This window comes from Tamlana flava (genome assembly GCF_041287255.1).
Lineage (GTDB): Bacteria > Bacteroidota > Bacteroidia > Flavobacteriales > Flavobacteriaceae > Tamlana > Tamlana flava.
In genome coordinates this window covers 1-57,671 of record NZ_JBGGTX010000001.1, presented here as the reverse complement: position 1 = coordinate 57,671, position 57,671 = coordinate 1, and the positions used below count along the sequence as shown (strand labels likewise).

43 protein-coding genes (1 of these 43 running past the window's edge) are annotated in these 57,671 nt (G+C 36.7%); 11 read left to right on the top strand and 32 right to left on the bottom strand.

What is annotated here, in order from left to right:
- The 3 genes from ACB104_RS00215 to ACB104_RS00205 form a co-directional block, all read right to left on the bottom strand.
- Positions 1-1,150, bottom strand: the 5' portion of a protein-coding gene (locus ACB104_RS00215) for a mechanosensitive ion channel family protein (protein WP_370476154.1). 92 nt of this gene lie to the left of the window's left edge; only the first 1,150 of its 1,242 coding nucleotides appear in the window; the start codon lies at positions 1,148-1,150; its stop codon lies beyond the left edge, outside the window.
- 7 nt (positions 1,151-1,157) lie between these two features.
- Positions 1,158-1,448 carry a DUF3817 domain-containing protein gene (locus ACB104_RS00210; RefSeq protein ID WP_370476152.1) on the bottom strand — a complete coding sequence of 97 codons (291 nt, stop codon included), beginning with the start codon at positions 1,446-1,448 and terminating at the stop codon, positions 1,158-1,160.
- A 64-nt stretch (positions 1,449-1,512) separates the two neighbouring features.
- Positions 1,513-2,130 carry a YqaA family protein gene (locus ACB104_RS00205; protein ID WP_370476150.1) on the bottom strand — a complete coding sequence of 206 codons (618 nt, stop codon included), beginning with the start codon at positions 2,128-2,130 and terminating at the stop codon, positions 1,513-1,515.
- 277 nt (positions 2,131-2,407) lie between these two features.
- Between ACB104_RS00205 and ACB104_RS00200 the strand changes: the two genes are divergently transcribed.
- The 3 genes from ACB104_RS00200 to ACB104_RS00190 all read left to right on the top strand — a co-directional run bounded on the left by ACB104_RS00200 (position 2,408) and on the right by ACB104_RS00190 (position 5,803).
- Complete coding sequence (locus ACB104_RS00200) at positions 2,408-4,534, top strand: elongation factor G (RefSeq protein ID WP_370476148.1); 2,127 nt, start codon at positions 2,408-2,410, stop codon at positions 4,532-4,534.
- A gap of 16 nt (positions 4,535-4,550) precedes the next feature.
- Positions 4,551-4,931: a hypothetical protein gene (locus ACB104_RS00195; protein WP_370476146.1), complete on the top strand. Its 381-nt coding sequence runs from the start codon at positions 4,551-4,553 to the stop codon at positions 4,929-4,931.
- Between the two features lie 395 nt (positions 4,932-5,326).
- Positions 5,327-5,803: a hypothetical protein gene (locus ACB104_RS00190; protein WP_370476145.1), complete on the top strand. Its 477-nt coding sequence runs from the start codon at positions 5,327-5,329 to the stop codon at positions 5,801-5,803.
- On the opposite strand, the gene ACB104_RS00185 is transcribed toward ACB104_RS00190, so the two are convergent.
- The 11 genes from ACB104_RS00185 to ACB104_RS00135 all read right to left on the bottom strand — a co-directional run bounded on the left by ACB104_RS00185 (position 5,800) and on the right by ACB104_RS00135 (position 16,783).
- The gene (locus tag ACB104_RS00185) at positions 5,800-6,546 is read right to left on the bottom strand and encodes an SOS response-associated peptidase (protein WP_370476143.1); all 747 of its coding nucleotides are present in this window, start codon (positions 6,544-6,546) and stop codon (positions 5,800-5,802) included. The two genes, ACB104_RS00190 and ACB104_RS00185, sit on opposite strands and share 4 nt — an antisense overlap.
- Before the next feature lie 32 nt (positions 6,547-6,578).
- Positions 6,579-6,857, bottom strand: a complete 279-nt coding sequence (locus tag ACB104_RS00180; RefSeq protein ID WP_370476141.1) for a hypothetical protein — start codon at positions 6,855-6,857, stop codon at positions 6,579-6,581.
- An 862-nt stretch (positions 6,858-7,719) separates the two neighbouring features.
- Positions 7,720-7,941: a hypothetical protein gene (locus tag ACB104_RS00175; RefSeq protein WP_370476140.1), complete on the bottom strand. Its 222-nt coding sequence runs from the start codon at positions 7,939-7,941 to the stop codon at positions 7,720-7,722.
- Positions 7,938-8,906, bottom strand: coding sequence for an exodeoxyribonuclease VII large subunit (locus tag ACB104_RS00170; protein WP_370476138.1), 969 nt, complete (start codon positions 8,904-8,906; stop codon positions 7,938-7,940). Before ACB104_RS00170 ends, ACB104_RS00175 begins: the two co-directional genes overlap by 4 nt.
- Positions 8,907-8,930: 24 nt before the next feature.
- Complete coding sequence (locus tag ACB104_RS00165; protein ID WP_370476136.1) at positions 8,931-10,322, bottom strand: McrC family protein; 1,392 nt, start codon at positions 10,320-10,322, stop codon at positions 8,931-8,933.
- Positions 10,315-12,258 carry an McrB family protein gene (locus ACB104_RS00160; protein WP_370476135.1) on the bottom strand — a complete coding sequence of 648 codons (1,944 nt, stop codon included), beginning with the start codon at positions 12,256-12,258 and terminating at the stop codon, positions 10,315-10,317. The genes ACB104_RS00165 and ACB104_RS00160 overlap by 8 nt, the downstream gene beginning before the upstream one ends.
- A 75-nt stretch (positions 12,259-12,333) precedes the next feature.
- Positions 12,334-13,056, bottom strand: a complete 723-nt coding sequence (locus ACB104_RS00155; RefSeq protein WP_370476133.1) for a hypothetical protein — start codon at positions 13,054-13,056, stop codon at positions 12,334-12,336.
- A 286-nt stretch (positions 13,057-13,342) separates the two neighbouring features.
- On the bottom strand, positions 13,343-13,756 hold the full coding sequence (locus ACB104_RS00150) for a hypothetical protein (protein ID WP_370476132.1): 414 nt from the start codon (positions 13,754-13,756) through the stop codon (positions 13,343-13,345).
- A 21-nt stretch (positions 13,757-13,777) separates the two neighbouring features.
- Positions 13,778-14,476 carry an RloB family protein gene (locus ACB104_RS00145; RefSeq protein WP_370476130.1) on the bottom strand — a complete coding sequence of 233 codons (699 nt, stop codon included), beginning with the start codon at positions 14,474-14,476 and terminating at the stop codon, positions 13,778-13,780.
- Positions 14,466-15,791 (bottom strand): AAA family ATPase, encoded by a 1,326-nt coding sequence (locus tag ACB104_RS00140; protein ID WP_370476128.1) that lies wholly within the window; start codon positions 15,789-15,791, stop codon positions 14,466-14,468. The genes ACB104_RS00145 and ACB104_RS00140 overlap by 11 nt, the downstream gene beginning before the upstream one ends.
- Positions 15,792-16,234: 443 nt before the next feature.
- A complete protein-coding gene (locus tag ACB104_RS00135; RefSeq protein ID WP_370476126.1) occupies positions 16,235-16,783 on the bottom strand; it encodes a hypothetical protein in 549 nt (182 codons plus the stop codon).
- 281 nt (positions 16,784-17,064) lie between these two features.
- On the opposite strand from ACB104_RS00135, the gene ACB104_RS00130 reads away from it, so the two are divergent.
- A complete protein-coding gene (locus tag ACB104_RS00130) occupies positions 17,065-17,967 on the top strand; it encodes a DUF6268 family outer membrane beta-barrel protein (RefSeq protein ID WP_370476125.1) in 903 nt (300 codons plus the stop codon).
- A 234-nt stretch (positions 17,968-18,201) separates the two neighbouring features.
- The gene (locus ACB104_RS00125; protein WP_370476123.1) at positions 18,202-20,160 is read left to right on the top strand and encodes a T9SS type A sorting domain-containing protein; all 1,959 of its coding nucleotides are present in this window, start codon (positions 18,202-18,204) and stop codon (positions 20,158-20,160) included.
- A gap of 276 nt (positions 20,161-20,436) precedes the next feature.
- On the opposite strand, the gene ACB104_RS00120 is transcribed toward ACB104_RS00125, so the two are convergent.
- From ACB104_RS00120 to ACB104_RS00105, 4 genes are all read right to left on the bottom strand, one after another.
- Complete coding sequence (locus tag ACB104_RS00120; RefSeq protein ID WP_370476121.1) at positions 20,437-21,648, bottom strand: hypothetical protein; 1,212 nt, start codon at positions 21,646-21,648, stop codon at positions 20,437-20,439.
- Positions 21,632-24,349, bottom strand: coding sequence for a DUF2339 domain-containing protein (locus tag ACB104_RS00115; protein ID WP_370476120.1), 2,718 nt, complete (start codon positions 24,347-24,349; stop codon positions 21,632-21,634). Before ACB104_RS00115 ends, ACB104_RS00120 begins: the two co-directional genes overlap by 17 nt.
- A gap of 177 nt (positions 24,350-24,526) precedes the next feature.
- Positions 24,527-25,153, bottom strand: a complete 627-nt coding sequence (locus tag ACB104_RS00110) for a dioxygenase family protein (protein WP_370476119.1) — start codon at positions 25,151-25,153, stop codon at positions 24,527-24,529.
- A gap of 227 nt (positions 25,154-25,380) precedes the next feature.
- A complete protein-coding gene (locus ACB104_RS00105; protein WP_370476117.1) occupies positions 25,381-25,923 on the bottom strand; it encodes a DUF4251 domain-containing protein in 543 nt (180 codons plus the stop codon).
- Positions 25,924-26,044: 121 nt separating this feature from the next.
- Between ACB104_RS00105 and ACB104_RS00100 the strand changes: the two genes are divergently transcribed.
- On the top strand, positions 26,045-26,869 hold the full coding sequence (locus tag ACB104_RS00100) for a DUF1853 family protein (protein ID WP_370476116.1): 825 nt from the start codon (positions 26,045-26,047) through the stop codon (positions 26,867-26,869).
- A 21-nt stretch (positions 26,870-26,890) separates the two neighbouring features.
- Here ACB104_RS00100 and ACB104_RS00095 read toward each other — a convergent pair whose 3' ends face one another.
- From ACB104_RS00095 to ACB104_RS00060, 8 genes are all read right to left on the bottom strand, one after another.
- Positions 26,891-27,277, bottom strand: coding sequence for a hypothetical protein (locus tag ACB104_RS00095; protein ID WP_370476115.1), 387 nt, complete (start codon positions 27,275-27,277; stop codon positions 26,891-26,893).
- Positions 27,278-27,428: 151 nt separating this feature from the next.
- Positions 27,429-27,848: an OsmC family protein gene (locus ACB104_RS00090; RefSeq protein WP_370476113.1), complete on the bottom strand. Its 420-nt coding sequence runs from the start codon at positions 27,846-27,848 to the stop codon at positions 27,429-27,431.
- Positions 27,849-27,952: 104 nt separating this feature from the next.
- A complete protein-coding gene (locus ACB104_RS00085; protein WP_370476112.1) occupies positions 27,953-28,786 on the bottom strand; it encodes a dienelactone hydrolase family protein in 834 nt (277 codons plus the stop codon).
- Positions 28,787-28,877: 91 nt separating this feature from the next.
- Complete coding sequence (locus tag ACB104_RS00080; RefSeq protein WP_370476110.1) at positions 28,878-29,924, bottom strand: glycosyltransferase family 9 protein; 1,047 nt, start codon at positions 29,922-29,924, stop codon at positions 28,878-28,880.
- A 73-nt stretch (positions 29,925-29,997) separates the two neighbouring features.
- On the bottom strand, positions 29,998-30,843 hold the full coding sequence (locus tag ACB104_RS00075) for a DMT family transporter (RefSeq protein WP_370476108.1): 846 nt from the start codon (positions 30,841-30,843) through the stop codon (positions 29,998-30,000).
- The gene (locus ACB104_RS00070; protein WP_370476107.1) at positions 30,833-31,747 is read right to left on the bottom strand and encodes an EamA family transporter; all 915 of its coding nucleotides are present in this window, start codon (positions 31,745-31,747) and stop codon (positions 30,833-30,835) included. The genes ACB104_RS00075 and ACB104_RS00070 overlap by 11 nt, the downstream gene beginning before the upstream one ends.
- Positions 31,748-31,778: 31 nt before the next feature.
- Positions 31,779-32,234 carry a cold-shock protein gene (locus ACB104_RS00065; RefSeq protein ID WP_370476105.1) on the bottom strand — a complete coding sequence of 152 codons (456 nt, stop codon included), beginning with the start codon at positions 32,232-32,234 and terminating at the stop codon, positions 31,779-31,781.
- Positions 32,235-32,438: 204 nt separating this feature from the next.
- A complete protein-coding gene (locus ACB104_RS00060) occupies positions 32,439-33,998 on the bottom strand; it encodes a DEAD/DEAH box helicase (RefSeq protein ID WP_370476103.1) in 1,560 nt (519 codons plus the stop codon).
- A 207-nt stretch (positions 33,999-34,205) separates the two neighbouring features.
- On the opposite strand from ACB104_RS00060, the gene mgrA reads away from it, so the two are divergent.
- Complete coding sequence (gene mgrA, locus ACB104_RS00055) at positions 34,206-35,219, top strand: L-glyceraldehyde 3-phosphate reductase (RefSeq protein WP_370476102.1); 1,014 nt, start codon at positions 34,206-34,208, stop codon at positions 35,217-35,219.
- A gap of 7 nt (positions 35,220-35,226) precedes the next feature.
- Here mgrA and ACB104_RS00050 read toward each other — a convergent pair whose 3' ends face one another.
- Complete coding sequence (locus tag ACB104_RS00050; protein WP_370476100.1) at positions 35,227-35,889, bottom strand: hypothetical protein; 663 nt, start codon at positions 35,887-35,889, stop codon at positions 35,227-35,229.
- Positions 35,890-36,271: 382 nt separating this feature from the next.
- Between ACB104_RS00050 and ACB104_RS00045 the strand changes: the two genes are divergently transcribed.
- Both ACB104_RS00045 and ACB104_RS00040 read left to right on the top strand, forming a co-directional pair.
- Positions 36,272-36,475, top strand: a complete 204-nt coding sequence (locus ACB104_RS00045) for a hypothetical protein (protein WP_370476098.1) — start codon at positions 36,272-36,274, stop codon at positions 36,473-36,475.
- A 55-nt stretch (positions 36,476-36,530) separates the two neighbouring features.
- Complete coding sequence (locus tag ACB104_RS00040) at positions 36,531-36,665, top strand: hypothetical protein (RefSeq protein ID WP_370476097.1); 135 nt, start codon at positions 36,531-36,533, stop codon at positions 36,663-36,665.
- A gap of 71 nt (positions 36,666-36,736) precedes the next feature.
- On the opposite strand, the gene ACB104_RS00035 is transcribed toward ACB104_RS00040, so the two are convergent.
- Together ACB104_RS00035 and ACB104_RS00030 are read right to left on the bottom strand one after the other, a co-directional pair.
- Positions 36,737-37,156: a 3D domain-containing protein gene (locus ACB104_RS00035; RefSeq protein ID WP_370476095.1), complete on the bottom strand. Its 420-nt coding sequence runs from the start codon at positions 37,154-37,156 to the stop codon at positions 36,737-36,739.
- A 17-nt stretch (positions 37,157-37,173) separates the two neighbouring features.
- Complete coding sequence (locus ACB104_RS00030; protein WP_370476093.1) at positions 37,174-39,150, bottom strand: alpha-ketoacid dehydrogenase subunit alpha/beta; 1,977 nt, start codon at positions 39,148-39,150, stop codon at positions 37,174-37,176.
- 215 nt (positions 39,151-39,365) lie between these two features.
- On the opposite strand from ACB104_RS00030, the gene ACB104_RS00025 reads away from it, so the two are divergent.
- Together ACB104_RS00025 and ACB104_RS00020 are read left to right on the top strand one after the other, a co-directional pair.
- On the top strand, positions 39,366-40,577 hold the full coding sequence (locus tag ACB104_RS00025) for a T9SS type A sorting domain-containing protein (protein ID WP_370476091.1): 1,212 nt from the start codon (positions 39,366-39,368) through the stop codon (positions 40,575-40,577).
- Positions 40,578-41,132: 555 nt separating this feature from the next.
- On the top strand, positions 41,133-42,353 hold the full coding sequence (locus tag ACB104_RS00020; RefSeq protein WP_370476089.1) for a 3-oxoacyl-[acyl-carrier-protein] synthase III C-terminal domain-containing protein: 1,221 nt from the start codon (positions 41,133-41,135) through the stop codon (positions 42,351-42,353).
- 288 nt (positions 42,354-42,641) lie between these two features.
- Here the strand turns inward: ACB104_RS00020 and ACB104_RS00015 are convergent, their stop codons facing one another.
- The 3 genes from ACB104_RS00015 to ACB104_RS00005 form a co-directional block, all read right to left on the bottom strand.
- A complete protein-coding gene (locus ACB104_RS00015; RefSeq protein ID WP_370476087.1) occupies positions 42,642-53,012 on the bottom strand; it encodes a MopE-related protein in 10,371 nt (3,456 codons plus the stop codon).
- A gap of 251 nt (positions 53,013-53,263) precedes the next feature.
- Positions 53,264-55,843 (bottom strand): MopE-related protein, encoded by a 2,580-nt coding sequence (locus ACB104_RS00010; protein WP_370476086.1) that lies wholly within the window; start codon positions 55,841-55,843, stop codon positions 53,264-53,266.
- A 269-nt stretch (positions 55,844-56,112) separates the two neighbouring features.
- Positions 56,113-57,671 (bottom strand): T9SS type A sorting domain-containing protein (locus ACB104_RS00005; RefSeq protein ID WP_370476084.1); only part of this gene is annotated, 1,559 nt, incomplete at its 5' end.

Here is a 57,671-nt window from a genome sequence, read left to right as displayed (position 1 = left end):
ACATGATGTATTCGTAGTTCTCCCAGCGTTTATCGCTGCTAAAGGCATAGATTTCCATGGGAATACCCTGGGTTGTTGGCGCCAATTGTCGCGCCATTATCATCATGTCTTTATTGATGGCCGAGTGTTGTTTTAAATAAGAATCTATATACTTTCTAAAAGCACCCAAATTGGTAAGGTTTCTGCCATTTAAAAGTAGATCTTTGTTAATCTCGTGAGAGGTATTAAATGACTTAATGTCCGCTTGACGGGTTTCCAGATAGGACGAAATCAATTGAATATCCTTTAGTTTTTCAACATCAGCATCGGTTAAATATTTCACTCCGTTCTGTTTGATATAAAGTGCACGTTTTATTCTCCTTCCATCTGAATTGGTCATACCGCGCCAATTTTTAAAAGAATCAGAAATCAACGCATAGGTTGGTATAGTAGTAATGGTTTTATCAAAATTCTGCACTTTAACCGTCGCCAAGGTTATTTCAATAACATCACCATCGGCGCCATATTTTTCAAAAGTTATCCAATCGCCAATACGCACCATATCATTAATGGACACCTGAATGCTGGCTACAAAACCTAAAATGGTATCGCGGAACACCAAAATAATAACCGCCGAAATCGCACCCATTCCTGTTAAGAATTGTAAAAACGGGATATTGGTAATAATGGCTATCGCCGACATGATACCGCCCAGCCAAGCAAAAATCATGAAGACTTGAATATAACTGGCAATCGGTTTATCCTTAAAACGGGGGAGTGTTTTTAAATAATCCTTCAAGGAGTTCAAGATGCTTCTAACAATCCACAACGTGAGTAAAATGGCAAAAACTTGGAGGCTTTTCTCTACAAAATTTTCAAAATCAGGAAAATCAGAAAACACATTGGGCACAAATTCTAAAGCAATTAAAAACGGAATGATGTGCGCCACATTTCTTGGTGTTTTATTGGCTACCAAAATATCATCAAAATTGGTTTTGGAACGTTGCGCAAACTGTGTAAAGGCTACAATCAGAATCCGTTTTATAATAAAATCAATTATGAAAATAATTAATAACAGACCAACCAAAAGTATAGCCGTCTTAAGGTATTGCGCCATATTTTCAGAAAGGCCCAAGGAAAGCAAATAATCATATATTTTAGATGTATCCATTTTCATATTATTTTTTAGAATTCAGGAATTTTTTATCCACATAAAAAGTTCCAAACGGAATAACAGAAGCCAAAAGCACCACAATAAACGTACGCTGGTTCCAGTTAAGGTCTTTTTTAAGCATAAACGCCATGGCAACATAAGCAATAAACAAAAGCCCGTGAGGCATACCCAGTAATTTAACGTATTGCGGGTCGTTACCGTAATACTTAACGGGCGTAGCTATAAACAGTAAAAGCAGATAAGATACACCTTCCAATAGGGCTACTAGGCGAAATATATTTTTAAAAGAAAACATGCAGTCATATTTGTGTGCAAAAGTAGAACACAAAGCACAAATAGCCGTACGATTTAAGTTTTTTTTAAAAGACGTGGAAAATCACCAAACCGTAGATTAAAAATCGGAGTAATCGTAAAGACCCAAAGAGCATCACATTTTTAAACGGAAACTCAATAATACCAGCAGCAATGCAGGAAATGGAAAAGGGTAGAGGCAATAGGGCGCCCACCACAATAAGAAAACCACCCCACTTTCTGGAGTTTTTTAGTTGCTTTTCCATTTTCAGCTCCAAATAGTTGTGAACCGTAGGTGTTTTGGTAATGCTGCGGCCCATCCAATAGGCTAAAAGTCCGCCACTATAAGATAGAATGGCCAACACACTTAAATACAACCACGGTGCATACATTTTTCCAGCCCAGGCGATAAAAATTTCTGGCGGTACAAGTCCCAAAAGTGTTTCTGAAACAAAAAAGAAAGTCAACACACCGTAAGCGGGCAATACTTCCGTAAGGTGAACTAAAGCTGAATTGATATCAAAAAAGTGATTCAATATATAAATTACGGCAATGATTCCAATAATGTATGGCAGCGCCTTTTTAACCGCTTGCCAAACAAAAGTATAAAAGCCCGTATAGCTATAATACTGGTGCAGCAATTGCAGTCTGGACTTGGATGTTTTAGATTTTTCTCTAGGTTTCATAGGTTGGGTCTAATTTTTGGGAAAGGCGAAAATAACACATCCATAAGTTATTCACGAATTTTTGCGGTTTTTTAACATCTATTTAGTAAATTGAGGGAATGATTTAGAAGCATTTCTTTAAATGCTGACATAAGTCATGTTATGCCCTGTTTTTTGTGATTAAATTTAATGACTAAATAAGACGAAATATACTTCCCCAGTTAAATTCCGTCGCATACCGCAATATCTTTTTAATGTTGCAAACAACCATTGAATAAGAATCAATAAATAAGAACATATGAAAATATACGACGAAAAACACATCAAAAATGTTGTTTTTGTGGGTGCCCATGGCAGCGGGAAAACAACACTATCTGAAACCATGCTCTTTGAGGCTGGACTAATTAACAGAAGGGGAACCATCGAGGAAAAAAATACCGTTTCCGATTACCATGACATAGAACAAGAACGAGGCACTTCAGTTTTTGCGACACCCTTACATACCGAATGGCGTAATTACAAAATCAATATTATTGACACACCAGGACTGGACGACTTTATTGGCGAAATTATTTCATCCATTAGAGTGTCAGACACCGTGGTTAATGTCATCAATGGGAGACATGGCTGTGAAATTGGCACAGAGATCATTTGGAGCTATATAGACAAATACCATAAACCCATGTTGTTTGTGGTGAACCAAATAGATCATGAGGCTGCCGATTTTGAACAAAGCTTCAACAGCCTAAAAAAATTGGTGGGCAATAATGTGGTCAAGGTGCAATACCCTATAAAAATTGATGGTGCCCAAGGCATTGTGGACGTGTTAAAAATGAAACTCTACAAATTCGGTCCAGATGGAGGAAAGCCTGAAAAGTTGGCCATCCCAGATTCTGAAAAAGAAAAAGCGGACCAACTTCACAATGAGCTTGTAGAGAAAGCAGCCGAAAATGACGAAGAACTCTTAGAGCTATTTTTTGATAAAGGCACATTGAACGAAGATGAGATGCGACAAGGCATAAAGGCAGGAATGTTAAATCACGATTTATTTCCTGTCTTTTGTGTTTCCGCCCTTAACGATATGGGAACTGGACGCTTGATGGGCTTTATAGATAATGTGGCGCCATCAACGGTAGATTTAAAACCCGAGCAAAGCATTGAGGGCACACCTGTGGAACACAAAAAAAGTGCACCAACGTCTTTGTTTGTGTTTAAAACTTTCCATCAGCCCAACGTAGGGCAGGTCACTTTCTTTAAGGTAAATTCCGGAACGGTAAACATTAACGATAGATTTGTCAATTCCAATAACGGGGAAACTGAAACCATCAACCAATTGTTCATTATGGACGGTAAGGACCGAAACAGCGTCAGTCAGTTGACCGTTGGTGATATTGGTGCCACACTAAAATTAAAGTACACGGAAACGGGTGATACCTTGGCTGAAAAAGGTTTTGGAGTAACGATGAAACCCATCAGATATCCAGAATCAAGGATTACTAAAGTGGTGTTGGCCACCAATAAAAATGAGGAAGAAAAGCTCAGTGAGGCCTTAAAGAAAATACATAGCCAAGACCCAACGGTGGTGATTAATTTTTCAAAGGAAACCAAACAATTGTTGTTGGGTTGCCAAGGGGAGTTGCATTTGGCCACCGTAAAATGGATGCTCAAAAACATTTACGGCCTTGATGCCGAGTTTAAAAAACCAAAAATTGCCTATCGCGAAACGGTTCAGCGTTCATCCACAGCAAATTACAGACACAAAAAACAATCTGGTGGCTCTGGGCAATTTGCACAGGTACATTTAAAAATAGAACCTTGGTACGAGGGTATTGAAGAACCCGAAGGCTTTAATATAAGGGGGAAAGAAGTGGTGGCCTTACCATGGGGCGGTACTTTGGTGTTTTACAACTGTATTGTTGGTGGCGCCATAGATTTACGCTTTTTACCATCGGTGATGAAAGGTGTTTTGGAAGTTATGGAATCTGGGCCATTGACCAATTCCTATATCCGCGATGTACGCGTAATGGTTTATGACGGCAAAATGCACACTGTAGATTCCAACGATATATCCTTTAAAATAGCTGGCGCACACGCCTTTAAGGAAGCGTTCTTAAACTCAAATCCTAAGTTGTTGGAGCCAACCAATAAGCTTACGGTTAAGGTGCCTGAGGATATGGTGGGCAATGTGATGACCGATTTACAAAGCAGACGCGCCATCATACAAGGTATATCCAGCGAGGGGCAGTACCAAATATTGAATTGTATGTGCCCAGCGGCCGAATTATATGGCTATTCCACTGCATTGCGGTCGTTAACACAGGGCAGGGCCACGTTTAGTTCGGTATTTTCGTCTTACGAGCCCGTACCGTCTAACATACAGGCCGATTTGGTAAAACAATCAGATTTAGAAGAAATGGAAGTATAATATAAATTTTAGTAACATGTACAAAACAGTATCATATTTAAGCGACCTAAAGTTCAATTTGGAAACTTGGAAAAGAGAATTGCGTTTTCATTTTAATGAAATGGACACTTTTGAGGAAAAACTGGAGGAAATTGCAGCGCGTGAGTTCGATATGGAAGCACGTTTAAAAATTGAGCAGTTTCAAAACCGTATTGAAATTGAGCGCAACGAAATTTCTAAATTGATGCACCGCTGCAAAAACAAAATGAAAAATTTGCATGCCGTAGATTTAAACGAATCTGTTGATGGTAGCTTATTACGTAAACAAAAACCGTTAAAGGACGATATGCGCCAATATATTAAGTTACATTACGACCTTAAGGAAGAAATGATGGATTTCTTTTCACATTGGCTGTAAATAAAAATTATGCCAACCAATGTCAATTAAGCGCAGTTTAGCAAAACTAAATTAAACATACCCAAGATCTTTAGCTGCGCTTAATTTGATTTTTTTCTTTTTAAAATTACAGATATTAATCATTTTTTAATTTAAATACCTTTATATGGGAAGAGGGGTGATTGCTTAGATTTAAAATGCTATTTTACATAATATATATTATAAAACAAAAAATAAACTATAGTTGCCCATAGTTTTACATTTAAAGGTTTTTGCCCTGCACAATCCCTACCAATAATTTAAAGAACATCTTTTGTTAATTATCGGTAAATATATGAAATATCTTTTTAACGAACATTTTAGGTGAGCCTTAAATCGTGACCAACTTTTTAATACCTTTAGTAAAATGTTTAACCATGGATGTTAAAGCCAAACTGTTTCAATTTGAATATGCCAAGATTGGGATAAACCATTCCATTAACAGATTGCCCTTTGATGATTTTGATAAATTCCAGTACTATGCTGAAGTTATCCATGGCATTCTTTACGGCAGGCCTCTTTTACAGTTGGCCGTGTTCAACCTTTTGACCGATAACAGTATTTCCCATGATGCGGCCAGGTATATCGAAATACACGAAAATGAGTTCGGTTTTCTTTGCGAACATGGTTATGTTGGTAAAGAATTGACGGTCGGTTTTGATTATTTCGAATGCTATGAGCTGTACATGTCAAAAAGGGTTTTTAAACATTTTTATCAGATAATGAGGGGAAAAACCTCAGAAAGCTTCATAATGAAATTCAATAAGGTCTATGATGTGCCATTTGACCTGAAACAACTTGATTTTTGGGAAAATGTCCTTAAAGTGAAAGTACCGTTGTTATCCAATCCCTAGAACAACGTGTCTTTCTGAACAGGCTCAACAATATATGGTCTGTTGGTATCAATGCCCTTTTTATATAAGTCCCTGCTGACGGGATGCGCCTTAAATTCCATTTCGGTGAACCCTGTGGCTATAATTTCACCTACCGATTGTCTGCTGAGCCCACTGTCGAGCCAATCCTCATAATAATTGCTGTCCAAGACCAACGGCATCCGTTTTTTTTTGTTGTGGATTTCAGAGAAAAAAGGATTCGCCTCAACCGTCAATATGGTCGTTGTGTAAAGCTTCGTGTAAAAATCCGTATCAAGGCCGTTGTACAGGCCTGCGAACAGGAACAGGCCACCTTCCTTATATTCATCCGTGGGCTGATAACAAAAATAAGGTTGCGCAACGCCGTTCTCATGGTGCGGTTCATAGAAACCATCGGCAAGGATTAAGCATCTTTTGTCATCGGCACTGCCCCTAAATGACATGGTCTCAAAAATATTCTCTCCCCGAGCGTTCAATGTATTGGCCTTTTTCCAGAAATCATCAGGCCTGTCCAGAGCGTAATCAGGAACAAGTCCCCATGTTGCGGGATATATGGATTCAGGCTCATCCATTTTAATGATGTAAAGGTTGCCACGGCTAAAACCGTTCAAATGGTAGTAAGGAGTATATTCCAGGCCAACGCCAAAATTCACGACCATGCCCTTTCTCCTCATTTCACGTCGGATTTCCTCTTCTTCCTTTCTTAAAGCAGTTGAATAGCACATATTTCTATATTGTACCTAAAAGTAATAAAAAATCAGAACGCTCCAGATTTTTTTAGCATATCCGCCATTACGTCGGCCGCGTGTTTATAGGAGGTCAATTTATATAGTTTGTCCTGTAAGCGTTCCTTCCTGAGCAATTCAGTCCTTGAAAGCTCCCTGTGTTCAATTATTTTCGCCAATTCATCAATTCTGGCCTCCAGCACTATTATGTTGAAAAGCCTTCTTGTCTCACCGACATTGAGATGCGGTATGCCTTGGGCGGCCAACAGATTGGCATAGTATTTTGAAAGGTGCATTGCGTTGATGTACATACCACAAAAATACTACATATTGAAGCAGAATATTGCTTGCAATTGTAGCAATTTGCTTTTCTGTATTTTTCCAAAACCATAGAAAAAAGGCGTAGGTATTGACTGATAAATCATAGTCCTTAAACTACAAATCAAAGGGTAATCGCCCTCATAAATTTGTTATTTATTAACTTATTGTATACCAACGGTTTATAAAATTTAGTCAATAAATTCTTATAATTTGTAACATATTGATTATCAGTAATATAAACCCTAGGAACATTGAAAAAAGCTAAATAACTGATTATCTGAGCCTTAAGTCCAAAAATGTTGCAAAACTGCAACGTAGCTCGATGTGTTACTTAGGGAATCTCGCTGTTTTAATTGCGACTGTTTTATTCTTGGAAATTGCCCAGTTATTCTCTAACCTCAATTTATTAAAATCTAATTTGGGGCTATTTTAAGTTTATTTTGGGATGTTTTGACTATATGAAGTGGTATTGAGCATATAAATATTTTAATCGCCATAAAGCGAACGAAAATGCTTTATGTGGTTTTTTGAAGTTTTGGTATTTTTGGCCAAGATTTTTACCATTCGCAATGACTTTTGTTTAATCTTTTCTTTCAAAAGTTAAAAAAAACAAACAAATTTTTCAGCATAAACTCAGATGCTTAAGAGGTTCTAATTCCCTTCGGTAAAAGAACCTCTAAAGCCCTATAGTTATATGAAAAACATGCTTGTTTTTTTTACGTCGATTTACAGAAAAGGCTCAAACTCAGAACTCATTGGGGAATAAAGAATACTTGTCCATCCTTGGAAGAAAAAAGAAAAGGTCTAAATCTAGAATCTTTTAAGGAATCAAGAATAATTGCCTTCAAACTCCTATCTGGCATATTTATCCAACAAATGGCCACTTTTGAAACTTTTTATATCCGTTATTGAATTTGTGCCACCGTCATAGGTTACCTCTACAAAGAACATACCCAAGGCATAAAGATTACATCTCTCATCGGCTGTAACATAGTTGTTGATAAAAGTCCCCATCTGGTTGACGGCTTCCATCCTTTCATTTAAATCCAAGGCATTGAACTCATAAAGCGTCATTGGACATACATTATAATGGTGATTACCACAATCAACAAAAGCGTAAACAAAACGACCAACAACCTGTTAATTTGCTTTTTCTGTAACCTGACCTGTTGGGACAGGCCAAACCGTTCCTCTTCGGCGATTTTAACCGATTCGACCCTTTTCTTCTGGATATCGACAACTTGTTGAAGGAACACACCAACAGAGGTCGGCGTTGGAAAGCCCCTGTCAGCTATTCTTTGCAACAAAGTCTTGTCCTCATAATGGCCTATTCCAGTTATTAAAGGCACTGGTAGTTCAAGTGAGGCCTTGCATAAATCTATGTCATCAAAAATCTCGAGGCCACTACCCCCGCCCCTCATGATTACAAGCAAATCCGTCCCGTTAAAATTATGGCTGGTGAAAAAGTCCATGATTTCTTTTTTTGAAGAGAAATTGCAGGTGTGTGTCCTGATTTCATAATATTCGGGATTCTTTATTGGGTTCAGACAATCTTCATTGGAAGTGGACTGGATTCCCGTTAGAAAATCAATCCTTGGCTTTACCTGGTTTTCAATCTTTTCCAATAATATATCCCGAACAATCGGAAAGTCCCGATTGAACCTTTCCCTGATGATATTGTACTCACTTTGTGAAATCAACTGTACCTTATCGTCCAGTTTTGGAATTTGGGATACACGGAACAGGACCTTTATCCTTGCTTCATTGTCCAAGTTCTGGCATTTTACTATAAAGCCCTGAAAAGTATAATATGAGCCTGCCTCCAATTTATTCTTATGGTCAGGTGAAATTTGGATGGTCATTTTCTGCATTTTGTCCCTGTCCAAAATTTCATCATAATAATAGTTTCCGTACAATCTTCCGTTGTTTGGAGAGTAGAACCCCTCCACTACCGTCAATTTTCCATCCAATGTTGATTGAAGGCTATTTGCATATAATGACAATAATGTTCCTACGGTAACAGTCTGCTTGTTTTCCATTTTTATTAGGGCATTATGATTGTTCTATTTGTTTTCTTCAAGGTTTACATTATCTAACGCAGGCAACAATATACTTTCTAATTTGATAATTAATTCCTGTTTCGTTGACTCAAACATTTCCTGTAAATCAATTTCTCTCTCTAATTTGGTCCCGATTAATTCTCGATTTATTATTGGCAACTGAAATGCCTTAATCAATATTTCCTTCCCATCCGCAAGAGCATCTTTTATGGTCAGATTTGTTTCTTCTTCCTGAATTTGCATTATCGTATTCGGATAGAACAAAATGATTTCGTCTACTTCAAACCTTACCGCGTAGGCCAACATTTGATATAAGTCATTCTGGGAAATCCCTTTTTTAGGGTCTTTCTCGTCCGAATAAACAATCTTATATTTCGTATCGGCAATAAGAGATTTAAAATCTGTTTTTAGCCATAAATCTGGTTTGAGATTGAACGCCTTCCCTTCATCTAAATAAATATCACTTCGTTGTGCTTTTGCAGTTACATGGTCCAGTTCTTTACCGATGAAACCAAAAATAAAGTCCTCAAAGATGTATTCCATTGGCAGAAGAAAGGCAAAAAGCTTCAATTCATTTTTATAGTCAAAGGAAATACAGTTACTTAGAAATAACTGACAGTAATCCCTGACTGTTTCGAATTCACCGAACATGGGATTGAATAAAATTCTTGAACATTGTTCCGCGGTTACCCTCTCGTCTGAGACTTCATCCAAAATGAAAAGTATTTCCCTTAGATTCTTTTTGTTGTCTTGACTTCTTGTGACATTGAACAAAAGAGTGGTAACGTATTTAATGATACGATTGAATTCATTGTCAAAAACAAAGGCATCATAAGAACAATTTAATTTATGCCATTTGCCTTTACTTAAGTAACCATTGATGTACTCATTCGTGTTCAATCTTCCTTTTATAAACGAAAGTTCACTATTTATACCCTCGTATTGTTGATATATTGACGAATTTAAAAGTTCCCGGGTGTACTTTGAGAATAGGTAGATTAAAACCTCAAAAAAGTCACTTTTGGCTTCACCCAATGAAGCTTTATAGTTGGGAAACTTAATTTTACGGCAATAGCTCAGCCACCAAAGAATGTGGTTTTGAATTTGGTTTAATTCGTTGGTTGAATATTCCTTTAGTGGATCAAAAAATATTTTTGGTAATAAGTTTATCTTATGTCCCTGATAATGAATTACACCAACATATTTGTTTGATTTTAGTTTTTTGGACTCATGTATGAATTGGAGGAATCTTTGGGATTCTATTTTATCGCCATCATTTTCCGAATAGAAGGAATTTTTTTCACGATTGTTCCAAATTTCATCAAGGAATGCCTCCAAGCCGTCAAACGAAGCCTGTATGTCTACTTTGTTTTGATATTCAAATAGGTTAATCAACTGCACCTTTAATTCTTATTGGCCAGGAATTCTCTTCAATTTTTAAACCAGCCGATTCTAGAATGTCCATAACTTCTTTTTTATCATTCATATAATATTCAAGAAGTAGTGGTATTACTTTTTTATTCATTCTCTGGACTAAATCCTTGTTTTCCCCCATGAAATAAGCATGGCCAATTTGAAAATCATGTCCCTTAGAACCTTTAATCTTTTCATTTATTTTCCTAAGGATTTCAACATCATATATTTCATGACCGTTAATTTCATACATGGGATACATGGACTCAAACTCAAATCTTCTTCGAAGTGCAATATCCAAAAGAGCTATCGACTTATCAGCAGTGTTCATAGTGCCAACAATGTACAAGTTGCTCGGAACGATAAAGGGGTCACCAGATGGCAAACGTGCTTCTATTGGGATACTCCCATTATAACGCTTATCAGGTTCAATAAGGGTTATTAGTTCACCAAAAACTCTTGAAATATTGGCACGGTTAATCTCATCTATAACGATTACAAAATTTTTGGGATTAATTTTTTCCGGTGCATCTACTTTATCAGGTAAATATTTGATTATTTCAGAATAAACCAAATAATAATAAGATGCATGGTGTTTGGCAAGCCCCGAAATATTAATCAAACCTTTTATGTCTTTTCTACTTTTGACGTCATTTCTAAAAAACTCTTTTAGGTCCGTGAATTTCATTCGCAAACCGTTTAAGTGGTTTGTCCAATTATGACCTGTGTATCTAAATGCGTCTTCTTCAACTTCAAATATGTAGGCAGTATCATTGATTTTAAAGTTGTCCTCACTCTCCAATACTTTATCTGTGAATACGTCTAGAGCTTTGTCAAACTTAGCTTCATTCGAAAGTTCGTCAGGGGCCTTCTGTGCTAATTTTAGATTTTCTAATGCCTTATCAGCAATCTTTTTGAAGACTCCATCTTTTTTATCGAACACTAATGAAGATTTGTTATCTGTTTCGGGCCTCAGTCCCTGAATGAAATCTTCATAACTGTAATTTTGGTGAAATGTGATAAATTCAATTTGCCCATGAAGATTGCTTTTGAAGATATCAAGGGCTTCGTCATAAGATTCAATTTTCCGATTTTCAACGATTTGGGCCGCCCTTAGAATTGTGTTATAGGTTTTTCCAGTTCCGGGAGGACCGTATAAAATTGTGTTAAGAGGGAAGTCCATATTTTCATTGTTTTCAATTTTGTTATCCTGTCCCATTATACCTTGTGTCGAGGAACCTGGGTTTGTTTCAAATTTATCTTTGATATAAGAAATAAGATTTCGTTCACCTAAAAATGATTTGTAAATGCCATTCCCGTTATCAGGAAATCCAATAACCTTATTTAGTTCTTCATGGCGTTGAATAAAGTCTGGGTTAGTTTGCCTCAAAAAAGTCTTGGAAGCGCTCCAAATATTAAAATCATTGTAATCCCCTGATTTTATCTTATGCTTATCCAAAATAAATCGAATGATGTCTAAATAATTATTGGAATCAATTGTTCTTAATTTATCTTCAAAAAAAATATTATCTATGGCCTGGAGATTTTCTAGAAAGTTTTCATTTCTGACCAAGCCTTTAATTGAATTGGCAGCATATACTTTGCCGGTTTGTAATGCAGATATATATTCAGTGATGACCTTATAGTCCTGTGAATTATCTTTCTTTTCAATGATAAATCCATTTTCCTTAAGCAATTGAAATGCAGCTGTATTTTTCCCCCCATAAAACTCATTGGAATCTAATTCTGTACCATTGGCATATCTATTGGCTATGGAAATAACTAGTTTTGGAGGGTAAGCCTTGCCGTTATGGACTATGTCGTAAGTTGAAGAATGCCTTCCTTTTCTAATACCTTTTAAATCAATTTCATTAATGGCCTTTTCTAAATGTTCTTTGGTTATATTATTTGGAATCATTCAACTTGTTTTTTCTGTTTAGGATGGGTTGAAATTGTGAAGACAAGACTAAAAACAGGCTAATCATGAGTTTGTTTATTCATCAAAAAAATATTCATGGATCTTAATTAAGTCCCCCCTTCCCATTTGAATTAAATTCATTGTTTCATTCAGATATATGCCCAGTGAGCGCTCATTATAAATAAATTTCATTTCAGGCGAGTACTCCGTAACCAGATACATGTCCCCTTCAATCCTATAGAAATCTAAATCTTCGCCCTTTTTAGCTTTGACACCTCTATTCACTACCTTTCCATTCTTTAATGCTTCCCTAATCCTTACTTCATTTTTTTCTCCGGATGCCACTTTTGCATAGACAGTCATCATATTCATCCATTCTTGACCATCAATAAGAAACCATCGGACTTTATCAAAATTAATTCCGTATTCATTTATCCATCCGTAACTTGTAAATCCAAACAGTACTAATTTTTCACCCAACACAGGTTCTGAATTTTCAATCTTAAACTCCCTTATCTTGAACGTAATTACGGATGTAGATGACATGTCCTTTAGTTTCTTACCATCAAAATCCAATGTCTTTAAAGAAAATTTATTGTACTCAGGATAATTAGTTAGAAACCATTCCGTTGCATTGAGTTCGGCTTGCTCTTTCATTTGTTCAACAGCCGCTATTCCGGCACCGATAGCCAACAGACCTCCTGCCACTGCAGCAACTGCGGCACCATCATCCTGTGCTTTTGAATTTTGAGGGATTAAATAAATGAAAGCGATAATAATGATTAATATTTTTTTCATTAAAGGGTTTTTATTAGTATTTTATTAAAAAACGATTCGAAGTTTACAGCAGATTAACAATGTAATTTAATCCTAATGCCAAATGAAAAAACAAAAGGTCATATTTGTAAAAAAATATCAGTAAATATAGGTGTTTTCTTATGAAAAATGTTTATTTATTAGATATTTTCCAATACTTTTTTTTACAAAATGATTTCCCTTTTAATGAATTGAATGATATCTTATTTTTGGATAGAAAAAGTGAATAATGATAAACTCTAGTAAAAAAATTATATATCATTAAAACTTAGAGGGTTTTGGAAAGGTTTTCAGGGTAAAAAATCCAATTCAGTTTAAGTTTTTCGTACCCATTAGATTTTTCGATTTTTTCAATAATTGATTTTCTATGTGCTACACCACATATAAATACGGCTGAATTAAAATTATGATTCATACAGTATGAATATATTTTCTCAATCATTGAATTTTCATATTCATCAATCCCTAAAATAACAGCTTGCTCTAATTCATTATCAATAATCTGAACTTCTAACTGACGCATATTATCTTGAAGATTTACACTGGCCCTACTATTTAGAAAATTAAAGACCTGTGAAAAAACCATATTGTTAAAATCATCAATTAATTCCTGAAATTCTTTATTTTGACAAACTATCTTATACTTTCTATCAAAAGCCTCTGATAACCCATCATGAAACAAGGGCTCACCCGTTGGTGCTTTTTAAACATATCTTAACAACTCCTGTACTAATTTAAAAACAGTTGTTGTTGATTCTTCTTTAGAAGGATTCGAATGATTATGTTGATTATAGTTTCTTTCTGCTCTTCTTATGGCTAAATCTACTCTTTTTTCATCGGTTTTTTCATCAAAATCGTCTAACAATTCAAAAAAATCTTCATCAATTAATTTACTTTTTTTACCGTCATATAAGACCTTAAAAGGTTTGATTAATTCATTTATTTTATCGTTATAATCATCTCGATGCATTCCACCACCCTGGTGGTCATTAAAATGAAGTATCAACCAGTATTCAAAAGCTTGATTAGAATATGCAATTCCGAAATTATTTGCTTGAGCTATTGCAATCGCATTGTTGAAATCATTATCACTAAAATCATCTTTATCAAAGACACACCAAACTTGTTCATAACTCTTTTCGTTAGCAAGTTGTATAGCTCTATTTACTAGTGTAATAGTGTTGTATCCCTCTCCAACTGGTTTAACAGTCGCTGAAGAAAGCCTGAATTGATTAAAATAAGAAGGTTCAGTGTTTTGTCCCTCGCAAACAATTAAAATCGTAGGCTTTTCTTTTAGAATAGGCATCGCTCTTTCTACGTCAGGCTCAGTCTTCCTTTTTTTCTTTAATTGCTCTATGTGTTTTTTTTTGGCAGCAATTTGTTCCTCTTTTTTATTTTTCATTTTCATACTGAGAAAGAATATTGTTTAAGTTTTCGAAAAAACCTAAAAAAGGAACTGCACCATATTTTCCTCTTATATAGTTATCTTCAAATGATTCAGTTTTTTTAACCTCGTCAGATTTGAAATCTGCAAGAGAATATAGTTTTGCCTCTCCATACTTATTTTTATCTGTAAACCAAATTTGGTCTCTTCTAAAAAGACCAGTACTTAAAAGATTAGTATCGTGTGTGTTAAAAATTAATTGAGCATTTTTTGGATTTAATTCTTTTGAATTGAATAGGGATACAATTTTGCATACTAAATTCGGATGAAGTTTTGAATCTAATTCATCAATTACAAGCGTATAACCATTTTCAATTACATCTAAAATTGGTCCTGTTAAAGCAAAATATTTTCTAGTTCCTGATGATTCATCGTCTTCTAGAGAAAAACTTACATTCCCAATAGACCTTCCCTTTGCGTTATACTTTTTGTGTGTTGTTAGCACATCGGAAATATATTCAGCTTTTTCTTCATTGACATCTTGACGAATTTTATCTCTAATTTCTTTAGGCATGTCTTTTGGCAACTTATCAATGTCTAATTTTTGCAATTGAATATCTCTAATGCCTAAATCTGCAGCTTTGAGTAAGTCAAGAATTTTCGCCTTGTGAATAGGGTCCTCTGTTTTACTCATAGTATAACCCTGGTAGCCAGACTCGTTTAGTCCAGAAAGAGCTTTTAATCTTTTAAACCAATCTAGTACATTGATTGAAGTCTTATCATTGAATTGAGCTGCAACTGAAATTAGAAGTGCATTGTCCCTAACTAGCCCTTCCTTTATTACAGCTTTTCCTTTAGAAAAGCTCCTAGAATGAGTATCGAAATGATTATTATCTCTATAAAATAATTCAATTTCTTTGGTCTTTGGTTTATAAAATAACCATTCTGAAACGACTTTATTTTTCGTAGCTTCAAATCCATAACGATATTGTACATCTTTATAGATAAAGATTATCTCAAATTCTGAAGGTTGATTTTCTGTTTCACTACTAAGTTTAAAGGGGTAAACATCAATTTCGTCCCCCTTTTGTCCTTCTTTAGAGCTATTAATTACATAATGTCTCATAAACGCAAATGCATCCATTAACTTACTCTTTCCACTTGCATTTGCTCCATAAACTACAGCACTTTTTAGTAGTCTTAATCCGAACTTATGGTTGTAGCAAATATTTTCATTTTCCCGAGTATCTTTATCGTAATTAGATGCGATAAAACTCAAAACAGCTCTTTCTTTAAAAGTTCGATAGTTTTTTATTGCAAATTGAATTATCATAGTTCAAACTTTTTTGTACAGGCACAAAAATAGCATTTATATTTCAATAAATTACAAAATAAGATTAGTTTTAATTTAATTTTAAGTAAAAAACAACTTTATTTTACAAAATTAGCATTTTGTGATTACTTGCGGTTACTTGATTAAATAAACATTTAGTGGATAAATATTTTATCAAAAAGAAGGTGTAATGTGAGTTTATGATAATTTTTAATTGACAACATCAATAAAATGCTTATCAATATTGGTTTGTTGTCTTATGGTATAAATTCAATATAACTTACATATTTATCAAAAAAATACAAACAATTCCCTACTTTTTATAGTTTAAGAATAAATGATATAGAAACAGATTATTTATTAATCTGTGAAATCATCAAAGTAAATTTCTCTATTCTATCAAAAAAATGATTTAAGCCATTTGTTCAAAGCAAACTAGAAACTTAAATGACCCTTTTAATTTCCTCTTTTATCACCTCTAGATTTCTTTTCGTGTAATTCCTATCCAAATCCAAACTCTTTCTCTCATTTTCATATTTTTCCTCAAAATTATCAATGATCTTGATGTAAGCGTTACATTGGTTTTTCAGTGAATAATTTTTATGTAGTTGGCCATGCCTTTTCATAATGTAAAGTGTCTCCAATGATATTGAGATACATGAGCTTATTTTTGAAAACACGATGGAATTTTGGCAGCCGCCTATATTGTCGAACATCCAGTTGAACTGCCTGTTGAAATCCGTAAAGCATTGATTGACCTTTGAGACCTCAATGCATGACAGGTCAAAATAGAAAGTCCTGTATAGGGCGTATATCTGGGCATTGTAGGAGTTCAAAATCTTCACATTGTCCAATAGTACCATTTTGTATGTACTCAGGTATTTCCTTAAAAAAGTCTTGCTATGGTGCTTTAGCCACTCGCCTCCTCCCAGATAAATGGTGTGCTTCTCTTTGTACTCTGATAGGGTAATGCTGATTTTCAACTGTTTCATTTTGATACGGCTTATCAAAATGTCTAGAAACTATAGGTCGGATTCGCTTTTGTGTAATTTTTCTGATGTGTGAGGAACTTTTAGGGGTAATTGCCATTTTTTCAATTTAACCCCTATAAACACTGGGTTTTACCATTTACTATATATATATTATAGTACATATATTTATTTTTGTTATTTATGGCAAAGGCGCCTTTGGCGCTTATTAGTTTATATAAGATATGACGCATAGCACCATGCATTGTTAAATTGCTTACATTGTAAGCTATTAGAAACTATACATGAAATATATATCGCTCGTTGTATTTGGATTTGTGTATTTTCAAGGTTTGACACAAAACCATTTTGATATCGCCAAGATAAGCTACGCCAATTCTCCCTGGAACGATTTTGAAGTTTCTGAAGCGGAAACAAACATTGAAGAATTAGCGTTTGAAATTAATTTTCCAATAGTGATTAATGAAAAAAATATTTTGCTTGCTGGACTTTTTGCCAATGAAACCAAAGTAAGCCTGGATGCTAATTTGGCAAATAATAGCTTAAATGTTTTAGGGTTAAACCTTGGAATTAATAAAACACTAAGCGAATCATGGTCTACTACTTTTATGGTGTTTTCTAAAATAGCTTCTGATGAGATTAAGATTTCTAAAAACAACCATCAAATAGCATTTTTTTCTTTATTTACCAAAAAGAAGCGTTCCGATTTAAATTACAGATTCGGCGTGTATGCCAATACCGAGAAATATGGGCTGATTGTAGTGCCTATTTTTGGTATATATTATTTGAGTAATAACAAGAAATTTGAGGCCAATTTAAACTTACCAATTACTGGAGACCTTAGTTATCGACTAAATAAAAAAGCTTGGGCAGGTATGCGGTTTGATGGCCTTGGAACTACTTATAACTTAACTGAACAGAACTATAGCACTCGTGGGGCTTATGTTTCTAAAACCTCAAATGAATTGGTTGGATATTTTAGATATAGGTTAAGCAAATCTCTGTACGTAGATGCTAAAACTGGCTATGCCATTGTTAGAAATTATAAGGTTTTTGATTCTGAGGATAAAATAGATTTAGCTATAGCTTCTATTTACTTGGGTGACAACAGAACACAACTAAATGAGCGCTTTAAAGACGGAGTCATTTTTAAAATTGAGCTCATATATCGGCTTCACTTTGATTGAGCTTTGCGATTAACTTAATACTCCCAATAGTAGAAATCTATAATGATACTATGCAAATTTCAAATTCCATTTGATTCAAAGCAACTATAAATGCTAATATTATTGTCCAAAATTAAAGGAAATACTGTATAAACCTTTCGAGATAATTTTATTAAAAATCTATGTTGAATTCCTGATAATTATCATGGTTTAATCTTGATAGACTTTTTATCTTATTTGTCTTAAATCATAGTCATGAAAGGTCTTGACTTAAAATTAACTGGATTCGTAATACTGGCTTTTTTATTTTTAAGCTTTGTAGTGCGCGATGAGCCTTTTTATTATATTCCGACCACGATAGACGATTTTCATTTACCTGGATCACAACCTTTTCAATCAGGAACTTTTGTCTCTTCCCGGCAATGTGATAATTGTCATGGCGAATATGATTTTGAAACCGAGCCTGCATTTACATGGCGAGGAAGTATGATGGCACATAGTATGAGAGACCCATTATTTGAAGCATCCATGGTAATAGCTAATCAAGATGCTCAATTTTCAGGTGATTTGTGCCTACGCTGCCACTCCCCTGGCGGATGGCTTGAAGGGCGTTCTACTCCTACCGATGGCTCTGCACTTACGGCCATTGACCGTGAAGGTGTGCAATGTCATGTTTGCCATAAAATGATGGATCCCCTGAGTAATGACCTCAACGATTTGGCGTACATAAATACGTTGACGGATAAACCTCAAGTACACGGTAATGGTATGTTTGTGATTGATGAACAAGATGTACGTCGCGGGCCGTACAATGATATAACCCAAGTAAACCATGATGTCCAATATTCTGCATTCCATACTAAATCAGAAATGTGTGCCACTTGCCATGACGTTAGTAACCCTGTTTATTCTAAGCAACCTGATGGTACATATTTGCCTAATGATTTAGGTACTTCGGCAACATCATTCGACACATACGACATGTTTCCTGTTGAACGCACTTATAGTGAATGGAAAATGAGCGCGTATAACTCACCTCAAGGAATTCCTTCGGATGCTTTTGGTGGTAATTTGGAAAATGTTATTTCTTGTCAAGACTGTCATATGAAAGAAGTTAATGGAAAAGGTGTCAATAAAAATTATGCACCAGTTCGTCTTGACTTGGGACAACATGATCTAACCGGTGGAAATACTTTTATCCCATTATTGATAAAAGAGAAGTATAGCAATGATTCTTATATAGACCCTGATGCAATTGACGCTGGCATTTTAAGGGCACGCTATATGCTACAAAATGCCGCAACACTAAACTTAAATGCGTACGCTGAAGAAAATGGCTTTGAAGTCAAGGTTAAAATAATAAATGAAACAGGTCATAAACTACCGTCAGGCTATCCTGAAGGCAGACGTATGTGGATTAATTTAGTGGCCTATGATATAGATGATAATATCGTATATGAATCGGGAGCATATAATCATAGCACAGGTGTTTTAGACATGAATAACACTAAAATATATGAAGCAAAATTAGGAATGAGTCCGGAAATAGCTGCTTTTGCTAATGATATCAATAATGGCTATTACATATATAATGCTGGAGAATCTTTTCATTTTGCTCTAAACAATATGGTTGTAAAAGATAACAGGATTCCCCCACGCGGATTTACAAATGCTAATTTTGAAGCTGTTCAGGCTGCTCCCGTGGCATATAGTTACGAAGATGGGGCCTATTTTGACACAACAGAATATATAGTTCCGAAGAATACTTATAGGATAGTTGCTAAATTATATTATCAAACTGTTTCAAAAGAATATATAGAATTTTTAAGAGATTATAATTATACGAATACTCTAGGGGAACAATTATACAATCTATGGGATTCTCATGGTAAATCCAGCCCTGAGTTAATGAGAGAAGCTGAATTTACAACTAGTACTTTAAATATGACTTTGAATAAGACGTTAGACAACGAAATTATGGTATTTCCAAATCCGGCATCTGAAGCAATAAATATTAAAATAATTCCTAACGACGTAACAAAGGTTTCCGTTGATTTCTATTCCTTAACCGGAAAGAAGATACGCTCAATGAATACCATTAACATAACGGGTCAAAACGTAAAAATACCTGTAAATAATTTACGGCCTGGTATGTATATTATCAAAATCAAATTGAAAGGCTCTTATATAAGTAAGTTATTAATTATAAACTAGCTATACCAAAATTCTATCATTGTAAATATAGTTTCTACTCTGTTTATGTCCAAAACAATAGTTTAAGGAAAACATTGGGAGATTCATGAACACCAAAATATTAAAATGAAAATTTGTCAATAAAACTCATGTTGCCCTTCGACCGTACCCAGGATAAACTTCACAGCTGAACATTATTGCACTAATGTATATGTTTATAATTAAGTGAGATGTTGACGTTTAATTGTAAGATTGAATATTTCTTAACTTCTAAACCTTGATAAAGCGATTGTTTAATTAATTCTTCATGTCCCTTAGTAAACTGAAAGCAAAGTATAAAATCATAATAGCAGCCAAAATAATGCAGCACCACATAAACCAAGATTTCTCCCAAAATGAACTCATCAGGTTTTCTTTTATAGACTTTGAGTAAACTAAAGCCCTGATTTGTGCTATTGGAAAATCATGTATTGCCGTGTTGGTAACATCAGAAATATCGTAGTCTGGAAAATTTAACGTGTCGTTTCCAGCCGTTACCAAATACTTTTCATTGTTTTTTAGGTTGGCTATAACATATAAAGGGTTTTGCAGTAAATGTATACCGCTAATCTCCAATTTGGGGTTATCTCCATTGTTAATCTTTAAATAAATTTCTTTTTCATTACAATTAGTAATATTAAAAATCTGGGGTTCATCAGATCGAATCGAGAAAGTTGATAATTGTTTGCGGTAAGTTTCCATTTTTTGCTTAACCTCGCGTTGTCTTATGGTATATAAGGTAGCATCTCGGTTATATAAATCTGGAGCGGTAATGTCCAATTTTATTTGATTAATTTCTACTGTCCTTTCAAAACGTATATGTATTTCGGTATGGCGCTCTTTCTCTTCAAATGCTATATCCTGCACTGGAATGTTTTCCATTAATACTGGTAACATTTGTGTAGTTGTAGTACCTATTTTTAAAAGATTTACAGGTAATGAATGTTCGTCATTAAAAACAATTTTGAGATATTGATAAGCGCATAAAGGAAAGGAAATAACCTTGTAAATACGAGTTTGGGTGGGGTGGCTTAATTGATTTAATTGTCCGCTATTAACAATGCCAAACCACTCTTTTTGATTATTGCTGCCTTCTAGTCTGTACCTTTTACTTCCTTTATAGTTCGCTATTAAAAGTACCGCTTGTTCAATGGTTTTATACGGATTTTTAAATACGTATGTGGCCGTGCTATCTGCAATATTGCTACTTGATATAATGGGAAATTCCTCAAAATTTGATAGCACAGTATTTTCATTGGATGATGTTACAAAATAAGGGACTTGAGAGCCTTGGGAATCCCAAATTCTAAAATCCTGTAAACCGCTTTTAGAATATGACCTTACGCCATGAGGAATGTGTATGCGATACAAACCATCTGCGTTTACATGAATTTCTCCTTTCACTTTGAACTCCTGGGCAAATGTTATGCCCGCCCATAGCATGACTAATAGGCTAATCGATTTTATCATTCTTGGGGATTTTTTTATCGTCATCAATTACTAAAACTTTAATTTTTTGATATACAAACGAAATAATTAAAATGAGTATACCCAATAAAATAAAAGCCACGATCTTTCCTGTTTCTGACACGTTGCTTATATCGTACACAAATAGTTTAACAATGGTAAGACCTAATAAAGTCAGTGCAATGATTCGCAATTGCTTTATTTGCTTTTTAATGCCCCAAAGCAAAAGTATAAAAGCTATGACTCCCCATAAAACCGGAAGCCCTGCTTTTATTATTTTATATCTTGCCGAATCTATGATATGATACACAGACACATAGTCATTGCCTAACCGGTCCATATCTAAAGAGAAATCCATTAAATGTAGGCCTTGCAATACTAATTCAGTACTTGCCAAGACGACTAGCACAAAAACAGCACTCCATATAGCCAATTCATGCCCAAGAATAGAAAATACTTTTTGCGCTTTGTTTGTATTATAAACCAAATACCAAAAATATCCAATTAAGAATAAGGACAGCATGTGTATATAATAAGCCAAATGAACAGCTGATCCGGATAAAATATTTTCTTGATGCTCTGAAAAAGCAAATTCTGCCAAAATAAATGCAAACACCAAAATATTGGTTATGGTAATAATGTTGATGATTTTGTCATTCTTAATACTTCTTTTTCCAAATAGTATGAAACATACTACCGCTGAAAAAAGAAAATGGTAAAAGAGTGACATAGAGGCAAATGCATCGAATGCAAAATGTACCGAAGATTGATGGCCAACCTCAAAGAGGCCCACTAAATATCCTATGATGATCGCTGATATTTTGGTTATTTTTCTATACTCAACGGGGCTAAATACCAATCCAAATTTTGAAAATTTTTCGGTTTCTTGGCGCAATAAATAACCAACAGCTACTAAAGAGGCCACTACCATAATACCCCCAATAAAAGTTGGATTTATTACTACAGCCAAGTCTGTGCTTGAAATAGCATAGTTTGTCCAGTCCATTATCAAACTTACCACCATTAAAAAATGCACTAACACGGCTGCAAAACGATAACTTTTTATTTCTGATTTTTGTGATAACCACATAAGTAATACGGCTTCAATGGCCCAGAAAATAGTGATGTTATTTCCTGAAAACTGTACAGGGATGGCTAGTGTAATGAATGTTAGGCTTAAACCTATTAATAAATACACTGCCGTTTTATCCAAACCAAATTTCTTGTAAAAAAGAAAAGAATACCCCATGTTTAACAATGCCAAAAAGGTAGTGAAGAGTCCGGAATAGTTTGGTGCAAATTCTGATAATACCAGCATCCCTATTCCATAAAACACAAAGTTATTAATGGCCAAAATAGCGAGTTGCATCTTTGTGAAAACACCTTTGGTACGCAGATTATTTATAATATTAGTGATGATGAAAATGATGTAGAAGATGAAGCCGAAAATTAAAGCTCCCAGATAATGCGGATTACTTTGCCAAGTTTCCTGAACTACCCAACTTACAAATAAGAGCATAGTAAATATAAAGGCTAGAATGTTTACCAAGTGCCATTTTTTAAAATAGGCCAAGGTTAAAATCCCCATATTCAAAATAGCGATAAAAGTAAATAGCACAATATAATTTCCGCTACCGGTGCTCACCATAAAAGGCACTAAAAAACCACCAATAAGTGATAATATGGCCAATTCCATTCTATCATATGAAAGCGAAATTAAGCTGCTGAAAGCCGTTATGACCACCATAATGGTAAAAGCAACCTCCTGCCCAAATAATTTGTATTCATGAAAAGCGATGGCAGTGGTAAAGTAAAAAATGGCTATTGCGCCAGCAACTAAAACAGAGCTAAATGGCGCATATTTTTTCCGTAATTTATGGGCTATGAACAATACTAAGCTTCCAGATAAAACACCGATACCTACACGTGCAGGCTCATTAATCCAATTTTTATCTATGGCAAATTTCACAAAATAGCTAATTCCCAATACTAAAATTAAAATTCCTATTTTGTTGATTAAGTTTTCACCAACAAATTTTTCAAGATCAGGATTACGCTGTTTGAATTTTTCCCAAATAGAAAGTGTAGGCTCTTGCGCTGGTTCTTTTTTAGGTGCCGCTGACATAACAGTTTTAGAAGAATCTGAAACGGGAACTGGTTGGATGGGAGTTTCCTTTTTAGTTTCCGATTTGGTTGAAGCTGATTTATCAGATTGTTTGTCCTTTGCGTAATAGTTGATATCCTTTAAAATGGCACTTATAAATTCGGTATCTGTTTTTTCTTTGACTTGTTTGATATTTAATACTTCCATCATTTTATTACGAAGCTTTATCAAAGTGTTGGTGTCGTTTGAGTCTTTAGCTGTTGTAAATATGTCTTTAATGAGGTTTATGTCTTTTTTAGATAATTTAGTAACGCTTGGATAGTTTGGAATATACTGTTCTTCGGGTTCTTTAAAAACAGCAGAAGCCGTTTTTAATGGAGCATCAATAGCAGGTTCAACTGTAGTTTGTTGTAAATCTTCTTTAATATTTTTCTTTTCAACGCTTCTAGTTTCCTGATTGGTTTTTAAGAGATAATGGAGGTTATTTAGCTTTTCATTGAGATTGTTAATTTCTCGTTTTAAATAATAACTGTCTTTAGTATGTTTGGAATTTTGGAAGAATAATAAGATTATTACGATAATTAAAAGAACATATTCCATGATGATTTTGGCCGGTTAGTTAGTTAGGTGTCTATTATGTGAGACATATGCAATATAGCGTTTAATTTGAAAGTAATTCTAAACATTTTATAATGCATTTAATAAGTTCGTTTTCTTAAATAAAAAACGCCAAAATTCAATATGAACTTTGGCGTTTTAAAATCAAGTATTAATTAACTAGTATTCCGCAGCTATTTCTTTTCCAAGTATGATATCTCGTTGGGCTACAAACAAACCTTCTTTTTTATCCAATTTAAGGATGCGGTTTGGGTTTGTGGCCTCTATCCTTTCACGGCACTTGTCTTTTAACAATGGATCATTATCAAAAACAAAGCTTTCAATGGCGTATTCTGGTTTGCCAGGTTCTTTTAAAACAGGCAGTATTTGTCTTAATTCATTACCATAAATATATGACCCCGGCACGAAGGTGTAAAAAGTGTATTTACCATCGGCATCGGTGCGTATCCAACCTCGGTGGTGCACGTAGCGTTTTTTGTTTTCGCGTTTTAGTTCAAAATTACCATCTTCATCGGCTTGGTGGATGAACAACAATACATTTTGTGCTGGTGTAACGCCATCACTTTCGTAAATGGTTCCTGTAATTTTTAATTTGGTAGTTCGTAAGGCAAAATCCGGAATGGTATCTACATTATTTAAATGCTTTTCGGAATAATCGTAAATAGGACTTCGCTTTTTATAATTAGAAGGAACTTCTTCTTGTGAACTAGCAGTTTCTTGAGCACTTAACGTATAAAAATCACTCAGAAAAATAACTAAAACTAAAAGGGTCAATAACTGTTTCATGGGGCGTTATGTATTTAATTCATTCAAAACTAAATAACTAAGTCGTTACTGTTTAAAAAAATCGTTTGAACCCTAATTTTTCACGATGAATAGATAAACAGCACGGAATTTAAAGGGGTGTCTGTTGAGAAATGGCCAGACTTTGCTCAACAATACACTATCACTAAAACCTATTTAATTCAGTTTTCTTTAAACTATAAATTTATTGAAGTATTATTTATCAAATTCTATTCTGTTTTTACAACATCTCCCGAATAGCCAATAGGAAAGCGCGAGCCACTATTCAGCAACATATCACTTTTTAATCCTGGAGTAATACTAAGGTAAACCCTGAAGTTTTCCCGGCCGCTTTTTGCATTGAAAACAAATTTGTAACCATTGTTTTTGGTCTTTTCAATGGTTAAATCTTCCATGAGACCCTTAAACTCAATAGCATTGTCCCTTCCTCCATAATCTATTTGCATTTGGCGTTCACCAAAATAGGGCAAATAGGAAAAAACGCTGTCGCCTTTTACCCTTAAAAAGTTGGTATTGCCGACTAAACTGATGTTACCCGCTGTATTGCCCGGCAACATTAATCCTGAATTAACAATCTGTTGCATGGCTCTAGTAGCCTGTGGATGGGCCCAATCGGATTCAATTGTGAACTGTCTGCTGTCTATTAATTCATTTAAAGTTTGCAACTGAGCTTCTGTGGGTTGGCTTTTTGAGCTGCCACATGCCCAAAGCATTAAAATTATACCAGCATATACAATGATTTTCTTATTCATCATGCCAAAATTATACTAGCATAAATTACAAAATATCTAACAATTATAAATTGGATTTAACCATTTTTTAAGTTGAAATGTTTAATCCATTTTTTGAGAAATTGATGTATTTTCGTTTAGCATGAATGCTAAATCAAAACACATAAAATTGCAGTTTCAGGGTTTTTTGAAGACTCCTATTCTTTGGAAAATTCATGATGTGATGGGTTTAAAACAATTAGAGCTTCCAAAAATGGATGATTTTGTTTTTGATGAACCATTGGACACTAATTTACGCTTGGGAAAACGAGTGGAACGTTTTGTTAGCGCCGAATTAAAACGGCATAAGGATATCTCCAATTGTTGTGAAAATCTCCAAATTCAACAGGAAAAAATCACATTAGGGGAACTCGATTGTATTTTAAAATGGCATGACTGCCCTATCCATTTAGAGATTGTTTTTAAGTTTTATTTATACGATGACCGCGTTGGAACCACTGAATTTGAACATTGGATTGGCCCAAACCGAAACGATACCCTAATTAAAAAACTGAATAAATTATGCGATAAGCAGTTACCTTTACTGTATAATGCCTCAACCAAATATATTTTGGATGATTTGAATTTGAACGCATCGCAAATTCAGCAACGGGTTTATTTTAAGGCACAGCTGTTTTTGCCTTATAGAAGTGAAACCCTAAAGTTTTCGCTGTTAAACAAGGAATGTTTAAAAGGCTTTTATGTGCACTTTTCTGAATTACGGCAATTTGAAGATTGTAAATTTTATATTCCGAGTAAAGTCAATTGGCTTATGGAAGTGCAAACCCAAACAGATTGGATGGCCTATGCCCTATTCCATGAAAAAATAGAGGAATTGATGAAAAACAAAGTTTCTTCCCTGTGCTGGATAAAATTCCCTAATGGAAACACCCAAAAGTTTTTTGTTGTATGGTGGGATGAAACCTGAGTTAAAATGGTTCATAATATATTACTTCCCTTCACCTTGAAAATTTTCACTTTCTGTTATATCCAAAGGCTGAATTTCGGGTTTGATTTTTTTATATAAATTAAACTGCGGACGTGTCAGGATATTAGCCATTTCGCCTGTTTCGGTTATTCGAAGTTTGTATATTAAATTGAGCATTTCCGTTCCTTTAAAGTTTGTCCTTATCTTTTTTTCTCGAATTAAAAACTCCTCTACCTTTTTTTGAAATAATAAAGGTTGTTCTCCATTTAAGGCCAGTTGTTTGTTATAAGTTTTAGTTATCTTTTGGGCAAATTGCTCAATTGTTCTGTCATTTTTCTGCAAAAAAGGGTCTTGAGCTTGCAGTTGAAAAGCCAAAAACATGGCTATCATAATTGTTGTTACTTTCATATTGGATTTCTTTTTAAAGGGTTACATCTATAAAATAGCAATTATGCCGCCCAATTCCAATTATTCGTGGGGTGTATTTTATTGATAAAAAAAATCGGAAGCAAAAACACCTCCGATTTATAAAAATTAGAATATTAGACTTAAACCATAGTTAAACCAAACTTACTCTTAACTCAATATTTGCCTTCAAAAGCTTTGATATTGGGCAAACATTCTTGGCATTGGTTGCTATTTCCTTAAACTTATCTAAGTCAATTTTTGGCACATCGCCGGTTAAATCCAGTAAGACGTTGGTTACATTTCCATCTTCAAAAGTAACCGTGGCATCCACATTTAAACTATTCGGTGTAAAGCCTGCTTCACCCAATAAAAAACTCAATTGCATGGCGAAACAACCCGAATGGGCTGCCCCAACTAATTCTTCAGGATTGGTGCCTTTTTCTCCATTTTCAAATCTGGTATGAAATGAATATTGTGTATTTTCGAGTACCTTACTGGCTGTAGTTAAAGTCCCTTTTCCTTCTTTTCCGCTCCCTTTCCAGTTAGCGTTTGCTTTTCTTGTAAATTTCATCTGTTAATTTTTATTTATTAAGTTATATTTTGTTCAGACGTAATGTCCAAATAATCGTCGGTTTTAATAGAAGATTATTTAATGGACATTTCATGTTTAGTATTTTACTGGTTAAATGTTTCATTAAGTAAGTTTTGTAGAGCTTGCCAGGATTTGGCATCAGCTTCAGCATTGTACTCCAAAGGCAAACTAAATTTTTCGCCCAACGCACTGGCTCCTTTACTCGTAAAGGCATGTTTTGCATCTGGTATTTCAATATAAGTATAGTCTGCATTAATGCTATCCATGGCTTTTTTGAATGCCACAACAGATTCTTGGGGAATAAAAGGGTCGGAGCCGCCATTCACCACCAAGACTTTTGCTTTCAACTTATCATTGGGCATTACAGGAAGGCCTAAGCCACTATGAAAAGCTGCGACGGCATCCAAATCCTCGCCAGTATTAGCTATAGTTAAGGCCATACTTCCCCCAAAACAATAGCCAATAGCAGCTATTTGATCAAGATTTACAGATGGATGGTTTTTCAAAATATCTAAAGCGGCGTCAAACCGAGCTGTAGCCAATGGCACATTATTTCTAACAACACCAGAAAATTTACCTGCATCTCCTGGGTGTTCCGCCACTTTACCATTGCCATACATGTCTATGGCAAAAGCCGAATAACCCAACTCAGCCAACATATCGGCACGCTCGCGCACGTAATCATTGTGGCCCCACCACTCATGAATGATAATAATACCGGGACGCTTTCCTGTTTTATTTTTATCAAAGGCAATATAGCCTTTCATTTGCACGGAATCTGCGCTATAGGTTACTTCTTCGGTTTCAATCTGTACTGCTGGAGCAACCATTTCGGGTGTTTCTTCTGTTTTTTTCTTGTCCTTGCATGCAACTAAAACTGACAGCATAAAAACTGCCATAATCAATGTATTCTTCATCTTGAAAATGCTTTTTCGGTTGTGTTTTAAATGTTGAGTTAACTTAACACTTTTAAAAGATTTTTCAAAATAATTGGCGGGTAAATAAATACTATTTTAGGATGCCGTTAATGGCTTTTATCCAGTCGTCTATTTCAGTATCTTCTGTATGGAGTGGTAAACTTCCATTGCCATAAGGACCATAAATTTCTGGATTTGTATACGAAAAGAAGCCAACTGTTGGCGTTAGCGAGGCACTTGCCAGATGCATCACGCCATTGTCCGCTGCGATAAAAATGGAAGTGTTTTTAATGATGGCTGCCATTTCCCGAATGTCTTTACTATAGAAATGAGGTGCTTTAAAGTTAATTTTAGAAATGTTTTCAATAGGCAACATTTCAATGATGTTATAGTTTGGATATTCTTTTAGTAAGCGATTGTAAAATTTATTCCACCATGCTTCAGAATAGCACTTATGCCCTGTGGCATTGGTATAAATGCAAATGGTTTTTTTGTCGTTTTTTATGATATCATCTAAAATGGCTTTTCCTTGAGCAATTTCTTCATCATTTAATCTGATGTTTAAAACGGGTAGTGCATTGTTGTTTTTTTCTAAACCCACTTGGGCTAAAACATATCTTAAATTGTAAATGGGATATTTTGAGATGTGTTTATAGTCCCTGTAGTTTTGCGTAATTGTTTCGTGAACATCTCCAAAAACCTTTATTTTTCCTATTGATAACGCGGTCAATAATCTACCGGAAGAAGAATCTTTGTCCCCATTAATGACCAAATCGTAACGTTTCCCTTTAATCTTGAACCAAGTGGCTATATATTTCAGAAGATTGTTGAATGGCTTTTTTGGCAGTTTGATGATGTTTTTGACTTGCTTGTAATTTTGAAATACAGGATGAGCTACGCCACCTTTTACAAATAAATCAATCTCGCAACCTGGGAATGTTTCAATAACTTCTTGAACAATTGGGGTTAAAAGTAACTGATTGCCGAGTCTATGGTTTGGCCTAATAATCAAGACTTTTTTAATGTCTTCAACTTTCACCGAACCTTTTTTAGGCAATTTATAGGAACCGCCAATACCTTTGGTAATGTTGTGCATTACCCGTCTTCTAAAACTATTAACACGTGCTGAAAATCCCATTTTCTATTAGTCGGTTTGAATAAAAATCGAGCAAAAATACAAATTATGTTTCAAAGGGAAGTTAACTACTTCACTACCCTTTTACCTTTGATTTGTACCAAACATTTAAAACCATACCAATAATGATTAGCACAATACCTAAAATGGTCCAAAAGGTATAGATTTCATTGAACAAAGTCATACCCAAAGTAGTCGTAAAAATAACTTCAACATATTTTATGGGTGCCACAATATTTGTTGAAGCCGTTTGAAATGCTTTGGTCATAAATATTTGTCCATAATAGCCGAAGACTCCAAGACTAAAAAGAAAAATCCACTCCGTTCCTTTTGGTGTTACCCAATTTCCAATGGAAAGTAAACCTCCTAAAATAGTAGCTGTGAGCATAAAATAATTGACAATAACAACCGGGTGTTCGCTTTTCCCTATTTTATTAATAATAACATAGACCAAGCCACTTAATACCGAAGCAATGAGTACCAGCATCAGTCCGTATGAATTCAGTTCGGTATCCAAGCCCTTCAACACCAAAACGCCCAAAAATGAAATGATGAAAAATACCCATTGCCAAGCACGAACTCTTTCCTTTAGGAGGAAAACAGCAAATATGGCCGCAAAAATTGGTGCGATATAGCGTAATGAAACAGCCGTTCCTACTGATAAGTATTTAACCGACATAAAAAACAAAAGCATAGAAGTCGCCCCTGTTATAGAGCGCAATATGAGTAGTTTGTTCTTTTTTCCAATAATGGGAATCTTGTTCTTTATTAAAAACCCAAACGTAAAAAACAATGAACTTAATGACCTAAAAAATACGATTTGGTAGGAGTTGACTTCACTTAAATGTTTTACCGTGGCATTCATACATGCAAAGGCCAAAGTACTGATTAGCATGTATTTTATGGCTTTTTTAGCGTCCAATACCTCTTGGTTTTATTACTCTATTGGTATTAATAAAATAAACCCCAGTGAGTAAAACAATTGCAGCTAAAATGGATTGTGTTGTGATGGTTTCGTCTAGAATATACCAACCCAAAATTAAAGCGATAACAGGGTTAACATAGGTGCTTGTTGCGACTTTTTCTGGTGAAACTTCCTTTAAAAGGTAATTAAAAGCCGTAAACGCTAAAATACTTCCAAATAATATAAGGGCCAACATAGACCACAGAACTTTACTGCTCCATGTTGATGGCATGGTCCATGGTTCTCCAAAACAAAAGCTGACTATGGTCAGCATAATCCCACCCATAAGCATTTGATAACCCGTGTTGACAAAAAAGTTTGAAGGCAAATTGGCTTTCCCAACAAATAGACTGCCATAGCCCCAACTTATCATACAAACAAAAATCATGATGATACCCGTAATTTGCCCTTCCTGACTAATAAGCTGCTTTTGGCTCACAAGAAGGTAAATGCCAATAAAACCCAACACAACGCCAATGTAGGACATGAGAGATATTTTCTTGCCCTGAATGATGCGCATCAAAATTAAAACAACCAATGGCTGTGCCGAAATTTCAAGTGCGGCAAACCCACTATCTACAAATTTCAATGCCCAGACCACTATTCCATTCCCAAAGGTTAAAAACAAAAAACCTGCCATAGTGGTGTTTTTAAGTTGCGCTTTGGTGATTGAAATATTAACCTTAAGAAGTTTAGCTATAATAAAAATAAGAATGCCCGCTATGGTAAACCGAAGACCTGCTAACATAAATGGAGGCAATTCTGAAACCGCAATTTTGTTTAAAAGATAGGTTGAACCCCAAATAACATAAATGGCAAAAAAAGCCAATATTATCATTATGGTTTTACGAGGTACAGCCATAAATTGCTATAATAATACTATATGTACAGTGCTATATTTTTTTTACACCAACTGCATTCATTCCTTTTGCACCACGTTCTAGTTCATAAGTAACCTTATCGTTTTCTTGAATCTCGTCCAGCAACCCGCTAACATGAACAAAATACTTTTCTTGATTCACACTGTTTATTATAAAACCAAAACCTTTGGAATGATCAAAAAATGACACTTTTCCTTCATTTGGAACTGATTCCTCCTCCTCTCTATCTTCCTTTTTAGGAATACCTAGTTCAATGCTTTCGGCCTTAATTTTTTCACGCATGGCAGGGTCTGGAGGCGTATCGGTTAAATTCCCATTAAAATCAACATAGGCAAATTGAATCCCCGATGAGCCGCTTGCTTCTTTTTCAGCTTTTCGGGCTTCTTTTTTTTTTTGCTTTTCCTCTCTTTTCTTTAAGCGCTTTTTTTCTTTTTCAATTTTATTAAATGTTACTTGAGATTTTGCCATAGTTTATAAGCTGCTGATTTTTTTTTGGTTAATACCCGTAAAGGTACTTCTAATTTTTATGATCTTATAATTATAATGGCATTAAAAGTGTTTCGCCCTTATAATTGAGAAAAAGGAATCTTTTTTATGGTAAAAGTTAATCTTAATTACAGTAAAAAAAACAGTTAAATTACCCGTGCCTTTTGGCCTTTAAAAACTAAAAGATTAATCCTCTGGTGGATAACCATTGATTTCCTCAAAAACTTCATCAAAATTTGAGCGCAGATATGCATTGAGTTTTTTTCGGTAATCTCCTTTGAGCCATTCTACAAAATTAAAGGTGCTTTTACTGATGCATTTGGTATAACGCTGAATCCTGAAGTCAATGTCATCGCCTAATTTTTTTGCCAATGCCAAGGCATCATACACATCTTCACTGTTTTCAATACATATTTTGGCATGTTGGGCAATGGAACGCTCTAATACTACTTTGGTGGTTTCACCATTTCTCAACGAATCCACATAGGTTTTTTGAATATCAAAATAAACATCTTTTGAGTTAGAAAATTCGGCGCGCAATTCATCTGGCATTTCATACCTAAAATTGCTTTCTAAATCTTCATCACTTAAAATGGAATCCAGATAATAGTTTGGCGACTTAAAAATACGTTGCCAATCCAAATCATCTCCCCATGGACCAAACCTGTGGAAGTTGTTACCCAAATCAACAACGGTAAAGGTGTTCTTGTCTTTTAAAATACGTGATCCCCGACCAATCATTTGATAATAGAGGGTCAATGATTTGGTGGCTCTGTTCAGAATAATACTTTCCACAGAAGGTTCATCAAAACCAGTAGTTAAAATACTAACTGATGTTAAAATGGCCCCAGGTGTTTTTTTGAACCACTTTAATATAAGAGCTCGCTCCTTTTTTGTGTTCGTGTTATCCAGGTGTGCAATGGGATAACCTGCTCTTCTAAATGTATCATACACATGAAGCGAAGTTGTAATACCGTTATTAAAAATCAATGTTTTTTTGCCAAGTGAACGCTCCTCATAAGCTTGAACAAGTTTTGAGAGCATGTCATCGGCTGTATACAAATCTTCCGATGACTTTACTGTGTAATCCCCATTAGCTCCAACAACAAGCGATGTTAAGCCCACATTGTAAGTGTACATTTCTGCCCGGGCCAAAAAGCCATTTTCAATAAGCGATTCAATACTTTCACCCACAATAAGTTCATCATAATTGTCGGTCATAGGCAATTCAATGCTCGAACTCAAAGGTGTTGCCGTAACCCCCAAAATAAAAGATTGGCTAAAGAACTTGAACAGTTTTGTAAAGGAATTATAATGAGCCTCATCAATAATCACCAAACCAATGTCCGAAATATCTAACTTGTCATCATTCAATCGGTTATTCAAGGTTTCTACCATAGCTACAAAACAGCTATATTCGGCTTGATCGCTTAAATCGGCTTTGCTGTCCACCACTTTGTTAACAACGCCAAATTCTGTTAGCATGCCAGACGTTTGCTTGCAAAGCTCAATACGGTGTGTCATCACCAAAACTTTCTTTTGGTGGTGCTTTAAATATTGCCGAACAATTTCAGAGAAGATTACTGTTTTACCACCACCTGTAGGTAGCTGATAAAGCAGATGGTAGTCGTCTGGCGATTCCTCAAAGGCCGTGAATATTTTATTGATTGCTCCCTTTTGGTAACTGTATAATTTTTTGCCTTCTGATCTCTCTTCTAACTCTAGTTCTGCTTTGGTAAACGCCATACATTAAATTTTGCAACGTGCAAAAATAACATCTTTAATGGGTTTATGTGCCATGTTTCGTTAGAAAATTATTAAGGGGATGTTAACAAAGATTAATATTCATTGATATTTTCCGGTTTCTTGTTTTCAATGCAACAGATTTCAAAATAACAAATGGCTACTCTAAAAGTTATGTTTACTTTTACGCTGAAACTAAATTGATGCACTATGGAAATTAATGATAAGTCCGGCGTTGAAAACTATATGGCCAATACCAATAGATATGAAGCGATGATATATAACAGAACGGGGAAAAGCGGTGTGCTTTTACCGGCCATTTCTATTGGGTTATGGCATAATTTCGGTTTTGTAGATTCCATTCAAAACGGTCGTGATATTTTAAGAACTGCTTTCGATTTGGGCATCACACATTTTGATTTAGCCAACAATTACGGTCCTCCATATGGTTCAGCTGAGGAAAATTTCGGAACCATTTTCAAAAAAGATTTCAAACCTTATCGCGATGAACTTTTTATAGCCAGCAAAGCAGGTTACGACATGTGGCCTGGGCCCTATGGCAATTGGGGTTCGCGCAAATATTTAGTGGCCAGTTTAGAGCAGAGTTTAAAACGCATGGGATTGGATTATGTGGATATTTTTTACCATCACCGGCCAGACCCAGAAACACCTTTGGAAGAAACTATGGTTGCTTTAGCGGATATAGTTAGACAAGGCAAGGCTTTGTATGTCGGTATTTCTAATTATCAACCGGAAGACACCCAAAAGGCGGCCAAAATACTTAAAGCATTGAACGTGCCTTTTATTTTGCACCAAGCACGATATTCGATGTTTGACCGCTGGGTGGAAAACGGACTATTAAATACTTTGGGAGAAAACGGTGTGGGCTGCATTGCCTTTTCACCATTGGCACAAGGTATGCTTACCGATAAATATTTAAATGGCATTCCTGAAGGATCTAGAGCGGCCAGGAATTTAACGTATTTGGAAAAAGAAACCGTGGCCAATAATCTTAAAAAAATCCAAAAGTTGAACGGCATAGCGCAACAACGTGGACAAGAACTATCACAAATGGCCATTGCTTGGATTTTAAGGCAACCGCAGGTAGCATCGGTTTTGGTTGGTGCTAGTTCTGGCGACCAGTTAAGAGAAAATGTAAAAGCTTTGGATAATTTGAGTTTTACCGATGGAGAATTGAAATTGATTGATGAGATTGTATCTTAAATAGAGATTACTCCTTTACAACAATAACTGTGGCCTTTACTCCAGTTGCTAAATTCCATTGGTTATGTGAAATAATATGCCCAGAATCATCAATAACTTGAAATTCGGCTGTATTGGGACCAGATTCGCCTTGGTTTAATGCGACAAAATCTATTTTATTAAAACCCTTTTGTAAATCAAGTTTAAAACCACTGTAACCGCCGTTTAAAAACACCCGAGGTTTTATCACATCATCGTTAACGCGCACTTGTATCAGGTCTCCATCCACATAGCCATGATCTCGATACACAATATTTACAGATTTAGCCTGGCTTTTAAAATCACCAAAGTATTGGTCGGTGGTGCTACCATTTATAGCCTCAATTTCTTTTGGGCTAAGTTTAAGGTCTTCAATATTCTTTTTTACTTGGGATGTGTAAAGCTCTCCCGGATTGCCAAATTCTTCCTCAGGAAACATAGAGAATTGTTTTTTTGGCATTTCTAAATTGGGCGTATTCATTCCAAAACTACTATTTTCGATGGGTTGCGAAGGTGTTAATGCACTGGCATCGGTAGAATCATTTTCATTTTCAACGGCAGGAATAATAACAGATTTAGGTCTGCTATCAACTTGGGCTTGAAGAGAGAACGACAAAAAACAAATAAAAGCAAGTAAAACAATAGGTCTCATTAATCTTGGATACTTTAACGCATTGAGGCATAAATCTTTTTCAAAGATATTTCATTATTACCAATACAAGTATGTAGTAGCAAATATTTAAGAAGATTTTAAGCAATAACTATTCCTAAAACGATTTTATTTTGAAATTATTAATTTTTGTTAATATAACTACCAATATTTCAAGTAAATAGGTGTTGTTCCCTACCCATAAAACCATTAAAATCTGTTAAAATTTGTTAAATCATTACTTTGTAATGCATAGTACTGTAACAAAATTAATTTTCGGTCGTCTATCATATACAATCAATCAAAAAAACAACAGTTAATCATTAATCATCAAAATCAAAAATTATGAGAACTTTAAACACCAATCAATTATCGGACACTGTTAATGGCACAAAAAGCCACGAATGGAACAGCAAAAGACGCTACAGATAAGCATTCACGTTTAAGTAACGGAGACTTTTATCAATCAAATCATTTTTATAACTATCAAAATCAAAAAATCATGAGAACTTTAAACACCAATCAATTATCGGACACTGTTAATGGCACAAAAAGCCACGAATGGAACAGCAAAAGACGCTACAGATAAGTAGCGTCTTTAATCCAAATCTTTCATCATTCAAAACTTTTATTTACATCAACACATGAAATCTATCATCAAAATATCAAGGCATCTTAATAACCTTACCCAAGAACATCTTTTGGCTAGTAAGCGTATTATAGATTTTAAATCTTCAAATACATCCATCTGGAATGGCGCCAAACGCTACGCGCATTAATCTGGAAAGGAAATGGAGCAATTTAAAAAGCTTATCCCTTTTGTTCTTTCTGAAGCCAAAACAAAATAAAGTCAGTCCTTTTTAGGGATGCCGTATTCAATACAGACCCGCCTCCTGCCCCAATTTTTGGCGGCGTTAACATCTTGCCCCATATAAATATCTATGCGGTTATTCCACTTATCACTCATTTTGTCTTTTACCAAATATATCCCATCAAGACCCTCAATCTTGACTGGGATATTGTGTTTTAGCCCCTTTCTGTATAAATCCCGCGAAACGGCAATACATTTTAAACCAGGCTTTAAACTATCACCAAATGCCGTGATATTCGGATTGGCATCCGTTTGATAAGCCAATGAATTGTAGGCCGTTGCCGTTACATTTTGGGAATCCCAGATATATTGGTTTTCAAACCGTTTTTGTTCATCAACGCAATTGAACAAAAAAACAACTACAAAAAACACTAAAATCTTTGAAGCAGACCATTCCATTCCACTAAAGATAAGAATTAGAAGGCTAATAATTCCAACAAGGCGTTTTCAAATCTGTTTTTGGGAAGGTATTGCTGTTCTAATTGAGAGGCAAAAGGTATTGGGGTTTCAATGCTAGCCACACGTTTTACGGGTGCATCGAGAAATTCAAAACAATTTTCCATGATTAAAGCCGAAATATCGCTGGAAATTCCACCAAAAAGAGAATCTTCTTGTAAAATGATCACCTTTCCCGTTTTCTTTACCGACGCATAAATCGTTTCTGTGTCCAAAGGCTGTAGGGTTCTTAAATCAATTAAATCGGCTGAAACGCTTGGGTTTTTATCTAAAGTTTCCAATGCCCAATGAACCGTAGCACCAAAACTTATTACTGTAACTTGAGTACCTCGTTTTATCGTTGACGCCTTACCAAATGGCAGCGTGTAATAATCTTCTGGAACCTCTTGGCGAATACTCCGGTATAACGCTTTATGTTCAAAAAACAGCACAGGATTAGGGTCATTAATAGCAGTCGCTAGAAGACCTTTGGCATCATATGGAAATGCAGGGTAAACCACCTTCAATCCAGGAGTTTTTGTAAACCAAGCTTCATTGGTTTGTGAATGAAAAGGACCAGCGCCAACGCCGCCGCCACAGGGCATTCTAATAACCACATCAGCGTTTTGTCCCCATCGGTAATGCGACTTGGCCAAATAATTTACGATCGGATTGAAACCAGAACTTACAAAATCTGCAAACTGCATTTCTACAACGCTCTTCATACCAGCAATGGATAGTCCCATGGCGGTTTCAACAATTCCAGATTCGCAAATGGGTGTGTTCCGAACTCGGTCTTTTCCAAATTGCTCCACAAAGCCTTCCGTAATTTTAAATGCACCTCCGTATTCGGCAATATCTTGCCCAATAATAACCAAATCATTATAAAGCTCCATGCTTTGCTTTAAGCTTTCGGAAATGGCATCTATAAACCGGATTTCATTAGTCTCTGTATTATATTTAACTTCTTGATATTTAAAGTCTTGAAATAAATCATTTAGTTCATCTGTTTCATTCGGAATGATATCTTCTTCATCAAAAGTTACTTTTAAATGTTCCTCGATTTCATGGGTAATGGACTCTTTTAAGGCGTGAATATCTTCATCATTTATGAAACCTTTTTGCTTTAGAAAATCTTCATAATTTAAAATAGGATCTTTCTTTCCCCATTCATTCATTAATTCATCTGGAACATATTTGGTGCCACTGGCCTCCTCATGTCCGCGCATTCTGAATGTTTTAAATTCAATTAATACTGGTCTAGAATTTTCTCGAACACTTTTAGCAATTTCACTGACTTTGGTGTAAACTTCAAGAATATTATTCCCGTTGATGATGTGCGATTCCATGCCGTAGCCCAAACCGCGATCAGCCAAATCCTTGCAATTGTATTGTTCACTTGTAGGTGTTGACAGACCATAACCATTATTTTCTATGCAGAATAATACGGGTAATTGCCATACTGAGGCAATGTTTAAAGCCTCATGGAAATCGCCTTCACTTGTCCCTCCTTCACCCGTAAAAACAGCCGTAACAGAATTCTTATTTTTCAATCTTGAAGCCAAAGCAATGCCATCCGCTACACCCAATTGTGGTCCTAAATGTGAAATCATACCCACAATTTTATATTGCTGCGTACCAAAATGAAACGACCTATCCCTGCCTTTTGTAAAGCCAGTTGCTTTCCCTTGCCATTGTGAAAACAAGCGGTACAATGGAATTTTTCTAGTGGTAAAAACACCTAGGTTTCTGTGCATGGGCAGAATGTATTCCTCTTTATCCATAGCCATTGTAATACCTACGGAAATAGCTTCTTGCCCAATACCTGAAAACCACTTGCTTATTTTTCCTTGGCGCAATAAAACCAACATCTTCTCCTCTATCATTCTAGGTTTCAGAAGGTTCTTGTACAATTCAATTAAAAGTGTTTTGTCTAGTTTATTTACAACGTATTCCATAGCTTTTAAAACCATTTTCAGGTTCTCAAATATACCATAAAAAGGAAAATGTTACGCAAAAGTTATAGGACTGGCATTACCATAATTTCTGCAGTGATTTTTGCATAACTTTATTACATCTATGTTCTTTTGACAAAATATTTTACCCTTTAAACTAAAATTAAAAGCAGTATAGTATTTTTTCCATACTTTTAAATCACTTAATCTTATTTACTATGAAAAACATTACTTTACTTTTTACTGCTCTTGTACTATTTTCTGTTGATTTAATATATGCGCAAACTCCTGCCAATGATACTTGTGATGGTGCTATTGTATTAACGGTCGGAGATTTTTCCTGTAACAATACAGAGGTTACATTGGATAATACAGCTACCGATTCAGGAGAGCTACCTGTTCCAGAATGTGCTGATTATCAGGGAGGCGATTTATGGTATAAATTGGTTATGCCCTCAACGGGTGGTGTCCATATTGAAACCAGCGAAACAGATGGATCTATTGATGATGGAGGCTTGGCCATATATACTGGCACATGTGGTAGCTTGGAACTTTATGCATGCACAGATGACACTAACCCAATTGATACTACCATGGAAGCTATTAATGTTGCCCATCCTGAAGGTGAGACCATTTATATACGTCTTTGGACGTATGGAGGTAGTCAAATAGGTACATTTAATATTTGTGTTGAGAAATATACCCCTGCTCCAGAAGCTACAAATGATGATTGTGTGAATGCCACTCCTTTGGAATTAAATTCAACTTGTATAACCACCTTAGGGTCGAATAATGCTACCAATTCAGAACTAGCTGACCCAACTATCCCACATCCAAGTACAGATGAAGATTGCGGATATTATCGAGGTAGAGATGTATGGTATAGTATACCTGTACCAACTAGCGGTCGTTTAGCTTTAGAAACCAGTGAAGATGATGGATCTATTCAAGATACTGGTATGGCTGTATATTCTGGAACTTGTGATCCTGATGGACTAACATTTGAAGCTTGCAACGATGATGCCAGTGGAAGCACCACCCTTTTTTCTAGAATTGAATTAACCGGTAGAACTCCTGGAGAGATGTTATATGTAAGAGTATGGTCCTATGGCAATGAAGAATTAGGTACTTTTAATATTTGTGGCATTGAATTACCTACTTTAAGCACGAATAAATTAGATATTGACTATTTTTCTGCCTCTCCTAATCCTGCTAAAGATTTTGTTAATTTAAAATTCAATAGGGTCACTAGTGAATCAATGACAATCCAGATTTATAATTTACAAGGAAAGTTAGTTTTAAATACTTCTCAAGAAGCCTTTAATAACAATGTACAACTTAACGTATCGAACTTATTTAGTGGTTTGTATTTTCTAAAAATCATTGACGGTTATAGAGAATTAAACAAAAAACTAATTATTAGTAAATAATTTATCTTTATTGATAATCTCTCAGTAGCATCATTTTTGACCTTTTTGTAATATTTTATATGCCTATTGAGTAGTTTACTGGAACAAGCCGATTATTTTCTTTGGGAAAAGTTTATGACTAAACCCATTGTCGATAAAGGTGTTTTTAAACGAATTGGCGATTGCCCTCTCCTTGGCCACGTTTTGTCAGCACTGCAAACGAAGATGTTATTGATTCCAATACTGATGATTAAAAAACAATTTTTAAGTCATTAATAACAGGAATGTCGATTTTAAAAGCATCCCGAGTATCGACAAAACAATATCTAATCGTTACGGACAAAAACTGGAAGACTTTAAAGAATGGTTGACCCTTACCGAATGACACCAAGAACTTATTGGTAAAGCAACTATTGGGAGAGTTCAGAAATGAACTCTTTACTCTTAAAATTATTCAAGAGACGGTAAGTTATAAAAAGATAATCTACAATTTACACGGCTAATATATTAGTATTTTAACTTCGTAAGCTTGATTGAATTGTTTAACTTTGTAATCACCAGCTAAACCTAATGACAATGAATGATATTATACTTTCTAATTTTCATCCTATATTAGTTGGGAAATTGATTAATCAAGGGTTAATTAATCAATACACGAAGTTTTTATATCATTTTTTTCAAAATTTCAAATTACAAAGAGAAAAACATTTAGAATTAGATAAGGAAGGAATTAGCTTTGGTGAGGTTTCGGATCATGTAAATAAATATGCCATTCCTTTTAAAAATATAGAAAAGCGTCAGATTTTATTATTTGATGAAATAGAGTCTTTCATAGTTAATGACATGGAAAACACAATACCATCAAACTATGTCTTTCCTAAAGGATTTGAATTTCTGCCAGATAGCCATTACGGACCTAAAATAGAGATGCGAATGGATTGGTTCAAGAAAAAATTAGGGTATGTATTTGATAAATTCTACGAACACACCCCGAATAAACCAGAAAATATTATTCATGTGACTTGTTCCGGCTATTCCTCTCCTAGTTTGGCTCAGGAGGCAGTAATAAACAGAAATTGGAACGATGTAAAAGTTACTCACTCTTATCATATGGGGTGTTATGGAGCATTCCCAGCAATTAGAACGGGATCAGGCCTATTGTCATTAAGTAAATCTAAAGGTCGTGTTGATATTGTACATACTGAATTACTTTCCGTCCACTTAAATCTAACCGAATTCTCACCTGCAAATACTATGATTTGTTCCTTGTTTTCTGATGGGTTTATTGGTTATTCTTTATATGACGAAAACTTGTTTTACAAAGAAGGTATTAAAAGTAATAAAGCAGGATTAAAAATTCTAACGTCCCATGAAGTATTAATACCTGACAGCTTAGAAGATATGACTTGGGATTTGGGTGAATATAGTTTTTTAATGACTTTATCAAAACGAGTACCTGTTTTTATTCGAAAAAACATAAAGCAATTTGTAATAAACTTGTGTGACAATATTGGTTTAGATTTTGAAGCAGAAAAGGATTCTATATATTATGCCATTCATCCCGGAGGACCAAAAATAATTGACTATGTAGTTCAGGAATTGAAAATTGACAATAGTAGAGCGCATTGGTCGTATCATGTTCTAAAAAATAATGGCAATATGTCATCAGCTACATTGCCCCATGTGTTTGACAAAATTATTAACGACCCCGAGATTAAGGTAAACACTAAAATCATTGCCATTGCTTTTGGGCCTGGACTAACGGCTACAGGACTTTTACTTGAAAAAATTGCATAGTATTTTATAAATAGAGATTATGTTATTTCTTATTTGGTGATATTTAATGACTTTACGCAATAAAACCTCTATAAGGTTTAAATAAAATAAGTTTTAATTAATTTATAAGATCAATTAAAACTTGCCACATTTGGTAAGACACTAGCTTACAATTTAACTAGATATACTTTTGCAAATACAGTAAAAGCTGATAGAAATGATGAATGAACAAAGTGATTGCCATATACAACTAACAATAACTAACTCAATAAAAAAGGCTTCTAATCATTTTACTTAGAAGCCTTTTTTTTATAGTTTAATTAAACGCTTAAAGAATTGTTTATTGTTTGTTGAAACTATTCTAAGTAAATACACTCCTTGATTAAAAACGTCTAAATTACTTATTTGAATAGCTCCGTCCCTACATAACATTTGTTCGTTTACAACCATTCTTTCTCTTATATCAAATAATGTTATAGTAAATAATTCATTATTAAAAGTTGAAGGCATTTGAATAGTAATTGTGGAGTTGAATGGATTTGGCTTAATAAATATATCCTTTAAACTAAACTCTTCTGAGTTAAGTCCCTCACACAAATCTCCAATATTATCACCATCACTGTCCGCCTGGTCAGCGTTAGCAATATCTGGGCAATTATCTATACAGTCGAGTATCCCATCACCATCAGTATCAATCTCATCAGTAGGTATTCCATCAGTACAGTCGTTGTCCTTGCCGTCGCACAATTCAGTGGCACCGGGATGGACCGTGATGTCACTGTCGTTGCAGTCCGTGCTGTCCGTAACATATCCTGCTGGTTGTGAACAAGCTTCTTGAGTGTTGCTCACATCACCATATCCGTCACCATCGGTATCTGCATAATAAGTATTCTTAACACCTTCATCTACCTGTCCATCACAGTTGTTATCGATGCCATCACAAATTTCGGTATTACCTGGAAATGATGCCACTTCATTGTCATTACAGTCCGTGTTATTACCAACATAACCCGTTGGCTGGGTATTAGACTGCTGACTAATATTAGGATTTCCAAATCCATCACCGTCCAGGTCCTGATACCAAATACTGGCATCTGTACCATCACAGTTTTCATCTGTCCCATTATTAGGGATTTCAACCTCGCCCGGGTTGATATTTGCATCAGAATCATCGCAATCGGTGCTGTCCGTAACATAACCGTCAGGTACTGAACAGGCCGAAATACTATTGCCCACATCACCGTATCCGTCACCATCAGTATCAGCATAATAGATATTCTTGACACCTTCATCAACCTGACCGTCGCAGTCGTTATCGATACCGTCACAGACTTCTGCATTACCTGGGTAAGATGCCGATTCATTGTCATTACAGTCCGTATTGTTACTGACATAACCTAAAGGTGCTGAACAGGCCAAAATACTAGCACTGGGATCTCCGTATCCGTCACCGTCACTATCAGCATAATAAGTATTCTTGACACCTTCATCAACCTGTCCATCACAATCATTGTCGATACCGTCACAGACTTCTACATTACCTGGGTAAGCGTTGGCTTCATTGTCATTACAATCTGTATTGTCGATAACATAACCGTTGGGCGCTGAACAGGCCAAAATACTAGACCCTGCATCGCCATAACCATCCCCATCTGCATCGGCATAATAAGTATTCTCAACACCTTCATCAACCTGACCGTCGCAGTCGTTATCGATGCCATCACAAATTTCGGTATTACCTGGAAATGATGCCGATTCATTGTCATTACAGTCCGTGTTATTACCAACATAACCCGTGGGCTGGGTATTGGACTGCTGACTCATATTAGGGTTACCAAAACCATCACCGTCCAGGTCCTGATACCAAATACTGGCATCTGTGCCATCACAGTTTTCATCTGTGCCATTATTAGGGATTTCAACCTCGCCCGGGTTGATATTCGCATCAGAATCATCGCAATCGGTGCTGTCCGTTACATATCCTGCTGGTTGCGAGCATGCCTCTTGAGCATTGCCCACATCACCGTATCCGTCACCATCAGTATCAGCATAATAGGTATTCTTGACACCTTCATCAACCTGACCGTCGCAGTCGTTATCAATACCGTCACAGACTTCTGCATTACCTGGGTAAGATGCCGATTCATTGTCATTACAGTCCGTATTGTTACTGACATAACCTAAAGGTGCTGAACAGGCCAAAATACTAGCACTGGCATCTCCGTATCCGTCACCGTCACTATCAGCATAATAGGTATTCTTGACACCTTCATCAACCTGACCATCACAATCATTATCGATACCGTCACAAACTTCGATGTTACCTGGGTAAGCGTTGGCTTCATTGTCATTGCAATCTGTATTGTCAATAACATAACCTGCAGGTGCTGAACAGGCCAAAATACTAGACCCTGCATCGCCATAACCATCCCCATCTGTATCGGCATAATACGTATTCTCAACACCTTCATCTACCTGACCGTCGCAGTTGTTATCGATGCCATCACAGACTTCTGCATTACCTGGGTAAGCGTTGGCTTCATTGTCATTACAGTCCGTGTTATTACCAACATAACCCGTGGGCTGGGTATTGGACTGCTGACTAACATTAGGGTTTCCAAATCCATCGCCATCCAAATCTTGGTACCAAATACTGGCATCTGTGCCATCACAGTTTTCATCTGTCCCATTATTAGGGATTTCAACCTCGCCCGGGTTGATATTCGCATCAGAATCATCACAATCGGTATTGTCCGTAACATATCCTGCTGGTTGCGAGCACGCCTCTTGAGTATTGCCCACATCACCGTATCCGTCACCATCATGGTCGGCATAATAAATATTCTTGACACCTTCATCTACCTGACCATCACAATCATTGTCAATACCATCACAGACTTCTGCATTACCTGGGTAAGCGTTGGCTTCATTGTCATTACAATCTGTATTGTCGATAACATAACCGCTAGGCGCTGAACAGGCCAAAATACTAGACCCTGCATCGCCATAACCATCCCCATCAGTGTCGGCATAATAGGTATTCTTGACACCTTCATCTACCTGACCGTCGCAGTCGTTATCGATACCATCACAAACTTCGGTATTACCTGGGTAGGCGTTGGCTTCATCGTCATTACAATCTGTGTTATTGCTGACATAACCGCTAGGCGCTGAACAGGCCAAAATACTAGACCCTGCATCGCCATAACCATCCCCATCTGTATCGGCATAATAAGTATTCTCAACACCTTCATCAACCTGACCATCGCAGTCGTTATCGATACCATCACAGACTTCTACATTGCCTGGGTAAGATGCCGATTCATTGTCGTTACAGTCCGTGTTATTACCAACATAGCCCGTTGGCTGGGTATTAGACTGCTGACTCATATTAGGGTTTCCAAATCCATCACCGTCCAGGTCCTGGTACCAAATACTGGCATCTGTACCATCACAGTTTTCATCTGTCCCATTATTAGGGATTTCAACCTCGCCCGGGTTGATATTTGCATCAGAATCATCGCAATCGGTGCTGTCCGTAACATAACCGTCAGGTACTGAACAGGCCGAAATACTATTGCCCACATCACCGTATCCGTCACCATCAGTATCTGCATAATAGATATTCTTGACACCTTCATCAACCTGACCGTCGCAGTCGTTATCGATTCCATCACAGACTTCTGCATTACCTGGGTAAGCATCTGCTTCTGTATCATCACAGTCCGTATTATTGCTGACATAGCCGCTAGGCGCTGAACAGGCTAAAATACTAGAACTGGAATCACCATAACCATCCCCATCGGTGTCGGCATAATAGGTATTCTTAACACCTTCATCAACCTGACCGTCGCAGTCGTTATCGATACCATCACAAACTTCGATATTACCTGAGTAAGCATCTGCTTCTGTATCGTCGCAGTCTGTATTATCACTGACATAACCTGCAGGCGCTGAACAGGCCAAAATACTAGACCCTGCATCGCCGTAACCATCCCCATCTGTATCGGCATAATACGTATTCTCAACACCTTCATCAACCTGACCATCACAATCGTTATCAATGCCATCACAGACTTCTACATTACCTGGGTAAGATGCCGATTCATTGTCATTACAGTCTGAATTATTGCTAACATAACCTTCTGGTGCTGAACAGGCCAGGATACTAGTGCCAATATTTCCGTATCCATCACCATCAGTATCAGCATAATAGGTATTCTTGACACCTTCATCAACCTGACCGTCGCAGTCGTTATCAATCCCATCACAGACTTCTACATTGCCTGGGTAAGATGCCGATTCATTGTCATTACAGTCCGTATTGTTACTGACATAACCTGCAGGTGCTGAACAGGCCAAAATACTAGCACTGGCATCGCCATAACCATCCCCATCGGTGTCGGCATAATAGGTATTCTCAACGCCTTCATCAACCTGACCGTCGCAGTCGTTATCAATACCATCACAAACTTCGGTATTACCTGGGTACGCATCTGCTTCTGTATCATCACAGTCTGTATTATCACTGACATAACCGCTAGGCGCTGAACAGGCCAAAATACTAGACACTGCATCTCCATAACCATCCCCATCATTGTCGGCATAATAGGTATTCTCAACGCCTTCATCAACTTGACCGTCGCAATTGTTATCAATGCCATCACAAATTTCGGTATTACCTGGAAATGATGCCGCTTCATTGTCATTACAGTCCGTGTTATTACCAACATAACCCGTGGGCTGGGTATTGGACTGCTGACTAATATTAGGGTTTCCAAATCCATCGCCATCTAAATCTTGATACCATAGACTAGCATCCGTACCATCACAGTTTTCATCTGTACCATTATTAGGGATTTCAACCTCGCCCGGGTTGATATTTGCATCAGAATCATCGCAATCGGTGCTGTCTGTAACATACCCTGCTGGTTGAGAACATGCCTCTAGAGCATTATTCATGTCTCCGTATCCGTCACCATCACTATCAGCATAATACGTATTCTTGACACCTTCATCTACCTGGCCATCACAGTCGTTATCGATACCGTCACAGACTTCTACATTACCTGGGTAAGATGCCGATTCATTGTCATTACAGTCCGTATTATTGCTGACATAGCCGCTCGGCGCTGAACAGGCCAAAATACTAGCACCGGCATCTCCATAACCATCTCCATCTGTATCGGCATAATAAGTATTCTTAACCCCTTCATCAACCTGTCCATCACAATCATTGTCGATACCATCACAAACTTCGGTATTACCTGGGTAAGCGTTGGCTTCATTGTCATTACAATCTGTATTATTACTGACATATCCTTCAGGTGCTGAACAGGCCAAAATACTAGACCCTGCATCGCCATAACCATCTCCATCTGTATCGGCATAATACGTATTCTCAACACCTTCGTCAATCTGACCATCACAATCGTTATCAATGCCATCACAAACTTCGGTATTACCTGGGTAAGAGTCGGCTTCATTGTCATTACAATCTGTATTATCGCTAACATAACCATTAGGGGCCGAACAAGCCAAAATACTAGTGCCAGCATTGCCGTAGCCATCACCATCGCTATCGGCGTAATATGTATTCTTAACACCTTCATCAACCTGACCATCGCAGTCATTATCTATGCCATCACAAACTTCGGTATTACCTGGGTAAGCGTCAGCTTCATTGTCATTACAGTCTGTATTATTACTGACATATCCTTCAGGTGCTGAACAGGCTAAAATACTGACACTGGCATCGCCATAACCATCCCCATCAATATCGGCATAATAGGTGTTTTTTACATCTTCATCAACCTGACCGTCGCAGTTATTATCAATACCATCACAGATTTCTGTAGCGGCAGGGCTAACATTAACATCAGTATCGTTACAGTCCAAACTGTTGGAAACGTAACCTAAGGGTTGGCTACAGGACAACTGACTATTTCCAAAATCACCATAACCATCATTATCACTATCGGCATACCAAGTAAATTGTCCGGTAATATCATTATCCGCATCATCTATTTGTCCGTCACAATCATTGTCAATACCATCACATATTTCTGTGGCGTTGGGATTAATATTCGCATCCGTATCATCGCAGTCCAAACTGTTGGAAACATAACCTATGGGTTTATTGCAGGACAAAAAACTATTGGTAAAATCACCATATCCATCATTATCATTGTCAGCATACCAGGTATCTTGCCCCGTTATGCTGTCATCTGCACCATCAATCAAACCATCACAATCATTGTCAATACCATCACAGATTTCTGTAGCGGCAGGGTTAATATTCACATCCGCATCATTACAATCTAAACTGTTAGAAACGTAACCGGGCGGTTGGTTACAGGACAATTGACTATTTCCAAAATCACCGTAGCCATCACCATCACTATCTGCGTAATAGGTATTCTTAACGCCTTCATCAACCTGACCATCACAATCATTGTCTATGCCATCACAGACTTCTGCATTACCTGGGTAAGCGTCAGCTTCATTGTCATTACAGTCTGTATTATTACTGACATATCCTTCAGGTGCTGAACAGGCCAAAATACTAGCACTGGCATCGCCATAGCCATCCCCATCAATATCGGCATAATAGGTGTTTTTTACATCTTCATCAACCTGACCGTCGCAGTTATTATCAATGCCATCACAGATTTCTGTAGCGGCAGGGTTAACATTAACATCAGTATCGTCGCAGTCCAAACTGTTAGAAACGTAACCTAAGGGTTGGCTACAGGACAACTGACTATTTCCAAAATCACCATAACCATCATTATCACTATCGGCATACCAGGTATGTTGTCCGGTAATATCATTATCCGCATCATCTATTTGTCCGTCACAATCATTGTCAATACCATCACATATTTCTGTGGCGTTGGGATTAATATTGGCATCCGTATCATCGCAGTCTAAACTGTTGGAAACATAACCTATGGGTTTATTGCAGGACAAAAAACTATTGGTAAAATCACCATATCCATCATTATCGTTATCAGCATACCAGGTATCCTGCCCCGTTATGTTGTCATCTGCACCATCAATCAAACCATCACAATCATTGTCAATACCATCACAGATTTCTGTAGCGGCAGGGTTAACATTAACATCAGTATCGTCGCAGTCCAAACTGTTAGAAACGTAACCTAAGGGTTGGCTACAGGACAACTGACTATTTCCAAAATCACCGTAGCCATCACCATCGCTATCGGCATAATACGTATTCTTAACGCCTTCATCAACCTGGCCATCACAATCATTGTCTATGCCATCACAGACTTCTGCATTACCCGGGTAAGCGTTGGCTTCATTGTCATTACAGTCTGTATTGTCGATAACATATCCTTCAGGTGCTGAACAGGCCAAAATACTAGCACTGGCATCGCCAAAACCATCGCCATCGGTATCGGCATAATAGGTATTTGTTACACCCTCGTCAACCTGACCATCACAATCATTATCAATACCATCACAAACTTCTGTGTTACCTGGATAAGATTCTACTTCTGAATCATCACAGTCTGTATTATCACTAACATAACCTAGAGGAGCTGAACAGGCTAAAATACTATTTCCGGCATCGCCATAGCCATCGCCATCAGTATCGGCATAATAGGTATTCTTAACGCCTTCATCAACCTGACCATCACAATCGTTATCAATACCATCACAGACTTCTACATTACCAGGGTAAGATCCCGATTCATTGTCATTACAGTCTGTGTTATTGCTAACATAACCTACAGGTGCTGAACAAGCTAAAATACTAGCACTGGCATCGCCATAACCATCACCATCATTATCTGCATAATAGGTATTCTTAACACCTTCATCAATCTGACCGTCACAATCGTTATCGATACCATCACAAACTTCAGTAGCATCGGGATTAATATTAAAATTTGAATCGTTGCAATCCATACTGTTAGAAACATAACCTGAAGGCTGATTACAGGACAGTTGGGTAACGTTCAAATCGCCATAGCCATCGCCATCGCTATCGGCATACCAAACCGTATCCGGGTTAAGGTTAACATCAGCATCATCGCAATCGCTGTTGTCCGAAACATAGTTGGCGGGCTGCTCACATTGCATAAGGGTAACTGCATTGTTGCCATAGCCATCGCCATCACTATCGGCATACCAAACCGTATCCGGGTTAAGGTTAACATCACCGTCATCGCAATCGCTGTTGTCCAAAACGTAATTGGCGGGCTGCTCACATTGTATCAGGGTAACTGCATTGTTGCCATAGCCATCGCCATCACTATCGGCATACCAAACCGTATCCGGGTTAAGGTTAACATCAGTGTCATCACAATCGGTATTGTCCAAAACGTAATTGGCGGGCTGCTCACATTGTATGAGGGTAACTGCATTGTCGCCATAGCCATCGCCATCACTATCGGCATACCAGACCGTATCCGGGTTAAGGTTAACATCACCGTCATCGCAATCGCTGTTGTCCAAAATGTAATTGGCGGGCTGCTCACATTGTATGAGGGTAACTGCATTGTTTCCATAGCCATCGCCATCACTATCGGCATACCAAACCGTATCCGGGTTAAGGTTAACATTACCGTCATCACAATCGGAATTATCCAGGACATAGTTGGCGGGCTGCTCACATTGTATCAGGGTAACTGCATTGTTGCCATAGCCATCGCCATCGCTATCGGCATACCAAACCGTATCCGGGTTAAGGTTAACATCATCATCATCGCAATCGCTGTTGTCCAAAACGTAATTGGCGGGCTGTTCACATTGTATCAGGGTAACTGCATTGTTGCCATAGCCATCGCCGTCACTATCGGCATACCAAACCGTATCCGGGTTAAGGTTAACATCACCATCATCGCAATCGGAATTATCCAAGACATAGTTGGCGGGCTGTTCACATTGTATGAGGGTAACTGCACTGTTGCCATAGCCATCGCCATCGCTATCGGCATACCAAACCGTAGCTGGGTTAAGGTTGACATCAGTATCATCACAATCGCTGTTGTCCAAAACGTAGTTGGCGGGCTGCTCACATTGTATTAGGTTAACTGCATTGTTGCCATAGCCATCGCCATCACTATCGGCATACCAAACCGTGTCCGGGTTAAGGTTAATATCACCGTCATCGCAATCGGTATTGTTGTCGGAATAGCCCACTGGAGCCGAGGTTTCGCACAAATCTTCCGTAGTGGTCGAGCCATAGCCGTCGCCATCAGCATCCACATAGTAAGTGATTGGCACATTGATGCCTGCGTTGGTATCATCACAGTCTGTGTTGTTGGTAACCGTGTTGTCTGGTTGTAATGCCGAACACACACTTGTAGCTAGGGCACTCGCATCCCCATATCCGTCGCCATCGCTATCGGGATAGTAATCAACCGTCGCTAGCCCTTCGTCTGTCTGTCCGTTACAATCATTGTCCAATCCATCACAGATTTCAGGGGCTCCTGGGTAAACAGTAGATTCAGAATCATCGCAATCCCCTCCGCCTGTTGAATAACCATCAACATCATCATCGGTTATGGATTGTGAAGACCATAGTTTGTATGTGAAATTGGGATTGGTCGCCTTAAACCCCTGTGAATACACCCTAAAATAATAGGTTTGACCAATAGTTAAATTATTAAAGTTAATCGCTTCGGTAGTTGGGGAAAGTCCACCATTATCATCGCTACAGTCTAAAAGTAATAGTGTATTGCAATCACCCGAAAATAAACTTAGCCTACCATCAAATAAGGGATCCAGGGTAATATTAATATCAGTCGTTTGAGCCAAAAACCTGTACCATACATCGTCCCTAGCATTGGCACTTTTGGCATTACAAATTTCAGCATCCTCGTTGGTCTCTGCTCCTCCCAAAACGCTTCCAGGTATGGAGGTGGCATCACTACCGTCAACCGCCTTTCCTGTTTCCTGGATAATAAGTGTCGCTCCACTACAAAGGTCATTCGGTGGCGGGTCTGCTGATAATGTTGTTATATTTGGTGTAATCAACCAGTTGCTATAATCTCCTGATCCACAATTGGAGCGGATAGCCACCTGATAAGTGGTGTTTGCCACCAATGCATTTTCACCTGAGGAAGCCTCCAACAAACCTCCTGTCGATCCATTAACCACGTCGCTGCCTGTTCCAGGGGTAAAACCGGCTGGACCAATTTCCCAATCGTAATCTGAAGGGCTTGGCCCAGTACTTGGCGCACTCCAATAAAAATCCAACCTTGTGTTGGACAAGTAGTTTACCCTTGGGTCTTCGGGTTTATAGCAAGTTGGTACCTTTTGCAAATTAACGGTATGCGTATCACTATCACCATCACAACTATCACTCAAATGGATGATTACCCGAATTTCTCCCGTGGGAATATCAGCTGACTGGAATGTATAAGTTAAAGGTGAAACACTTTCGGCCAAAACCTCACTTCCGGAAGCGTTTCTTATCGTTATGAAATCGTTACTACCAAGGTACGTGGATGTAAAGGTATATTTTTCTTCTAAAATGTTGGTCACCGTTACATATTCTCCGGCAAATATGGAGCCAGTTACCAACTCCAGATTTTCCGTATTTTTAGCCGTATAACTGGAAACATTTGTTGTATTACTGTTACAATTTTGAGCACTAGACCATATAGTAAAAAATAGAAGACCAATGCATGTAATTTTATTCATGCTATCCTAATTTAAATTTATTAAAGACTATTGCTATTAATCGGGAGTGTTTAACACCTAAAAACCAACACATTTAGGTCAAATTTCATAAATTCTTTGGAGTTACTTTAAAGTTATTTATTATTTATTACAACAGCATTTAAAACAGATAAAACACTTAAAATATCGATTAAAAGAAAAGCCTGTATATCTGTATCTCATGACAAAACTTATCTTAGATCTTGTAATTCAGTTTTAAGATCGAAATAGTTCTAAAGTTTAATAATTTGCTTAATCGTAAATTCAGAATCCGATGAAATTTTTAAGAAGTATATTCCTTTTTGTAAATGCGTAAAATCATTGATTCTGATCATACCATTGTCATTAGTATGGCTATTATTATAAATTAAACGTCCGTTTAAATCGAATAAAGTTATACCAATTTTCTGATTGTTTACTTTTTGTTGTACGTGCACATTAAAACTCGATTGGAATGGATTTGGCTCTATTAAAATGTTTTTTAATAATGATGTTGCTTGTACCGATAGACTTTCACAAGCATCACCAATGCCATTTCCATTACTATCTTCTTGTCCAGGATTAGAAACCTCCGGACAGTTATCCTCACAATCCAATACCCCATCAGAATCACTATCTACCTCAGTATTTGGAACGCCATTACCACAATCGTTATCTAATCCGTCACATATTTCTGGTGCTCCTGGGTATATGGTATCATTTCCATCGTTACAATCAGAATTATTATTAGACTCACCAGAACCCGGACTACTATTAACAGACTCTACTACAGTTGATGAACCATAACCGTCTTCATCACTATCCAGATACCACTGATATAATCCATCACAGTTTTCGTCAATACCATTAGCTACAATATCTGTTGCTTCAGGGTTTATGGATGCATTACTATCATTACAATCTAAGGCATTGTCTGATTCACCTAAGCCCGGACTGCTATTATTTGACTGAATAATGGTTAATGAACCATAATTATCGTCATCATTATCCTGATACCATTGGTATAAACCATCACAATTTTCGTCAATACCATTGGCTACCACTTCGGTAGCGGCTGGGTTAATCGTATTTGTATTATCATTACAATCTGTACTATTTGCCACATAGCCACTAGGTGTGGTATTAGCAAGTGTGGTTTGGTTTACATCCCCATAGCCGTCATCATCCGCATCTCGAAACCAGGTTTTTATATCACTACCATCACAGTCTTCGTCTATATTGTTATCCGGTACTTCTGTCGCTCCGGGGTAGATATTATTTTTAGTGTCGTCACAGTCACCCTGATTTTCCGAAAACCCATCACCATCATCATCCACATCAGCCGAACTATCCAAAGTTGAAGGGTTACAGTCATCATCTTTACCATTATCAGGTATTTCTGTTGCATCCGGGTTTACGTCAGGATCATCATCATCGCAGTCTGTATTGTTTATCACATATCCTGCCGAAGGACCATCACAGACAAACTCTGACACATTAGGATTTCCAAAACCATCACCATCACTATCGGCATAATAGGTTGTAAAAGTAAGTCCTTCATCAACCTGTCCATCACAATTGTTATCTAATCCATCACAGATTTCTTCAGCTCCCGGGAAAATGGATGCGTTACCATCATTACAATCAACAGCAGGATTATTACTATAACCATCGCCATCAGCATCTGTAGTTGCAGTACTAGACCACAATTTTACTGTAAAGTTAGGATTAGTAGCAGAAAACCCCTGTGAATACACCCTAAAATAATAGGTTTGACCAATAGTTAAATTATTAAAGTTAATCGCTTCGGTAGTTGGGGAAAGTCCACCATTATCATCGCTACAGTCTAAAAGTGATAGTGTATTGCAATCACCCGAAAATAAACTTAGCCTGCCATCAAATATGGGATCCAAGGCAATATTTATATCGGTTGTTTGGGCCAAAAACCTATACCAAACATCGTCCCTAGCATTGGCACTTTTGGCATTACATATTTCAGCATCCTCGTTGGTCCCTGCTCCTCCCAAAACACTTCCAGGTACAGCGGTGGCATCACTACCGTCAATAGCCTTTCCCGTTTCCTGGATAATAAGTGTCGCTCCACTACAAAGGTCATTCGATGGCGGGTCTGCTGATAATGTTGTTATATTTGGTGTAATTAACCAGTTGCTATAATTTTCTGATCCACAATTAGAGCGGATAGCCACCTGATAATTGGTGTTTGCCATCAATGCATTTTCTCCTGAGGAAGCCTCCAACAACCCTCCTATCGATCCTTTAACCACGTCGCTGCCTGTTCCAGGGGTAAAACCAGTTGGACCAATTTCCCAATCGTAATCTAAAGGGCTTGGCCCAGTACTTGGCGCGCTCCAATAAAAATCCAACCTTGTGTTGGACAAGTAGCTTACCCTTGGGTCTTCGGGTTTATAGCAAGTTGGTACCTTTTGCAAATTAACGGTATGCGTATTATCATCACCATCACAACTATCACTCAAGTGGATGATTACCCGAATTTCTCCCGTGGGGATATCAGCTGACTGGAACGTATAAGTTAAAGGTGAAACACTTTCGGCCAAAACCTCACTTCCGGAAGCGTTTCTTATCGTTATGAAATCGTTACTGCCAAGGTACGTGGATGTAAACGTATATTTTTCTTCTAAAATGTTAGTTACCGTTACATATTCTCCGGCATAGATGAAGTTCGTTACCAACTCCAGATCTTCCGTATTTTTAGCCGTATAACTGGCTACATTTGTTGTATTACTATTACAATTTTGAGCGTATATATTATTTGCTAAAAAAAAGATAAGTGTTAAAAGATAGATTTTTTTCATCATCAAAAGGTTAAGTGGGTCATCATAAATATATTATATTCTTATGGCAAACACATATAATGAAGATATATGGTAAAAAAAATTGATGATTGGCTATCACAGCCCTAAAAAACACGGTGTATTGTGAATTTTAATATTAGGACATCATCAAATAATCTTATGGAACTATTATATATCGTATTATCACTTAGAATGTATTCATATAAAAAAGAGGGCAACCTAAGCTGCCCTCTTTTCTTTACATTAAATTAATTATAATCTAATTAAATTTACTGTTTTGTTGAAGATACTACTTTCTTAATTAAAGTACCTTCTTTGGTAGTTAACCTAATAAAATACATCTGGTCATCAGTACGAGATAGATCTATTAATGTACTATCGTATGTACCTTTTATGTAATTGGTATTTTCAGCTTCTTGTATCAAGGCGCCTCTAATATCGTATACATTGATTTTTACATCGGTATCATACTCAAATTTATAACCAACATTCACTTCGTTCTCAAATGGTACTGGGTAAGCTGTAAAGCTTACTTTATCTCCACTAGGTTTACCCCAACCACCTGTACTAACTGTACATTCAGTATCCATAAACGATGCATTGGCTTCTAAATCTATATCGTCATAATCTCTCTTTTCTCCAGGGATATACATACCTTCATATGGTATATCTCTATCACAAATTACAGCATGCGCAATAAAATAGAATTGACCTGAAACTCCAGTTTTGGTTGCTTCCCAACCTGGGTAATAATCCCCTGATGGTATATTGGCATTATAAGGATATTGACCAGGTGCTACCGTATAATATTCACCCTTAACTTCATCAGTTGCATCGTAAATATCATCTGGTGCATTACCTTTAAATGGATATGGATCACAACCTACAAATAAATGTACTTCAGATATCAAGTATGCAGGTACTTCCGGTGTTGCAGGAACTCCATCATCATCATAAGTCAACAAGTCATAGGAGAAATGAACAACCCCGCTACCATCATTCGCAATGTCATCATATTGATAATCTACAATAAGATCGCCAACATAGGTTCCCTTGCTAATATCGCAGCGTCCGGCACCTCTATATACTGCATAGGTATAGGTACCATATTCTGTAATGGTATTGGTCCAACCCCAGCGTTTAAAGCCATCATTTCTGAAACAGCTGCTAAAGGTATCTGGTGCGTCTTCTACAACGAAATAATAGTCTTCATTGTCTTCGTAAGCTGTTTTTACAGCAAAGGCTGTTTCACAGTTTGGTGTACAATCATAATATCTTGCCGTAGTTGTACACTCTGAATAACAGAATGTTGGGCCTAATTTAGAAGTGATTCTTACTGTAAAGATTTCTCCATCTACGGCACCTTCAACAGTTGCATTAGGCATATCAGCATTTGTAATGGTTGTTCCAAGATTAGATGTCCATGAATAATCATATAAACTAGTATCTGCTGGTGTCACACTCAAACTCAATACTGTACCATCACATAAACCGAACTCCGAGCCTTCAGATGAGTTGGCTGCGTTACAACCTGGGTTAGGGTTGATCGTAATGGTAAAGTCCGCATCATCCGGAGGACAATCTCCATTGCCTGGAACTGTATACGTAAAGTTATAAACTCCTGGCGTACTTACATCTACTATCGGACCACTTGGTGTCCACGTACCATTGCCGTCGGCATCATTTGATAATAATCCGTCCAAATCATAAGCGTCCAAGCCCGAAGCTGTCTCACAATAGGAATCCGTGTTGTCATCTCCTGCATTGCCCTGACGGTAAATCGTAATGGTAAAGTCCGCATCATCCGGAGGACAATCTCCATTGCCTG

Coding starts and splice junctions, on each gene's coding strand:
- ACB104_RS00060 (WP_370476103.1), bottom strand. CDS start 33,998: ATGGCGTTTACCAAAGCAGAACTAGAGTTAGAAGAGAGATCAGAAGGC.
- ACB104_RS00110 (WP_370476119.1), bottom strand. CDS start 25,153: ATGAAACAGTTATTGACCCTTTTAGTTTTAGTTATTTTTCTGAGTGAT.
- ACB104_RS00045 (WP_370476098.1), top strand. CDS start 36,272: ATGGCACAAAAAGCCACGAATGGAACAGCAAAAGACGCTACAGATAAG.
- ACB104_RS00050 (WP_370476100.1), bottom strand. CDS start 35,889: ATGAGACCTATTGTTTTACTTGCTTTTATTTGTTTTTTGTCGTTCTCT.
- ACB104_RS00210 (WP_370476152.1), bottom strand. CDS start 1,448: ATGTTTTCTTTTAAAAATATATTTCGCCTAGTAGCCCTATTGGAAGGT.
- ACB104_RS00010 (WP_370476086.1), bottom strand. CDS start 55,843: ATGAAAAAAATCTATCTTTTAACACTTATCTTTTTTTTAGCAAATAAT.
- ACB104_RS00135 (WP_370476126.1), bottom strand. CDS start 16,783: ATGAAACAGTTGAAAATCAGCATTACCCTATCAGAGTACAAAGAGAAG.
- ACB104_RS00120 (WP_370476121.1), bottom strand. CDS start 21,648: ATGATAAAATCGATTAGCCTATTAGTCATGCTATGGGCGGGCATAACA.
- ACB104_RS00185 (WP_370476143.1), bottom strand. CDS start 6,546: ATGTGCTATTCAACTGCTTTAAGAAAGGAAGAAGAGGAAATCCGACGT.
- ACB104_RS00175 (WP_370476140.1), bottom strand. CDS start 7,941: ATGACGCTTTATGAGTTCAATGCCTTGGATTTAAATGAAAGGATGGAA.
- ACB104_RS00035 (WP_370476095.1), bottom strand. CDS start 37,156: ATGGAATGGTCTGCTTCAAAGATTTTAGTGTTTTTTGTAGTTGTTTTT.
- ACB104_RS00195 (WP_370476146.1), top strand. CDS start 4,551: ATGTACAAAACAGTATCATATTTAAGCGACCTAAAGTTCAATTTGGAA.
- ACB104_RS00070 (WP_370476107.1), bottom strand. CDS start 31,747: ATGGCTGTACCTCGTAAAACCATAATGATAATATTGGCTTTTTTTGCC.
- ACB104_RS00065 (WP_370476105.1), bottom strand. CDS start 32,234: ATGGCAAAATCTCAAGTAACATTTAATAAAATTGAAAAAGAAAAAAAG.
- ACB104_RS00085 (WP_370476112.1), bottom strand. CDS start 28,786: ATGAAGAATACATTGATTATGGCAGTTTTTATGCTGTCAGTTTTAGTT.
- mgrA (WP_370476102.1), top strand. CDS start 34,206: ATGGAAATTAATGATAAGTCCGGCGTTGAAAACTATATGGCCAATACC.
- ACB104_RS00095 (WP_370476115.1), bottom strand. CDS start 27,277: ATGAAAGTAACAACAATTATGATAGCCATGTTTTTGGCTTTTCAACTG.
- ACB104_RS00030 (WP_370476093.1), bottom strand. CDS start 39,150: ATGGAATACGTTGTAAATAAACTAGACAAAACACTTTTAATTGAATTG.
- ACB104_RS00105 (WP_370476117.1), bottom strand. CDS start 25,923: ATGAATAAGAAAATCATTGTATATGCTGGTATAATTTTAATGCTTTGG.
- ACB104_RS00190 (WP_370476145.1), top strand. CDS start 5,327: ATGGATGTTAAAGCCAAACTGTTTCAATTTGAATATGCCAAGATTGGG.
- ACB104_RS00140 (WP_370476128.1), bottom strand. CDS start 15,791: ATGATAATTCAATTTGCAATAAAAAACTATCGAACTTTTAAAGAAAGA.
- ACB104_RS00200 (WP_370476148.1), top strand. CDS start 2,408: ATGAAAATATACGACGAAAAACACATCAAAAATGTTGTTTTTGTGGGT.
- ACB104_RS00155 (WP_370476133.1), bottom strand. CDS start 13,056: ATGAAAAAAATATTAATCATTATTATCGCTTTCATTTATTTAATCCCT.
- ACB104_RS00020 (WP_370476089.1), top strand. CDS start 41,133: ATGAATGATATTATACTTTCTAATTTTCATCCTATATTAGTTGGGAAA.
- ACB104_RS00205 (WP_370476150.1), bottom strand. CDS start 2,130: ATGAAACCTAGAGAAAAATCTAAAACATCCAAGTCCAGACTGCAATTG.
- ACB104_RS00090 (WP_370476113.1), bottom strand. CDS start 27,848: ATGAAATTTACAAGAAAAGCAAACGCTAACTGGAAAGGGAGCGGAAAA.
- ACB104_RS00130 (WP_370476125.1), top strand. CDS start 17,065: ATGAAATATATATCGCTCGTTGTATTTGGATTTGTGTATTTTCAAGGT.
- ACB104_RS00080 (WP_370476110.1), bottom strand. CDS start 29,924: ATGGGATTTTCAGCACGTGTTAATAGTTTTAGAAGACGGGTAATGCAC.
- ACB104_RS00025 (WP_370476091.1), top strand. CDS start 39,366: ATGAAAAACATTACTTTACTTTTTACTGCTCTTGTACTATTTTCTGTT.
- ACB104_RS00100 (WP_370476116.1), top strand. CDS start 26,045: ATGAATGCTAAATCAAAACACATAAAATTGCAGTTTCAGGGTTTTTTG.
- ACB104_RS00170 (WP_370476138.1), bottom strand. CDS start 8,906: ATGGAAAACAAGCAGACTGTTACCGTAGGAACATTATTGTCATTATAT.
- ACB104_RS00125 (WP_370476123.1), top strand. CDS start 18,202: ATGAAAGGTCTTGACTTAAAATTAACTGGATTCGTAATACTGGCTTTT.
- ACB104_RS00015 (WP_370476087.1), bottom strand. CDS start 53,012: ATGAATAAAATTACATGCATTGGTCTTCTATTTTTTACTATATGGTCT.
- ACB104_RS00160 (WP_370476135.1), bottom strand. CDS start 12,258: ATGATTCCAAATAATATAACCAAAGAACATTTAGAAAAGGCCATTAAT.
- ACB104_RS00180 (WP_370476141.1), bottom strand. CDS start 6,857: ATGTACATCAACGCAATGCACCTTTCAAAATACTATGCCAATCTGTTG.
- ACB104_RS00145 (WP_370476130.1), bottom strand. CDS start 14,476: ATGAAAAATAAAAAAGAGGAACAAATTGCTGCCAAAAAAAAACACATA.
- ACB104_RS00115 (WP_370476120.1), bottom strand. CDS start 24,349: ATGGAATATGTTCTTTTAATTATCGTAATAATCTTATTATTCTTCCAA.
- ACB104_RS00040 (WP_370476097.1), top strand. CDS start 36,531: ATGAAATCTATCATCAAAATATCAAGGCATCTTAATAACCTTACCCAA.